The organism is Staphylococcus sp. HMSC62D11 (assembly GCF_001839145.1).
GTDB lineage: Bacteria > Bacillota > Bacilli > Staphylococcales > Staphylococcaceae > Staphylococcus > Staphylococcus lugdunensis.
Window position 1 is genome coordinate 96720 of the sequence record NZ_KV840199.1, and the last position, 48014, is coordinate 144733.

Sequence of the window (48014 nt, forward strand, 5' to 3'; positions counted from 1 at the left end):
GATGGTTTAACATAAATCATCTTTGTGCTTCTTTATTTACAACAATATTTCGTATTGTTGGCTCGCATTCTTAGAGGACAACTTCGACACCCCAGCTTGCGTTGTACGTAGAAATGCTTTTCGCATTCCTCTTTGCTGGGGCCCCCACCCCAGCTTGCGTTGTACGTAGAAGTGCTTATCGTATTCCTCGTTGCTTGGCCCTCATCCCAGCTTGCTTTGTTAGTAAAAACTGATTTTGCCAGTTTTTATGTCTGCAAATAAGATTGTAGAAATCATAGTGGAAGAAAAGAATCAGGCGCTGGAACTCTAATCACTTACATGTATATCCCAACATGTTTTTCTAATTTTTTACTGGGTGCTGGTACCATTGTTTTAAATATTGATAGAGTACTTCACTATATGTTTGCAATTCTGTCGCAGTAATTTTTTCATCTACACTATGCGCTTCGGTCAAACTTCCGGGACCATATAAAATTGTTGGTATACCAAAGTGTGCTGTCCAACCACCGTCTGTAACTGTCGTACTCATACCATGTTCTAAAGGTTTATGGTGTACAAGTTCATGTGCCTGTTGCAAAGCTTTAAATCCTGGATGGGTCGTTGGGATTTCAAAACTTGGAAAAATCTCTCCTTTATCTTCAATCATTGATGCACCACCCCATTCAAAGGACAATGGATGATCTTTCAACCAAATATCAGCTGCAGCTACTTGGTTTAAATATGTTTCAATTTCTGCAATAACATCTTCATAGCATTCATTAGGTAAATAGTGTACCGTAATCCATAAACGACATTCATCAGCAATAAAAGCAGGATGTCGGCCTCCTTCAATAACAGCAGGATTTATTGTATTTGCGCCAGGTGGCATTCCTGGACTCGATTTCATCACTGCCCAATGCCGTTCTAATTCATTTAATGCTTGAATGACTTTCATCATTTTTTCAATAGCGCTGGCACCAAATAAGCCACCACCTGCATGTATGGTTTGATGACGTGCGCCATCGTGTATTGTGTGCTTACTTTTAACTGTAATCCAGCCTGTAATCACGCCACCTTGACCTAACGCCATATTATCACTCGTATCTAAGACTAATGCTAAGTCGGCTTTAGGTCCGATTTCACAAGCACGCTTTGTCCCTGCTTCACCAACCTCTTCCCCAACTACAGAATGAACAATAATATCACCTTGAGGGAGACGTCCTTCTTGATGTAATCGCTCTAAGACATAAAATAAAGCAGCCATGCCACCTTTCATGTCACTAACACCACGACCATAGAGCCAGTCGTTAACATGCGTTAATTCAAATGGCGGATAGTTCCACTCACAATCATCATCGACAGAAGCCACATCCACATGTCCATTTAAAATTAACTTTGGTGCTGTTGGATCCTCACCTTTTAACGTGGCTACAATAATACTGTCATTAGGATAAAGTACCTCACGTTGAATTGTAAAACCTAAATCCTCAAGCAAGCGTTGAATATCATCTTGCAAAGGATTTGTATTACGTCCAGGAGGGCTTTCTGTATTATATTTCACCAATAATTCTAACAAGTCGAATAATCTTTGTTCCAATATTGTCATCACCCTTCATTACTTAGAAATTAGGTTATTCTATAATATCAGTGTAACATTCCCCAAGACATGGTTAGCAACTGAATAAGTTAAACTTAATTTGATGTCAGAGCTTTAATCATTACCATAAACTGCATCGATTATTTTTAAAATTCCGATAGTTCATTAAAGCCTTGGCTTATATTTTACGAAAATATTTCTATACTGGTCGTATAGTAATTTGATTTACATTGACATGTGGCGGTTGCGTTATGGCATAACGTATACTTTCAGCTATGTCATAGGTCTCTAGCTTTTTGCGGCCTCCAAAATCACTCTGTTCAGTCATTGGCGTATCAACCATACCTGGTAAAATACTAGTCACTTTAATGCCTGTACGTGCTAAATCTTTTTCTAACCCTCGACTAATCATCTGGACAGCAGCTTTTGTTGCACTATACACAGTACTATCTTTAGTTACCTCTTCAGCACTAATAGATGCTAAATTAATAATATGTCCCTCTTTGTATTGCTGAAAATGTGGTAAAACTGCATTAATAGCATACAAAGTACCCTTTAGATTCGTGTCAATCATTGCATCCCAATCCTCAACTTGATGACTTGTGATTTGTGAACTTAAACTTAAACCTGCACTGTTAACAAGAATATCCACTCGACCAAAGTACTCAATCGCTTTAGCAATTAGTGCTTCTACCTCCTGACGTTGAGTCATATCTATTTCTACTATTAAGCGTTCATATTTACGCATATGCATAGCCACTTGATTTAATCTTTTTCTATTGCGTCCTGCTAATACAACTCTGAATCCCATGCTATGCATCGCTTTAGCAATTTCTTTACCAATACCACTACTTGCCCCAGTTATTACAGCAACACGTCCTACGATATTATCCATTTATAACTACATCCTTTTCTTTTTGGCTTAGTATCTTTATAACCACTGTTGTTAAAACTAAAACAACTTACAAATTCCATTTGTAAAATATAATATTAAGGTATAAAGTGGAAGTATGTCTAATTAAAATGGGTTTATAGAAAGGGAGATAATGATGACTTATCATGATCGTGTCATGAAATTAAGAGCAAAAAAGAAACGCATGGGATTCAGTTTTCGTTTTGAAGACTTATTTAGTGAAGAAGAATTACTGAATATGACGGTAGCACAACGTAAAACAGCCGAAAAAAAGTTTATTCGTGAAATTGATAACATGCATGATGTTCGTATGCCCTTTAGCAGTCAAGATGGCTTCAAAAATAAACTTTATAATTTAGAGTATCAATATAATGAGGTTAAAAAGAATTTTAAAGTTGTTTAATACTAAAAGCCCACAACCAGTACGCATTGGTTTGTGGGCTTTCCAGAGATTATTCAATGTTATTGGGGTATATATGATGCCCTTGATGTTCGCCAGGAAGGGCATACGATACTTGGGTCAAAAAAGTCGAGTTCTTTTTTAGGGGCTGTCTTGATTAACTAGGTACAACTTCCTTGTGTTCAAGACCATATTGATATAATCGTTCTGCATCGATATATGGCATAGAGTCGATAGTGATGTAACCATCTCTAATATCACCAATTAATCCTTGGTTTACGCCTGTATGCACATGAATTTTATAACTGCTTTCATTTGAAAAAATAACTTGTTCAATTACTTTTCGCATCAGTTATCACTCCAATTACTTATTCCTTACATCTACTATAATACGCTCTTTTTTTATTTTTTAAAGTAATATGTGATGTATTTCACAAATTAGTCATTTATCTTAAAATTCACTTTATTTGTATATTTCAACTAATTTGAAGCTGCTTAAATTTGAGGTAAACCGACTGTAATTGTGAACAATTTATTGATGTATTGCCTTATTAAAATACGCATTGGCAGTTTCACCAATTGTTTCTGATAGCGCTGGATGAGGTTGAATCATAGCAGCTAAGTCTTCAAGTTGACCATGTGCAGCTCGCATAGCTGACATTTGCCCGACCACATCCGTAGCATTAGGACCCGCAGCAAAAATACCTAAAATATGGTGCGTGGCTTTATCAATAACCATTTTTATTACACCATTTGTTTCCCCCTTTATTAAAGCTTTCGGCGCTTCTTTAAAGTTTGATTGTGTCACTTTTACGTCATAACCTTGAGCAATTGCTTGTGCTTCAGATAAACCTATTGACGCTGATTCAACTCGCGTATAAATACATCTTGGTATATCCTCTTGTTTCACAGGGTCGGGATTCAGTCCTGCAATTTTCTCAGCCACAACGGCACCATGTGCACTTGCTGTATGCGCCAGTTGATAACCGGCTACAAGATCTCCAATTGCATAGACATGTGGCACCGATGTTTCGTTAAACTCATTCACTTTAATTGTTTTATCTTCCATAGTTAAATTAAGAGATTCAAATGCTTGTAAATTAGGACGTCGCCCAGTTGCAAATAGTAGTGTACCATAGGGTAACTGTGAACCATTTTCTAAATAAACAGCATCAGTATCTACTTTATTGACACGCGCATGTGTAACAATCTTTACACCCTGATGATCTAATAACTTCCGTATCGACGCTTGAACATCTTTATCCTCAGAGCGCAATATATTGTCACCAGACTCTAAAATCGTTACATGAACACTTAAATCAGCCATGGCAGATGCGAGTTCTGTCGCAATGACACCACCACCGACAATCGTTATTTGTTCTGGTAAAGTGGAATGCTTAAAGAACGAATCCGTCGTTTCATAATCAATCTTATCAACACCCTCAATAGGTGGCACGAATGGTGAACTTCCAGTCGCTAATACAATATCATTGGCATGAAGTACGCGGCCATTGACTTCAACAGATAAATCACTATGAACTACCGCTTCTCCTTGTATGTAATTTACATGATTTTCATCAAAAAGATGGTGAACATTGCCAATAATCTCATCCACCACCTCATCCTTACGATGATTCATTTTGTTAATATCCAGCTCAATATGATTTGCAAAAATGCCCCAATCTTTCGCTTGATTCATTTCATAAACACGCTTGCCATGTTCAATCAACAGCTTAGATTGAATACATCCTACATTGAAACATGTGCCCCCCACACGGTCCTTTTCAATGACGGCAACCTTCATCCCTAATTGAGCAGCGCGAATACTCGCAACATAACCCCCGGGTCCAGCACCGACCACAATCAAATCAAACTGTTCAACCATCATCTAAACCCCTTTCACAATGTGTGTATTGTAAATTTATTGTAAACGCTTACTTCAATCCTCATCATTATCATATCGTTAAGGATTGAGACGTGCAAATGAAAACAAGAATTAAATGATTAGTATAAATAAATGATGAAACTTACTTCACTTTTAGCCATTCACTAAGAATTTCTAAATTATAAAGAGAGCGGTTAGAATTCATTGTGAATTCGTATTCCCGCCCCTGCATGGTTGACTTGAATTGAAAAAACTTGGGATAAGCATATTTTTAATCCCGTCAACTACTGCCAATATAGAGTTCAGAGCCTAAAAAAATTATGCCCTAGCCCCCCCCTTATTATGATTCAACTTTAATATTTTAATGTTTGGAATAGCTGTTTATAGTTAGCGATGGCTTGAGTTTCCCTTAGTTGGTTTTTGGTCTGAACTTGTGAAAGAGGTTCTTTAACAATATCTGCCATTCTTTGGGCGAAGGCATCAATGTTGTTTGGTTCTACAAGATAACCGTTTGCGCCATCGTCGATAATTTCTGCTGGACCATATCGGACATCATATGAAATCACTGGGCAGCCTACTTCAATACTCTCCATAACGGTAAGTCCAAATCCCTCATATGCACTTGTGAGTAATGACGCTTTTGATTTTCTAAATTCGTCTAATGGATTTGATGTAAAATCATGAATTGTCACTTTATCTTGTATACCAAAATCATTAATTAAATCAAGCATCAGTTGCTTTTGTTTGTCTTCATCTGCACCAAACACGTCAAGTCTCGTGCCATAACCATAACTTAAGAAACGGTGATAAGCCTTAATCAGATGGTCAACTTGCTTTTGTAAACTTAATCTACCTATAAAGATAAAACGATCTTGTTGCTGGATACTATCATGTTGAGGATAAGGTTGAATAAAATGCGGTAAAACTGTAATTTGTTGTTCACTAATGTCAAACGTACTTTGGATATCGCGCTTTTGCATCTCTGTTAACAAGACATACTGCGCAACATTTTCTGAATGCTCTAATGCAAACCGATATGACCGATTTATTTGCTGTCCTTCTAAATGACTATTATGAAATACTAAAACATTTTTCGTCTTATGTGTTTGTTTGAGTAATGGCATATCTAACAATCTTGCATCATTAAAGACAATATCACCGTCTTGGAAGCGCTGTTGAAAGTAATATTGGAATAATTCTTTTTCTGACTTAAAAGCACGATAAAATAAATTATTTTTATAAATTTGAATAAAATCAATGCGTTTTGCAACTGTAGAATCAAAAAATTTACGGCAATACACGTTACCTGTTTGATCGATATATTCTTCCATTATTTTACGAAATGTTTGTCGTGAATAAAATGTTTTCCGATGCATCTGTCCATATTGATTAAACTCTCTGCGTTCAATTTTCTTTTTAGAAATTGGAGACATGACATCTTCAAATTGCACAATATCTGTGTTTTCATAATATTTTCGATATAAAACATACGTTTTTTCATTGTAATAACGCACCACATTGCCATCGTCAGATACTTTATAAGTTAGCCCTTCAATATCACGATTTGTTTCATGATATATGGTCTTTTTTCTAAATTTTGTTGTAGGTATATTTAATAATTTAAAGCCAGATAACCAATCATACATATTTTCAAAAGTTGTAGACGGCGTTACTGTACCTTCTTCTCTAAATTGATGATATACCTCTAAATAATTAGCATTATAATTGGTTGTATAAATTTTATTTTGAATTCCTAGGTGTTGATCTAATAGGCGTATTCGACTCAATAATGCCTTAGTTCTTCCACCGTGTACGGGTGGTAATATACTTGTTACCGTGTTAATCATATATACATCTTCACCTTTAACATCCCTTTATATTTAGTCAATATTAATCCATTATATACTTTTTGTTCTTCTAAATATACAGCAAACAATAAAATCGCCTCCATAAATAATGACTTAGAATATTTCAAAATTCTATTTTTCTGTTTATAATTAATGTGATTGAGTTTACATTTCAAATGAGGATGTATGTTTTTTAAATAGAAGAATGAACGTATAAATATAGAAAAGGATGTCGTCGAAATGAACAAAGACCAATGGATTGCTAAAGCCAAAGAAAGTTTAACGCATACTTTCTACGAACAGCAATCAGCTGAAGAACAAGATGAAGGATTTGATACTACGCTTGCCTTTGGTACTGCTGGTATTAGAGGGAAATTCGGTCTAGGGGAAGGCCGTTTGAATAAATTTACAGTCAATAAAGTGGCTATCGGACTATCACGTTTTCTGCTAAAACAGCACAAAGCACCGTCTGCGGTCATACATTATGATACAAGACATTTATCACCAGAATTTGCTCAAATCATAGCAAATGTTCTCGCAAGTCATGATATCACTGTTTACTTATCAGACACCTATCGCACTACACCAGATTTATCATATGCCGTCAGATATTTAGAAGCAGATGCTGGCGTCATGATTACAGCAAGCCATAACCCTAAAGACTATAACGGTATTAAAGTTTATGGTGCTGATGGTGGGCAGTTATCTACCGAACCTTCTAATAAACTTAGTAACATCATAGCGCAACTGGGTGATCCACTCTCACTCAATACTTATGAAGACATTGGAAATAAAACAGAGAATATTTATGCTGTACCAACTGAGGTGCGTAACCATTACTTTAATGATGTTCAACGACTCGTAGGTAATATTCCATCATCAGATTTAAAGGTCGTCTTTACAAGTTTACACGGTACGAGTGTCCCTGTTGTCCCAAATATTTTGGATGAACTTCACTTTACGAATTACAAGTTAGTAGAAGCACAATGCCAACCAGATGCGGAGTTCAGCTCAGTGACAAGTGCAAACCCAGAGGATCATAAGTCCTTTGACCAAGCAGTGTCATTAGCTCAAGAAACGAACGCAGATTTACTGATTTGTACAGATCCAGATGCTGATCGCTTAGGAATTGCTGAACGTGACGAAGCTGGTCATATACATTATTATAATGGCAATCAAATTGGTGCTTTACTGTTAAATTATCGTATCAAGCAAACAGCAAAGATGACAAATCGTCTAATGATACAATCGATTGTCAGCAGCGAACTCAATGTGCGCCTAGCGCAGCATAACCATATCAACACTCGTCAAGTACTCACAGGCTTTAAATATATTGCCCAGGAAATCAGGCAGCTACCAGCTGATGAACACTTTATATTTGGATATGAAGAAAGTTATGGTTACCTAGCTGGTGACTTTGTACGCGATAAAGATGCAGTACAAATCGTCCCTTTGATTATTAAATATGCATCCCAATTGAAAAACGAAGGTAAAATGTTAAAAGATGTATTAAACCAAATTTATGAAACGGTTGGATATCACCATGATAAGTTGTTTTCTCATACCTTTGAAGGCACTGCTGGCAAACAAAAAATTCATGCACTTATGACAACCTTTAGACAACATACACCTCATCATATAGCAGGTCTAAAAGTTACAGCCATTGAAGATTTTGAAAAAGGAGAAAAAATCAATCTCGTATCACAAACCACATCGCCTATAACATTACCGACAGCTAACGTCATTAAAATTTATTTTAATGACGGCTTTATCGCATTACGCCCATCCGGCACAGAACCTAAAATCAAACTCTATGTATCTTTAAGTGTCGACCACTTTGAACAAACTGCACAAGCAATCAATCAAGCCGTTTTTAAATAATTTACTACAATCTCGCCTATGTAAAAGGTTGAATAACAACACCTACGTCTATATATTGGAACCAAGACGTAGGTGCTGTTATAATTCTTGTTTAAATTGTCATTCTATAACTTTAAATGACTAGAACAATGTGTTTACTAACTTTTTAATTATATGAGGTGCATAAGAATGAACAATTTTAGAGAGACATTAAAAGCAATAGGTTGGTGGGATTTAATCTTCCTTATACCAATGTTTCTCCTATTGAGCTACTTACCAATTTATAATGTTTTTAGCATAATATTAAACGTTATTATTGTATTCTTCTTTGCCATGGGACTGATTTTAACTACACATATCTTATGGGACTACTTTAAATCCAGACGTTAGTTCAAAACGTTTTAAATATATGACAAATGTAACCTATGGTCATCTCATTAAATATTATTTTAAGTCACTTTATATCCCCCAAAATAAATGGTGGTTGTGCTTCATATTTTTCCTTGTCTAAATGTTCTTTTTTAATGATTTCATCTGCTCCTATTTTGTTTTTAGCCTCTTCCTCTTTAAATAATTTTCCAAGTATTTTGGGGTTATACCCTACTTCTTTAGTGAATTTAAATTCATTAACTGAAGAAATCAGTATTTTAAAGTAATATTTCTTATTTCCATTGATATAGCCATGGACAAAGTAATCATCCATTGGATTTTTTGTAAAACTCGTGACTTTCATTGAATGATATTCTTTAAGATTGTGTTTAAAGTACAAATCAATCCGCTTCTACTGTACTTCTATGTAATGATCTTTTTGACGTTTATGTAGTAAAAAGATTGAAAAGCTGATAACTAGCAGTATAAAAAGCAAAACCAAAGCCATTCTTTTTCTTGAATTCATTATGCCCCACCTTTCCAGTATTTCCGCTTATTTTAAATAGTATTTTATTAGTAGAATTTATCAATGCTTTAAATTATTTGTTTAATTTCATTTTAATATTTCATTCACTTTAAATTCTATTATATTACTGTATATAATGCTAATATAATTAAAACTATGGCCCAGGTGAACAACTATGACAATCAATTTAATACATAATAATAAAGAACACTTCACTTTTTTGTTAAGTTAAACAATAAGTGAAGTGCTCGTTTAGTGTTATCAATATTTTTGAATTATCGAGTTTATAAATTTAAATCTTTAATAAACTGTGTTAATTCTTCTTTCATTTCTTGATCTTTGAGGGCATATTCTATCGTTGTTTTAACAAACCCAAGTTTTTCTCCAACATCGTAGCGATCACCTTCAAAATCGTATGCATATACTTGATCATCTTTGTTTAGGCGTTCGATAGCATCTGTCAATTGTATTTCATTTCCAGCGCCTCTTTTTTGTGTTTTTAGATAATCAAATATATTGGCGGTTAAGACGTATCGTCCCATAATAGCTAAATTTGACGGTGCAGTACCTTGTGCTGGTTTTTCAACGAATTGTTTTACTTCATAACGACGACCATGTTTCTCTAAAGGATCTATGATGCCATAACGGTGTGTGTCTGATTCTGCTACTTCTTGCACACCAATAACGGACTTACCAGTCTCATCATACGCATCCATTAGTTGTTTGATTGCTGGTGTATCTGATTCTACTATGTCATCACCTAATAATACCGCAAATGGCTCATCACCTATAAATTGTCGCGCTGAATAAATCGCATGTCCTAAACCTTTTTGTTCTTTTTGTCTCACATAAAAAATATTAGCTAAATCCGTAGAATATTGGACTTTTTTTAGTAATTCTGTTTTCCCTTTTTCTTCTAATACCATTTCCAATTCTTTTTGATTGTCAAAATGGTCTTCGATGGCACGTTTATGTTTCCCAGTCACGATAATAATATCTTCAATTCCCGCACGTGACGCTTCTTCAACGATATATTGAATCGTTGGTTTATCTAAAATGGGTAACATCTCTTTAGGCATCGCTTTTGTTGCTGGCAAGAAACGTGTCCCTAATCCAGCAGCAGGTATGATGGCTTTTTTTATTTGTTTCATATCGTTTAGTAACCCCTTTCAATTTCAGTTTAAATTTTATCATTATTTGTAGTGTATTGATAGGGATTTTAACTGATATTTCATACTACACTATATTATTGCTATGATGATATATGTTTAGACAAACAGACTTATGAACAAGATGAAAATAATTCCTGACACAGAGATTATCGTTTCTAACATTGACCATGTTAAGAAGGTTTCTTTAACAGTTAAACCAAAGTATTCTTTAAACATCCAAAAGCCAGCGTCATTTACATGTGATAAGATGACACTTCCTGCACCAATCGCTAGCACAACAAGTGCTACATTTGCGTCTGAATGTTGCAGTAAGGGTAGCACAATACCCGTTGTGGATATTGCTGCAACCGTTGCTGAACCCAATGATATTCTTAATACTGCAGCTACAATCCATGCAAGTAAAATAGGTGACATCGTTGAACCTTCAAACATTTTAGAGATGGTATCACCGACACCGCCATCAATCAGTACTTGTTTAAATGTACCTCCACCGCCAATGATTAAAATCATCATGCCAATAGGATAAATTGCATTCGTTACAGATTCCATTATGTCATTTATTTTTCTGCCACGATGTAAGCCCATTGAGAAAATAGCAAAGATAACTGCAATCAACATTGCTGTTCCTGCTGTACCTATAAAGTAAACAACAGATTCAAAACCATTAGTCGCTTTACTGTGACCTGTAATCAATTGTACGATTGTAGAAAACAACATTAACAATACAGGTAATATTGCCGTAAATATACTCAAACCAAAACTTGGCATTTCTGCTTCTGTAAATGTTTTTTGTGTACCTAATGATGAAATATCGCCAACCTTAGTATATGCAGACGGCACCATTTTTTGTGCAAGCTTATTAAAGACAGGTCCTGCAATAATCGTTACTGGAATCGCAATAATAATACCAAATAATAAGACTTGACCAATATCTGCTTTCAATTCTTTAGCGATAACCACAGGCCCTGGATGCGGTGGTAAAAATCCGTGTGTCACTGATAAAGCAGTGACCATTGGCAATCCTAATTTAAGCGCAGATACGTTTGCGCGTTTAGCAATCGTGAATACTAGCGGGATTAATAAGACTAATCCTACTTCAAAGAACAGTGCAATACCGACAATAAATGCAGCTATTAACATTGCCCATTGTACGTACTTTTGACCGAATTTGTTAATCAAAGTATCGGCAATACGGTTTGCACCGCCACCATCTGCAAGTAATTTTCCAAGCATAGCTCCGAGCCCAAATATTAACGCAATATGTCCAAGCGTACTACCCATTCCGGCTTCGATTGTCGTCATAATTTTGCTTAATGGCATCCCTAATAACATCGCAGTTATTACTGATGTAATAATTAATGCAATAAATGTATTGAGTTTCAAACCTATAATTAATCCTAGTAGAATGATAATGCCTAGGACAACACTGATTAATGGCCAAATTTCTCCAAACATGGCAATCCCCTCTTCTTTAATCATTTTTAATTTATATTCTTACGTTGAAATGCAGCTATTTCTGTATAGTGATCTTCAAGTGAACGGCTTAAGTTGATAAAGATAGATACTAATTGTTGATAAATCTGTACCGTATCCGGATTTGGCTCATGATGATGTGTTGTTCCTACCATATCTTCGATTACAGAAAAATCTTCAATCTCACCTAATGCTAATAAGCCTAAGACACATGCACCTAGACACGAACTTTCATAACTTTCTGGCACAATTAACTTAGTATCAAAAATATCCGCCATCATTTGACGCCATACTTCACTTTTCGCAAAACCACCTGTCGCTTTAATCTTATTTGGCGTTTCATTCATGACTTCTATCAAAGCTAAATACACCGTATATAAGTTGAATAATACACCTTCTAATGCTGCACGTATCATATGTTCCTTTTGATGTGATAGCGTTAAACCAAAGAAGGAGCCACGTGCATCAGCATTCCACAGCGGTGCACGCTCTCCCGCTAAATACGGATGAAAAATCAATCCCTCCGCTCCTGGTGTTACTCTGCTAGCAATTTTCGTTAACACATCATAAGGATCGACGCCTAAACGCTTTGCAGTCTCTACTTCACTGGCTAAAAGTTCATCACGTAACCAGCGCAAGATGACACCACCATTATTTACTGGACCACCAATCACATAATGATTTTCTGTCAACACATAACAGAAAATACGTCCTTTGTAATCCGTGCGTGGTTTATCAATAACCGTCCGTATTGCACCTGAAGTCCCTATTGTTACTGCAACTTCACCTTTCCGATAGCTATTCACACCTAAATTAGAAAGTACACCATCACTTGCGCCAACAATCACAGGGGTATTTTCATCTATGCCCATCAATGTTGCATAACGCTTTTTCATGCCTTTTAAAATATGCGTTGTCGATACAAGCTGAGGTAATTGATCTCTTGAAATACCTAGTAAATCAAGCACCTCATCATCCCAATCTAGCTTTTCTAAATTAAATAAGCCTGTAGCTGATGCCATCGAATGGTCGATGACAAACGTATCAAAAAGTTGGTGTAATATGTAAGATTTGATATCTAAAAAGTACGCTGTATGCTGAAATATTTCTGGTTGTTCATGTTTCATCCAAAATATTTTTGCTAGCGGCGACATCGGATGAATAGGTGTACCCGTACGTTGATAAATATTCAAACCGTGATGTTGTTTATTTAATCGTTCTGCGTAGTGACTGGCTCTATTATCCGCCCAAGTGATACTTTCAGTTAAGCGTTGGTGCGCTGCATTGACGGCTACGAGACTATGCATCTGTGCGCTAAAGGATATTAATTTAATATCTTCTTTAGCAATATCTGCCTCACGCACGACATATTTAACTGTCATTAGTACTGCATCGAATAATTCATCAGGATTTTCTTCTGAAATATCAACGTTTGGTGTATGCAGTGGATAACCAATATGATGTTTCATAATAAATTGTCCATGTTCATCGTAAAGTACTGATTTTGTGCTTGTCGTTCCAATATCGACACCAATCATATATTTCATAACGAACCCCTCTTTCTTTGTTATTTAACGTAACCAAAAGCTATCAATGTCTTTACCAACATCATCAAAGTTTAAATGAAATGCTTCACGTAACTTTACTGTATCATAAGACGCAATAGCATCTATAAAAACGCTATGATTATGATGAATGCGTTCAAAATCCTCTATATCTTGCTGCATACGTTGTCGCATAGAAAGTAGAATTAGTGCTTCCATTACCGGTTTTAAATGATGCCAAAACGTTTTTAAATATTGATGATTAGTAGCAAAAATAACTGTTTCATGAAATTTAAAATCATGTTCTGTAAATGCTTCGGCATCCTCAAATTGCACTGCAACTTTCATCATTTCAAGATGTTTGCGCATATTTTTCGCAATACTTTGAAGGTCTTTATCTTTAATTTTGGCAAAAGCAAATGATTCAAGCATAAGCCGCAAGTCATACATTTCCTTTTTCTCTAGTTCACCAAATGTTAATACTTTCGCGCCCATACGTTCTAATTGAATCAGTTGATCGGTTTGTAATAACTTAAAGGCATCACGCACTGGGGACCGACTTACGTTATACTGCTTTGCCACTTGATTTTCGGTTAACAATGTATCTGTTTGTATTGTACCTTTAACAATTTGTAAACGAATTTCGGCTGCCAGTGCTTCACCTTTCGTCATGCCTTCTTGCCAAGCAACTGGATAATGGTCAGTCATCTCATCACCTCACTTATTTTTATTACAATCTAACTTGTATACAAGTATATTAATATATCACCCTTACTTTTGCAAGCGCTTTCTTTTTGATTGCACAGCTGTATTGAACTAATCAATGATACATTTTAAGGTCATATTTTTACTTTTTAAGCATAAAAAAATCCCCCAACACTTTTTAATAAAAGTTTGGAGGATTGTATAACTGATGGACTATTTAACTTCAGCACAATAATGTGTTTCGTGACAATGTGGGCAAGAGAGCTTACGTGTATGCATCGTATGTCGCGCTTTAATAAATGACCACATTCCTGGTTTAAAGCGTGTGTGACAATTTGGGCATAAATAATAAATATAGTGTCGATAAAAATATACAATACCTATCCCATAAATCACCAACAATGGTAGAACTTTGACAAATGGTAGCGCGCTGCGGTGTATAATACTAATAACAATACTTGTGTATTGAATAACCCCTATCACACCCGCACTTAACCATAGACGTCGATAAAAAGATTTAAGTTGTTTTGATTTTGTCATCATTAGATGAATGTCTGTAAATTCTTCTATTGGAGAAGTAGAATGTTGTGCAATCATCCTTTGTAATTGATTAATTGTATCGACAGTGCGTTTTGCATCATGCATGTCTTGTTCTAAGTTCTCTTTCTTCAATTGTAATATCAGTTTCAAAGATTTTAGTTGTTGATCGTCATTTAATAATTTCTTAATGTCATCAAGCGACAGTTCTAACTCTTTCAACAATAAGATTAATTTCAAACGTTTTAAACTTTGTTCATTGTACATACGTCGTTGTCCATCCGTTGTACTTGCAGGTAGCAATAAACCTTTTTTGTGATAATACTGTAATGTACGCACTGTAATATTAAATTGCTGTGCTACTTCTCCGATACTATATTGAGACATTCAAGTCACCTCCTACCGTTAACGTACGCTATGACCTTACGTCACGTGCAAGCTTTTTTTAAAAATTTTTAAAAATTTTAGACATACGGCAGTCTTAAAACCCACTTATGAAGCTACCCATGCTTTTATTTGATCGACAATACCTTTCGTATCATCTTCTTGAGATTCTAGGACCGTAGGAAAATCTAAATGACCGATACCAGGGTAAACAACTTCAACTGCAGTACCACCAAACTCTTGATATTTTAGTAGCGTTTCATGCGAATCAGTATAAGGAATAATTTCGTCATCTTCTCCAGATATAAATAGCAGTTTAGGAAATTGCTCAATCTCTTCAATGTCTGGTAAATAGTCCGCTTTAATTGAATATTCAATATCCGTTAATATCGTTTTTACTGGTGCTAAAAAGGAAAATATATCTTTAGCACTTTCAGTTTTGGCATAAACTGTTTTATCTAATATATACTGTGGCAAGTTTTTTATTGCTGCCATTTCATCCTTTAAATGTTCACGCTTACTATCACCTGAAAATAATCGCGACAGCATACTGGTATTCGGGGTTATCCGCGCTGCACTATTTAAATAGACAAGATGTGTAATTGGTAATGTATTAAATTTAAGTAGTCGTGTCGCTATCATGCCACCCATTGAATAGCCTAGCAACATCATCTTTTTAATTCCATGCTGCTCAACCACTTGACTCAATACATCATATATCCTCTCAGAATAATCATCTAAAGTGTCTTTCGTTGTTGTTAATTCGGAACTTTCTCCTCTGCCTGGACAATTGACAAAAATCATTTGATATTCTCTGAAGTACGGCTCGAACATTGCCATAATACGGTAAGTCATCATCGCACCATGAATAAAGACAATGATGTCTGATGATGATCTATCTCCAGCAAATACGACTTCGCTTTGCTCATGATCATAATGTTTCAATGTATATTGTTCTGTCGAAAAATTCTGTTTGTTCATTCTTATAACACCTTAATTATTTTTATATTAATAGTCACTATTATAGTGAACTTCTATATAGTTAAGCATACACCAGAACATGAAATGCTTGGCGTCTTCTTTTCCATGGTCGTTTATCGTTTTGATATTTCGGAATGCATTTGTTGCATTTTTGCTTCGACGTTTGTAATTTCATTGGCGCATTCTGTTAGGCGGTCTTTGTAGTCTTCCGTATTTGCGTTATTTTTATAGCGTATTTTATGTTCTAAGCTTGCCCACATATCCATGCCAATGGTTCTAATTTGAATTTCAACTGGTGTGATTTGGACACTATCTGATAAAAATACTGGAATTGTTACAACAAGATGTAAACTACGGTAACCATTTTCTTTAGGATGTTCAACATAATCTTTACGTTTTAATAATTCAACATCTTCTTGTTGTACAAGCATACGCTCAATCTCATAAATATCTTCTAAATAATTACAGACCACACGAATGCCGGCGATATCCATGATATGTTCTTTCGCATTTTGTGCATTGACAGGCAATCCTTTGCGCTTAAGCTTTTTCACTAAACTACTCATTTCCTTTATACGACGTTCCATATGGTGAATTGGATTATGCTTATAAACATAATTAAAGTTATCATCTAAAATATCTAGCTTAGTACAAATTTCTTTTAGTGCAGATGAATAAATATGATCTAATTCAACAAAGCCAATTAATGTATTAAAGGCTTCATCGCTATTTTTAAAATTGTTAATATTGCTATTAAATTCATGTCTTAAGTCTTCTATGTAAAGTGATGGCTTTCTTTCCACGTACATATTACTTCCTCCCGTCTTCGTTACATGTCTATTATAACGAATTTTGACTTAAACATAAGGAATTAACACTGTCATCACTCACATCATTATATAATTAAGGGAGCAGGACAGCATTCATTATGAATTCTTAGTCCCGCCCCGGCAAGGTTGACTAGGATTGAAAAAAGCTGGTATTTAGCGTATTTTCAATCCAGTCAACTACTGCCAATATAGAACTCAGAGCCTGAAATATAATTATATCCCAGACTCTTAGTAATATTATTGACTATTTTTCTTATGCGTGATTACGTGGGTATTTCGATTTTCTGCAATCTTTTGTGCACGTTCTACTGCTTGCTTTTTAGTATTATAAGTTGCTGTTGCCTGCTTTGCTCCTGATGTTTTAACTTTCCATTTTTCATCCTCAAAATATACATGAACGTTGTGATCATTTAGTTGTGGTTGCGCACTATTATCTTTCTCGTGTTGTGTAATATGTTTATGCTTTAGTTGCTCTATTTCTGATTCTGTTGCATCTCGATACCATTTTTCTGCTTGCTGTGTAGCTATTGGAATTACATCATGCTCATCATAACCATCCTTAAGCATTGCATTTCCAATGTCAATCGCTTTTTTACGTTCAAGCTGCGCTAAATTCTTCCAAGAAGGCGGATAATCGCTGATTGTCCAAGGCATGATAACACTCCTTCAATAACACGTATTTAATTAATAACATACCCTATACGCCATGATATAAACCCATCAGCCTTGTTGCGTAGCACTGCCATCTTCGGCATCCGAAATGTCTTTACGCTCAGCCAAACAATTGTTTTGTAGTTTCATCAAAGCCGATTTAATGTAGTTATATTGTGGTAAATCTGAAAGTGTATTTAAGGTTAACTGACTTTGAATATCGAAATGTTTCGCGATATTTTCAAATGTTACTAAATATTCTCCTAACTGTGTATCTGAAATGGTATAGCGCTGGTGATCAGCCATTGCGCGCATTAGCATAAAGTTGATTTCTTCTAACGCATAAATACTAGGATAGTAATAATTAATTACTTCTCTATTGCTAAAAATTTCACCACTTGCTGATTGATATACTTGAATCATATTCGACATTTTAACCGATAAATCCACACTTTCTGTACGTGTATACGCATCGTTGTCATAATAGTTTGCTGAAAATAAATAATGAAATACGCTAGCTTCTTTACGTACAACTTCTGCAATTGTATGAGGCAACATAGATGATGCCGTTTTACGATTTAATATTAAAATTCCTACTATAGCAATAGTAATTCCGATAATAACATCCAATATGCGTGTGTAGGCAATCTCCATCGATAAATTTCCTGAAGCTAAACCATTGAGTAAAATGACTTGCGTGGTAATAAAAATAACGGCAAAAGCATAATTTGCACCTACAAAAGCTTCGGTCATAGCTGCAGCTGCCCCCATTAAAATAACGGCAATCATCGTATGAGGATGGAAATAAAGAATACCGGATAATAACAAAGCCCCAAGAATTGTTCCAATGCCACGAGCGAATGCACGGTCAAACATTCGAACAGTTGTCATACCAAGCATGACTGTATGAGCTGAAATTACAATCCAATATGACTTTTGAATATTAAATGCTAATGCCACGAAGATAGCAACTGCCATAACAAGCGCATAAATACAAGTGTTTTTAAAAACAAATGAATCAAGTGTTAAATTCTGAATAATACGTTTACTGTATAGTGGTTGACGGACCTTGGCCTCATGTTCAAGTTGCGTGTCTTGAGCATGAACTAACGCATCTATTTTTAAAATATGCTGTTCTAAATTATCGAATGTATTATCAATATCGACAGTTTTTGACCATAATTGCTGCTTTTCTCCTTTGCTAGTAGCATTATGTACAATCATTTCAACCATTTGAATTAAGTCTTGTGGCAAAGGGCGCACTTGGTTCTCATGTAATTCAAGTAATTCTGAATAAATACCTTGTGCTGTAGTATGTAAGAGTAATAACTTTTGAAAACGCGCGCTATATTTATCATGATGATTAGCTGCTGATGTGATTAAAAGTTTATCTGAATTATTAAAAGTTGCTACCGCAGATTGTGTTGCTTGTTTAAACGCATCGGGATTATCATAGTGATGCATTAAGTGTTGAATCATTTGGAAGTCCGCTTTAATTGCTTGGTCTTCAGGCTTTTCTTTGGTAAGACATATCGTAATTAAGACAACAATTGTTGCTAGTAATCCCCCAACTAACATTGCTAAACCTCTCACCCAAAAACTAGCCGGATCGACAGGCAAGTTACTAGATAAGGCAAATGTTACGATAAAGAATGTTGATGATGGCCCAGCGATTTTTAAAGCATTAAACATATAATACGGTATGACAGTAACAATAAGTAGTAAAAGCCCATACAACACAGGTTGTATAACAGTTAATGTGCCTAGCATCATACAGGTGGTAAAGGATAAAGAACAAACAATAACCGTTCTAATCATAGACTTTGCTGCACCTTTAAAAACATAAATATGAGATAATGTGCCTGTTGCCACCAGAATTCCAAGACTAAAGTAACCCATAAAGTAACCTATGAATGCTGGAATAATCATTAACAATCCTTGTCGTAAGCCTTTAAGATAATCTATTTTGTCTTTATTTATTTGGCTTAGCGATGTGAACAATGAAGTCACCTTTATCTCTCCTTTCTATCAATCATTTGAAACAATCCTCTATGTCACAATATTTTCTATTCTACCATTAACTATAGTGCTATGAGCAAGAGCTTTACACATCAAAAACCCCTCTTCCATGATTGGAAAAGAGGTTATTAAACGTGTAAACTTTACTGATGCTACTTATTGCACATGTGTTGTTAAAGCAATTTATTAAAACACACCACATTCTTTTCAAATATACACTAGAATAATCCAAACATCATACTTACTAGCATATTATTCTCATTTAACTTCTGCAACATCAATCACAGGTTGCTCGCTCACGTACTTGCCAATATTATCACTAAATACTTTAAAATGTGCAGATTTATTATGTGCATCTACGGCTTGTTGATTGCGATAATTTTCAACAACTACAAATGAGTTAGGTTCTGTAACATCCTCATAGTGATGATAAAATAAATTACCAGGCTCTTGTTGTGTGGCATCTACCAAATCTTTCATTAGAGATAAATATGCCTCGCGATGTTCAGCTGCTACTTTTAATTTAGCGTTAATAATAATCATCACATTCACTCCTTTAAAGTTATACTTTTATTATAATCCTTCATGAATGAAATAAACAGCTGAAGACTTTTTATCTTCAACTGTTTATTTCAAATATAGTAGAGATTTCCTCTAGTAATAAGTTTATTTTAAAGTTTTACTTTCGTCTTTAAGCAATGGTTTGTCTGGTGCTACAAAGAACCAAAGTATTACTGCAATTACTGCTGGAATAATAAGCAATTGGAAAGTCATTGTCCATCCCAAAGAACTTACTAACGCACCTGCTAAGAATGGACTTACTAATGCACCGATATTGCCCCATAGGTTCATCCAACCTGATACAGTACCGGCAAAATTACGTCCAATATCATTAGCTGCTGCCCAACTCATTCCCATTGAAATACCCATACCACCAAGTCCTAATGATAACCAGAAAATAGTGACATATAGATTTTCCGTATGCACGGCAAAGAAAATGGCTACAGCAAAAACAATAAATCCTACAATCGCAATCACACCTCTAGATACAAAACGTGATTGACCTGTACTTAAAATTTTATCTGAGATTGCACCCGCTGATAAAATGAGGAAGAACATAATTAACCAAGGCAATGAACTAATTGCCATATCTTTAAAAGCAACATGATATTGTTCAGTTAAATATGTAGGCAACCAAATTAAGAATAATGTAATGATAAATTGCACTACAAAGTATTGTCCTGCAATGGCATAGAAACTAAAACGACGGAAGAATTGTCCCCAAGGTGCTACTGATTTTGATGTTTGCACAATATCACGATTTTCCATAATAAAACGTTTTTCTGCTTCATTTACCATTTTATGCTGTTCTGGTAAATCTTTAGCGATAATTCCCCAAAGAATCGCAATTAATATACCTGCTGCACCAAAAATATAGAACACTGCCTCCCAGTTAAATGCATTAACAATGGCTATCGTTACAATAGGTGCGAGCACAGGGCCAAAATAAGAACCTGCAAGTAATGCACTTGAAGCACGACCTTTTTCTGTTTTAGAGAACCATGTCGAGTTAAAAACTGCATTTGATGGATACATTGGTGCTTCCCCAACACCAAATAAAAATCTTACAAAGTAAAGCAAGCCATGGTGCTTAATCATACCTGTAAAAATAGTAAAAGCACTCCACCATAATAATGCTATCGTAATCATTTTTCTTGGCCCAAATTTTTCGGCTAACATTCCTGAAGGTACCTGCATTAATGCATAACCTAATGAGAAGAATGATGCTAATAACCCAAATTGCTTTTTGTCCATTCCTAAATCTGCCATCATTTGTGGCGCGATATAAGAAATATTTGAACGGTCCATGTACGCAATGACACCAATAATAAAGAACGCGATTGCAAAGTACCAACGAACATTACTTCTTTTTTGAATCATAACTTTTGTTACTCCTTAAATTTTGTCGTTTCTTAAATTGCTGTTGAAGAAGTTTCAAAAAAAGTCTGTCTAACGATGTTATATGACTCCCTTTTTAACACTGTCATCATAGGCTTTTTAAGTTATTTTTTTATCATATTAGCAGATTGCGGAAGCGGTTTCAATATTAAATTCACATTTTTGTCAATTTTTTTATATTTTTTGCATATTCTTAGCCGTCACATCGGAATAATTTGACTATTTTTATGTTAAATGCCCATAAAATCAGTACCTCAATGAATTTTAACTAATTATTTGAATTTAATTTCTATAAACTTTAATGCATAAAACCAACAAATATACATCGAATTATTTGCAATAATTTGAATTACCTATTAAAACAATTAATATTTGTTATTTTGCCTTTATTCATGCACATTTAAGCATATATCTTTTATCAAAAACGTATCTCTATAAATTAAAAACAGTATTAAAATTTGAATTCAGCCATATTCTTTTGTAGAATGTAGTTAAATTAAACGCTAATAATCATATAATCATCCACTGGAAGTGCCTTTTATCTTAAGGCTGAGAGTAAAGAAGAGACTTTATAATTCCTGGAACCTGATCCAGACAGTACTGGCGTAGGGAAGTGGCGAAGGATATAAAGTAACGATACTATACGCTATTCCCTACTTGGGTTTAGCGTTTTTTTAATTTAAATGAGGTGATGTTCATTTTCATTGCGATAACAGAATATAAATTTTTAGACAACAACGATTTGCAGCACTTTCTTACTATCGAGCAGGACATAGATTTTTTACTTTTTAGAACTTCTATGTCTCAGAAGGAATTACAGCACTTTATTCAACAGTTAATTTATCAGGGATTTCCAAAATCTAAGATGATGATACACAGTGATGTCAAGCTGTTAAATACATTGGGATTACAGAATATTCACTTCCGAGAAAATGACGCACAAGCATTTCATCTTAAGTCTAAATATCCTGACATACACGTATCTATGTCTACACATCATTTATCTTCGGTAATCCGGGCTTATGAAGCGGGACTTGACGCGGTCTTTTTTGGGCATATTTTTCCTACACCTTCAAAACCCAATTTACCGCCACGTTCTCAAGTTGAAATCGATTCGGTATTAGAAGTTCCCATCCCTGTATATGCAATTGGTGGTATAACAACGGATACTATCCGCAAACTATCTCCAAACTTTGCTGGAATATGTGCAATTTCTTTCTTTATGAAATCATCCGCTTCAGTTATTCATCAATTTCGAAAGGAGTGGCATCATCATGCATGATGTACTAATTATTGGTTCAGGTGTCATCGGCATGTCCATTGCACGTTCTTTAAGTGAAAGCCATTTGGATATTGCGATTGTTGATAGAGATGTTCCTGGCAAACATGCTTCTTATAAGGCAGGTGGAATGTTAGGCGCTCAAAATGAATTTACTTATGACAGCGCTCTATTTCGTCTCGCGCTTGAATCGCGAGCTATGTTTCCTGATTTAGCCGCAGACTTATTTCAAGAAACAGGTATCGACATTCAGTTTCAAAATTCTGGGTTAATTAAAGTAGCTAGCAGCAAAGATGATGTTAATCACTTAATGGCTCAGTATGAATTTTTAAATGCACATGATTCAAGTGTCACTAAATTAAGCGATAACGCTTTAAAGCAACTTTCACATGGCACAATCAATCCTAGTCCATTATCAATTTATATCCCAAAAGACGGACAAATTAATGCACATCATTACACACAAGCCTTATTAAAATCGATTTTAAAGCGTGATATTCATCGATACTATGAAACAGAAGTTACCAATATACGTAAAGATAATGGCTTTTATCAAGTTATGACAACAACCGGTACATTATATGCGCAAAAAGTAATTGTCGCAGGAGGTGCATGGTCATCAGAATTACTTGAACATTATCATTTGCCACGTAAAGTTATCGGGGTAAAAGGTGAAGTTATTTTAGTCGAACATAATGACTTGAAACTTACCGAAACCGTTTTTATGACAAATGGTTGCTATATTGTACCTAAGAAACCTAACCGTTTCTTAATTGGTGCAACCAGCGACTTTGATAATTATTCTGTCGGCAATACCGATGATGGAATACATTGGTTACTTGAAAAGTCAAGCGAACGCATTCCAGCATTAGCGCACAGTAAAATCATTAAACAATGGTCTGGTGTGCGACCATACACTGAACAAGAACTACCGATTATGGATCGCATTGATGATGGTCTATTTGCCATTACTGGTCACTACCGTAACGGTATTTTATTGTCACCTATTATTGGCAGAGATATAGCAAATTGGTTGTTATCTGGTATCAAACCAGATATTTATAACACATTTTCAGCGACTAGGAGGGAAACATATGAAGTGCATGATTAATGGTGACCCTTTCACATTTGACAAGGAACAATCCATTCAAGATGTGTTACTTGCATTAGAATTAGATCCGAAACGTGTCATCGTTGAATATAATGACACTTTAATTAAACAAGATGACTACCACAGTCACACGGTAAGACAAGACGATAAATTAGAATTACTAGAATTTGTTGGAGGCGGATAATATGTTTAAAATTGGCTCATTAGAATTAAAATCACGTTTATTATTAGGCACAGGTAAATTTGACAATGAAGACATTCAAACCAAAGCGATTGAAGCGTCAGAAACAAATGTCTTAACTTTTGCGGTAAGACGCATGAACTTATATGACAAAAATTTACCAAACCCACTTGCAAATATTAATCTCAAAGATTTTATTACATTCCCAAATACAGCTGGAGCAAAAACAGCGAAAGAAGCGATTCGTATTGCTGAAATTGCTAATCATGCCGGTGTATGTGACATGATTAAAGTTGAAGTGATTGGTGATGATGAAACACTCTTACCCGATCCATTTGAAACGTATGAAGCTTGTAAAGTATTGTTAGAAAAAGGCTATATCGTTTGCCCTTATATTTCTAATGATGTCGTCCTAGCAAAACGATTGGAAGAACTAGGTGTTCATGCGGTAATGCCGCTTGCTTCACCTATTGGTACAGGCCGAGGTATTAATAATCAGCTTAACTTAAGTTATATCATTAAAAATTCCAATGTTCCTGTAATTGTTGATGCCGGCATTGGATCACCAAAAGATGCATGTCATGCTATGGAATTAGGGGCTGATGGTATCTTACTCAATACAGCTGTGTCAGGGGCAAAAGACCCTGTAAAAATGGCAGAAGCAATGAAATTAGGTATCCAAGCAGGTCGCTTATCTTATGAGGCAGGACGTATTCCAGTTAAATATACTGCACAAGCATCTAGCCCAACTGAAGGACTCGGTTTCTTATAATGTCTCGTTATGAGCGACAAATACGTTTTGCCCCTTTTGGCGAACATGGACAAACTACACTATCGCACGCGCAAATTTTAATTATGGGTGCTGGTGCGCTAGGCAGTCATGTTGCTGCACAACTAGCTCGTATGGGGGCGCGAAATTTATATATTGTTGACATGGATATCATTGAAACATCTAATTTGCATCGTCAATCACTCTATACTGAAGAAGACGCAGATAATATGCTACCTAAAGTAGAGGCTATCAAACAACATATTCAACACATTAATAGTGAGGTTAATGTAACGACCTTCTATCAAGAAGTCGAGTCCTCAACGATAGAAGCATTATTGACAAGCGTGCAACCAGACATTGTGATTGACGGTATGGATCATTTTAAAATTCGTTATTTAATAAATGAAGTATGCCATAAATATCAAATTCCTTGGGTTTATGGTGCTGCGGTTGGCAGTAAAGGAACGGTGTATGGCATAGATTTTAAAGGTCCTTGTTTAAAATGCTTGCTACAATATATTCCTGAGACGGGTGAAAGTTGTGCAATAAATGGTGTTCTTCCACCTATCATTTCACAAGTCGCAAGTTATGAAGTGATGGAAGCCGTTCGATACCTCATTGGTGTAGGCTTTTCAAAACAATTAATTACACTCGATGTATTCAACGTCTCATATAAGGCTATGAACGTCGATGTATTACAAGATGACAACTGTCAAGTATGTGTGCAAGGCTATTATGAGATATTGGAAACCAAACAACAAACACATATCGAAAATTTATGTGGAAAAACATATTTATTTCGTTTCCAAACACACGCCTTTGACTATGCACATCATTTCCCAGGACATATCATTAAAGAAACACCTTTCGCTAAGCTGATACACTATCAAAATTACCGCATGACACTGTTTCAAGATGGTCGTATGAACGTCTATGGCGTCACAAACAATGAAGAAGCGCAACAGTTATACCATCAGTTCTTAAAAGCATTAAAATGAGTTAATAACTTCAAAACTATAGCTAAATAAATGATAAAGCAAGCAATTCATAGTAAATTTGATTATAATGAATTTACTATGAATTTTTTGTTTGATATAACTAAAGTGGATTGTTAAATCTTAAAGGAGTTTACTGTCTTTATGGAACAAATCATTACTGATTTTATAAATCAATGGGGCTATACTGCCATTTTTATTTTAATTTTGTTAGAAAATGTCTTACCCGTCGTACCATCTGAAATTATTTTAACCTTTGCCGGTTTAATGTCTGTGAAATCCGGCCTATCTATTGCAATATTATTTACGATTTCAACAATCGCTTCTTTTATTGGTTTATTAATTTTATTCTATCTCTGCCGTCTTATTTCAGAAAACAGTCTATATCGATTTGTTGATAAATATGGCAAATGGGTTAAATTAAAAAGCAAAGATTTAAAACGTGCAAACGATTGGTTCAAGAAATATGGGGCTTGGGCGGTATTATTATGTCGCTTTATTCCTGTATTGCGTGTCTTGATTACCATTCCAGCAGGTATTAACCGCATGAATGTTGTTAAGTTCGTAACACTGTCGTTATTAGGTACTACGATTTGGAACTTTGCGCTCATTTTATTAGGTCGTGTACTTAGCGATAGCTTCGACGTACTGATGAATGCACTTCATACTTATTCTTATGTAATGTATATCATTCTAATTATTGCAATCCTTTATCTTGCTTATCGACTCTTTTTCAAAAAAGGTAAAAATATCAAATAATAAATAGAGAACTTAGAAGTGACGCAACATAACTTCTAAGTTTTTTTATTCTTAAGCGCTTATGTTGAAATGTTCTGTATTTTTGTTAATAATTTATGTAAGCGATTTAATCATTGATATAGAAGTATTATTTCGATTTAAACTATATACAGGAGTGACGCAATTATGACACCGAATACACTAAGTGAACTTAAGCAAAAGTATTTAGATTTACTTTCCCATCATTACGATAGCCCAGAAAAATTAGCAACTGAGATTATTAATTTAGAGTCTATTTTAGAATTACCAAAAGGCACGGAACACTTTGTCAGTGATTTACACGGTGAATATGATTCGTTCCAACATGTATTGCGCAATGGTTCAGGCAACGTACGCGCGAAGATAAATGATATCTTTAAAGATAAATTAACCACTAAAGAAATTAATGATTTAGCTGCCCTTGTTTATTATCCCGAAGAAAAGTTAAAGCTAATTAAAAATGAATTTAATTCTAGAGGACAACTCAATCTGTGGTATATCACTACGATTGAACGCCTAATTGAACTTATTACATACTGTTCTTCTAAATATACACGTTCAAAATTGCGGAAAGCTTTACCGACGCAATATGTCTACATTGTTGAAGAACTATTGTACAAAAGCAATGAATTTAATAACAAAAAATCTTATTATGAAACACTCGTGAACCAAATTATTGAACTTGAACAATCAGATGATTTAATTATCGGTTTATCTTATACAATTCAACGATTAGTCGTAAACCATCTCCATGTTGTTGGTGACATTTATGACCGTGGACCTCAACCAGATAAAATTATGGATACACTTATCGATTATCATTCTGTCGATATCCAATGGGGTAATCATGACGTATTATGGATTGGTGCCTATGCCGGTTCAAAGGTGTGTTTAGCCAACTTACTTCGCATTTGCGCGCGTTATGATAACTTAGATATTATCGAAGATGCATATGGCATTAATTTACGACCGTTACTCACTCTTGCGGAAGCCTATTATGACGGGAACAATCCTGCTTTCAAGCCTAAAAAACGGCCGGATAAAAAAGCTGCTTTAACGAAACTAGAAGAAGATCAAATAACAAAAATACATCAAGCGATTGCCATAATCCAATTCAAATTAGAAATACCTATTATTAAACGACGTCCAAACTTTGAAATGGAAGAGCGTCTCGTGCTTGAAAAAACAGATTATGACAACAACAAGATTACTGTGTATGGTAAGACCTACCCATTAACAAATACGTGCTTTACTACTGTGGATCCACAAAATCCTGGTCAATTGTTACCTGAAGAAGAAGATGTTATTAATAAGCTGTTATTGTCATTCCAACAATCAGAAAAATTAAAACGTCATATGTCATTTTTAATGCAAAAAGGTACATTATATCTCCCTTATAACGGTAATTTACTCATCCATGGCTGTATTCCTGTTGATGAAAATGGAGAAATGGAAGCTTTTGAAATTGAAGGTGTGAAACATCAAGGACGTGATTTACTAGATGTATTTGAAACGCATGTACGTGAAGCATTTGACCATAAGGATATTACAGACGACTTATCTACTGACCTAGTGTGGTATTTATGGACTGGTAAATATAGTTCATTATTTGGTAAACGTGCCATGACAACATTTGAACGTTATTTTATTGAAGATAAGGTCTCACATAAAGAAGAAAAGAACCCTTATTATCACCTACGTGAAGATGTGGACATGATTCGTAAAATGTTAAAAGACTTTGGTCTGAATCCTGATGAAGGACGTATTATCAATGGGCATACACCTGTTAAAGAAATTGATGGAGAAGATCCGATTAAAGCTGATGGTAAAATGCTTGTAATTGATGGTGGTTTCTCAAAAGCCTATCAAAAAACTACAGGTATTGCTGGCTATACATTATTATACAATTCATTCGGTATGCAGCTTGTTGCTCACCAAGAATTTAATACGAAAGATAAAGTACTATCTGATGGGGCTGATGAACTATCTGTACGTCGAGTCGTAGATGAAGAGCTACAACGCAAAAAAATACGTGATACAAATGATGGTTACCATATTCAAGAACAAATCGATATTCTCAAGACATTAATGCATGATCGCTATCTTAATTAGCTGACACATTTTTTCAATAAAAACGCGCATCTTTTTCTATTGATGCGCGTTTGTTATTTTAAACATTATATACATTTTTAAGCACGCCATAAATACCGTCTTCATAATGTGGCATCTTTTTAGTACTATGATTAAACCTAACAACCTGATTGTCATCAATATGATAAATAATCATATCAGATGAATGATCATAATCAAATTGTGCAGCTGGAACATCGATAATATTTTGATTAACAATGCAGTTGTCAAACCATTTCGGACTATGATTTTCATCAAATAAAATATGATGTCGTAAAGGGCCATTCAAGTTATTTCGAGCTTGTTCATCAGTAAAGGATACAGGCATCATATCCACATTAGTTAAGCCAAATTCAGGTACCAATTCATTAAAAGCCAGACTATTAAAAATAAATGACTTAGTCATCAGTAAACATTTATTATAGCGAATTAAATCGGCATAGATGCGGTCATTGCTTGACAACAAGTTACCTTCAAACACTTCAAAGCCTAATTGTTGAGCTTCTTCTGTCGTATTGGTAAATAAGTTGAAGACCATAACGGGAATATGATGTTCACGCAATTTTGATCCTAAATGAAACGAAAAGGCACTTTCCCCAACGATGATGACACCAGGTGGTTCTGTACTAGCTAATCCAAGTCCTTTACTAAGCGGTGTAAAGCTAAAGCCATAAATCACGACAGTAATAAAGACTAAACCAAACGTTACGGGCGTGATGTAAGATGCCATTTTTACACCATTATCCATAAATAAAGCCCCAAAAAATTGTGCCACGGTTAATACCACGATTCCTCTAGGTGCCATCATTGCGACTAAGGCACGCTCTTTTTTCGTTATCTCAGTGCCTATAGTTGAAAGCAGAACGGATATAGGGCGAACAAGAACAATCATTACTAATGCAAACAGAACTAATTGCCATGACAATATATTGAGTAAAATATCTGATGTTAAAGATGATGTGATAAGTATAAATACAGTTGACACCAGAATAGATGATAAATTTTCAATAAAATGATCTGATTCTTTAAAAATTAAATCATGTCGTTTTTGACGCGCCATCATCAAACCAAAAATAGTAACAGCCAGCAAACCTGATTCAGGTAGTATTTGGTCACATATACTAAAAACTAATAAAATAAAGACTAGTTGAATTGACGGCATAAGACCTTGTGAAATAAAGTCTAATTTAATTAGCCAATTGAACAAGAATGATGCACCAAATCCAATCGCAATCGTACCAATAATCTGACAGCCGAATATAAGTATCACATGCAAACCAAAACCTTCATCAATAATTTGATAAATATAAAAGGCACTTAACGCTAATATGGGGCCAATGGGATCAAGAATAATACTTTCCCAACGTAAAATTGAATCGACATTTTTTCGTACTTTCGCTTGCTTGAGCAGTGGTTGAATGACAGTTGGTCCCGTGATTAAAAACAATCCAGCAACAACGATAGCAACGGCTATAGGAAAATGTAAAATCATATGTAATGCTATAGCACCTAATACCCAAGCAATCGCAGCACCTACAGTGATGATACGTAATATAGCTTTAGAAATACCTTTCAATTCACGAAAGTCTAGGTTGCTGCTCCCTTCAAATAAAATAATCGCAACCGCTAATGAAACAATAGGACTAAAAATGTCAGAACCAAGCGTTTCTTTAGGATTTGCTAAACCCAATATCGGACCAACTAATAAACCTACAATCGACATGACGACGATTGACGGCCATTTAATACGATTGGCAAGCCATTGACTAAATATTCCTAGTGTTAAAAACAACACGATGACTAACATAATTGGCAGATTAAACGACATAGTGCCCCCCCCTTTTACGATATACTTTCTTATGAATCATGCTATATATTAGCAAATTTTAATGCTAAATGCATTAAGACTGTCTAACCCATTCTTGATTAAACTTAAGATGTATTTATACCATACACGTTATAGGGGAAATATCGCTATTTGTATATTCCAAAAATACAACTTTACTCTTGAGACAAACTTCCCATTTCTTTTTTTCTCAAAATAGTCTAATATATATAGATATTGCTTTATATAATAAATTTAATTTTAAATGTATATATATACTATTTGGTTAGAAAGGATGACATACATGAGTTCATTTAGAGAATCAATGATGGTCGCCTTTGCTTTTGTAGGTGTCGTTGTTGGTGCAGGGTTTGCCACTGGTCAAGAAATTTTTCAATTCTTTACGATTCATGGGAGTGGCAGTATTCCTGGTCTGATTATTACAGGAGCAATGATTACTGTTGGTGGTATCTTCGTTCTTAATACAGGATATCGTCTCAGAGCGTACAATCATTCACAAGCAATTCGTTACTATTTACACCCAACAATCGCCCAATTTTTTGATATTGTTTTAACATTATTTTTACTTTCTTTAGCTATTATTATGACGGCTGGCGGTGCCTCTACAATACATGAAAGCTTTAAATTACCATATTGGATTAGCTCGCTCTTATTAGTGCTATTAATCTTAGCTACACTATTTTTAAAATTCGAACGTCTTATTACTGTTTTAGGCATGGTCACTCCTTTCCTAATCATTGTAGTAACAATTATTGCTGTTTATTACTTTATAACTGGACATCTCGATTTTTCAATTGTGGATTCAGACAATAACAAACTTCAAACACATTCGCCTGGTTGGTGGTTTGATGGCTTAAACTATGCAAGTTTACAAATTGCAGCTGCTTTTAGCTTTTTATCTGTGATGGGTGGTCGTCTCCAATATAAATCTTCGACGCTTTGGGGCGGATTATGCGGAGGGCTAATTGTAACTTTTTTAATACTAATGATTAATCTTGGATTATTAACGAAATACACGGAAATCAAAGGTGTTGCCTTACCTTCACTTTTACTTGCTCAACATATATCTCCTATTTTGGGGACGATTATGTCTGTGATTATGGTGTTAGTGATTTATAACACTGTTGTCGGCTTAATGTATGCCTTTGCTGCACGTTTTAGTGAACCATTTACTACTAAATACTATGTCATGATTATCATCATGGCGATAGCAACGTACATTTGCACATTTATTGGCTTTATTTCTTTAATCGGAAAAGTCTTCCCTATTATGGGATTATTCGGCTTCATTCTACTTATTCCAATTATATTTAAAGGTTTTAAACGCTTAAAAACACTTAAAAGTTAAATTAAAAAGTTCCTAAAGCGTTTTGACTCCCTTTAGGAACTTTAATTTTTAAGTTATTTAGCTAAAAGTTCTTGCCCTTTTTCTAGTCCTTCTTGAGTTATTTCATGACTATTTACCCAAACTTCTGTAATCGTAGCACCATTCTGTTTAAATAGATTAATCACTTTTCGACTTTGTTCTAATGGTACTATCGGATCATTTTGTCCCATAGATAATAGGACTTGAACGTTACTCATATCTCTAGTTAACGTCACATCAACTGGATATAGTGGTGCGTATAGCAATGCTTTTTTAAATGGCGCTTCTGGACGTAACATTAAATTAATAGCTATATTAGAACCATTTGAGAACCCTACTAATACCGCTTTATCTAAATCAAAATGATATTGCTTTGCCGCTTCATGAATAAAATCTAATAAACGCTGTCCACGATAATTAAGATCGGCTTCATCATAAACACCTTCAGCCAGACGTTTAAAATAACGATTCATTCCATTTTCATTCACTTCACCACGAATACCTAGCAAATTATAATCAGAATTCAAAGCCGTTCCGAATGGAATTAAATCGGCTTCATCACCACCTGTGCCATGTAATAATATTAACGTTGGTGCATCTTCTTGACCTTTTCTAAAAATATGTTCCATTTCTATCCCCACTTTCTCACTATGAATTTAATTTTAATGGTGTTAAGGCTGCTTCAATTTCATGACGACGCGATTCATAGAACGGCGGCAATTGAAGTGCTGTACCTAATTCATCGATATCTTCATCAACCGTAAACCCTGGTCCTACAGTAGCAAATTCAAAGATTATATGCCCAGGTTCTTTAGAGTAAATTGCATGAAAGTAAAAACGTTCTTTCACATCTGTAACGTTAAACCCTTTATTCACCATATATTTACGCCACTCTAGTTGCGATTCATTATTAGGCACGGCCCAAGCAATATGATGAAAGATACCTGTACCCCAGCGCACACGTTGTGGATTGACAAAATTTTTGACAATAACTTGATGATGAATGTCTCCTACAGTTTGAAGTTGAACATTGTCGCTCGTAGTTTGAACATGTTCCAAACCTAAGTCATTGTGTAATAATTGTCGAGTGGCTTCTGGATTAGCAGAAAGCATAGTGACACCATGAAACCCAATAATGTCATTTGTTTTCATTTCTTCATCACTTTCAACCATTGCTAACGTTAAACCATGTATATCTTCAAATTCTAACGTAGGTTGATTAAATGATTGCGTTTGACGTGTTTTGACTCCGTGTGCATTTAAGTGCATTTCCCAACTTGTCATACTATCTTTAGGAATTCTAAATGCTAAACGACCAATCTGTCCTGAACCAATACGTCCTCTATATTGATTTGGCCAGTTAAAGAAAGTTAACACCATATCTGAATTTACTTTCTCGTTTGAAAAATATAAGTGATACGTATCGATATCTTCAAAATTAACTGTTTGCTTAATTAATTTTAAGTTTAAAATATTTGTGTAAAAATCATAAGTCTCTTGTGCATTTCCAACAATTGCAGAAATATGATGAATGCGTTGAATCGATTCCATCATGTTCGTCCTCCTTATTTATAGCTTTTACCCGTTGTGTCAAATGGTCTTACTTGTGTTTCAATATAATCTCTTTGTTCTTCTAAAAAAGGTGGTAATGATAATTTCTCGCCTAACGTTTCATATGGCTCATCACCCATAAATCCAGGTCCATCTGTTGAAATTTCAAGTAATATGTGGCCGAGACGTGCATAAAGTGCTTCAAAATAGAAGCGATCGACTAATCCAGAGTTTGGAATGCGTGCTTCTGAGTATTTTTTAATCCATTGTTCAATCGCTTCATGATTTTTAACTCTAAATGATACGTGGTGAACTTCACCATATCCTTGAAAGGCATTCGGACTTTTAGAATCTCTTCTTAAAATGACTTGTCCCCCATTACCACCTTCACCAACTTCTAATAGTACAACATCATCTTCGCTAACAACGACTTTCATGCCATATATATCTTCTAATAACTTTTTAAAATCATCGAAGTAACTTACTGTAATTTCAATTGGGCCTAAGCCATAGATTGCTTTGTCTTCTGGCACTGGTCCATTTTTCCATGGTTTACCAGGTGCTACGCCAGTATTACCTTCATCAGATACTAATTGATAATCTTGACCATCTTCTTCTTGAAATGGTAATACCTTTTTACCAAATAATGTTTGGATTCCTTCATGTTCAACACCATATTCGTCAAAACGTTTTAAATAATACTCTAATGCATCATCATTAGGTACGCGAAATGATGGTTTTGTTATTGAATTTGTGCCTTTACGGCCTTTTGGAATACCAGGAAAATCAAAAAATGTCATATCCGTTCCTGCAGAACCAACATCGTCAGCAAAGAAAGTGTGATATGTTTGAATATCATCTTGGTTAACTGTCTTTTTAACGAGTCTCATACCTAGAATTTCAGTAAAAAATTTATAATTGCGTGCTGCATCATCTGTAATTGCAGTAACATGGTGAATACCTAATAATTGATTGTTTGTCATAAATAATGCCTCCTCTATTTTATTTCGATTTCGAGATAATTTTAAATTGAAAGAAAAGTGCACATTTTTACACGTCGGCATTTTGTGCACTTAGCTTTTTGAATGTTTGTTGTAATGTCACTAATTCTTCATCTGATAACACTGAAAATGCGTGTTCTAATGTTATCGCATGTTGCGGGAATATGTCCGCCATAAATTGTTGACCTTTTTCAGTTAACGTTGCATTGTATATGCGCTTATCTCTTAAATCCTTCTCTCGTAATAGCCACCCTTTCTCCTCAAGCTGACTCACTACATACGAAATACTGCTACTAGCAATCAGTACTCTATCCCTAATACGTTGAATGGGTTGAGGACCTTTGTTATAAAGTAACTCTAGTACAGCAAATTCTGTAATATTAAGTCCATAATTTTTCACATCTCGTTGAACAATTTTTTCCAAAGTATCTAAAGTTCGATTTAGACCGACAAAAGCTTTTAATGATTGTCGCGTGCGATCCACATCCTCACCACCCTTCAATTTATTTCGATTTCGAGATAAATTATACACGCTAATATTTTTATAGTCAATACTTTTGTTTTATGCGATATAACTTCGATGCTGAATTTGGTTGCTTCTCTAATTTTCTAAGTCATGCATTGCTTATTAATTTGTAGCAACTGAAAGATTTTAAAAATTAAGCTATTCATACGTATTCTCAATCATATCTTTGTTAATTCTTTTCGTTTTTATATTTATCCCAGTTGCCCCCATCCATAGATATATCATTTGTTTGTCTTTTTAATTTGCCATCTCCACCTAATTCACTTGGAGACACACCATCTTTATAAAAATACATTGCTTTTAATCCGGGTAATTTTTTCATTGTGTCATTCGTTGGTATTTGTAAATCCCACGAATATTTATTAACGTTATCCACAGTTTTTTTATTATAGTACGCAATAAAATTAAACTCAGTTTGCTTTTTAATTTCAGGGTATTTTATTATTAAAGAATCAAACTGTTGATTAAATACGTCACCTTCCATTTTCATTAATGGCTTGAAATTTTGCTTAAACTCATCTAATCCTTCTATTCCAGGTGTTTTAACATTTAAGTACTGTTTGGTAACACCATTAAATTCTTGTTTTTTTTCAAGTTGCTCGTTCATGGCATAGTAACCATTTTTTTCAACCTCACTCTTGAATTTTAACCGTGCTTGTTCAATGTCATATTCATAGCGTTTATACATTATTGCTGCAACTGCGGCAGATGTTTCGTTTTCATGTCCGGGAGTAAACGTCGTAATAACTATCTTTCCATTGGATTCAGCAAAAATTAATCTTAGTTGAAATGGCACATCATATTTAACTGTACCAACTACTACTAAACCATCAGATTGATTTTTCTCTCCAAATCCATATGAATTTGTGTAAGCTTTAACTAAATTGATTTTACAGTCAAGACCAAATACTTCTTTCACATATTTTTTGTATTTTTTCTCGGCTTCTGCTTTATATTTTTTTAAAAAGATTTCATTTCGTTCTTTATGTTCACCAATATATTTGCCATCATAATCTTTGACGCTTACTGTTTTCGGTATATCTTTCGTTTGATCTTTGTCCATAGAAGCACAACCTCCTAAAATAAGTGATGCACATAATACTGTACTTATTAGTTTTCTCATATATTTAGCAATCCCCTATTCTGCGTGTATTGTTTGATATGTATATAAATGGTTTAATTTCTTTTTTAATATATATTTATTTTATTAAAAAGGGTTGATGATAGCAATTGAAATTTTGTCATTATAGTTCCATCCGCTACTTAATTCAATAACATCTAAATATGTTACATATTTTTTCACTTTCAATAACTATGATGTCCATTCATTCGTACCTCAACTATTTCTTTGTCAATTCTTTTCTTTTTTAATTCTATCCCATTCCCCTCCAATCATGGATATATCTTTTGTTTGTCTTTTTAATTTGCCATCTCCACCTAATTCACTTGGAGATACACCATCTTTATAGAAGTACATCATCTTTGTTCCTGGTATTTTTTTCATCGTGTCATTCGTTGGTATTTGTAAATTCCATGAATATTTATTTACATCATCTTTTGCTTTCTTATTGTAAAAAGCAATAAATTCAGTTCTCATTTCATCCATCAATTGTGGATACTTTCGACTTAAGATATCTATACGTGTATAAAAAGATTTGTCTTTAACATTAAGTAAAGGTTTGAAATCTTTTTTGAAATCATTAAGTCCTATAGAAGTATTTGTTGAAAAATTTAAATAAGGTCTTGTGACGCCTCTAAATTCTTGTTGCTTCATTAGTTTGTTATTCATTGCATAATAACCCTGCTTTTCTACTTCTTCTTTGAATTTCATACGTGCATTTTCAATATCATTTTCATAGCGTTTAAACATAAGTGCACTGATGGCAGCTTTTAACTCATTAGATTGATCAGCAGTGATTGTACTATATCCTAAGTGACCTTTAGATTCTTCAAAGTTTAAATTAAAATTAAATGGAATGTCATAGTCTACTGTCCCCATTACAGTTAATCCCTCAAAAGGTTTCCCTCCGGTAGACGTAGTGTATGAATACACTTTAATAATTTTTACATCTTTATTAAAAACTTCTTTCACATATTTTTTGTATTTTTTCTCGGCTTCTGCTTTATATTTTTTTAAAAAGATTTCATTTCGTTCTTTATGTTCACCAATATATTTGCCATCATAATCTTTGACGCTTACTGTTTTCGGTATATCTTTCGTTTGTTCTTTGTCCATGGAAGCACAACCTCCTAAAATAAGCGAGGCACATAATACTATACTTGTTGTTCTTTTCATATATTGGTCATCTCCTCTATTATGTGAGTATTGTTTGAGTCGACGTATAAAACTAACGTAAGTTGAAATTTATATTTTATAAATATTTTATATAAAAAAATTAAGACTGGCAATTGGAATTTTATGCATGAGATAAAAATTGGACAGCATATAAAGTCAAAACTAACTTTATATACTGCCCTTAATGATTCAATAATGATAGTACTAAATTACCATGTACTTGATATTATGATAATTTGGCGCAAATTTTATATATTCAAGTGATTTAAGCGTTGTTGAAGTGATGGATGTGTTGACATCAACTTTACCTTTGTATCCTCCATAATACCGAGCGCAATAAACTTTTCGAAAGCTTGGCGTTGTGCTGTCTTTGATGTAAATTGTGCAGCAAAGCGATCACATTTTAGCTCTTTAAGACGCGCATAATGGAAAAATAAGAAAAATCCAGAAATATAGAGTGATAACACAATAACTACAAATATTAACAACAATAAAACATTGTTAAAATGAATTGTACGACTAACTAATAATGCAATAATTGGTATAAATGCGACAACAACTGAGCGCATTAAGCTTAACTTTAAAATATCATGATCTTTAATATGACTATATTCATGTAGGATAAAAAACTTTAGTTCCTCTATTGACAATGCTTGTTCAATACGTCTATCTATTGCGATAACTTTACGATGTCCGCTTCCTGAAGCAAATAAATTAGGTTTAAATGGTAATTCTCCAATATATGTGGTTACTTGGTGTGTTTCCATCTCTGGTATATGTTGTTGCAACCACGTACGATCAACCTCTGTGCGGTTGCTTAAAAATAAATACATATACGGACTGATAAATGCATATCCAACTAATCCGAATGCAAAAATAAACAAATAGCGTATTTCCGTTTGTCCAAGAAGTGAAACTTGTATTACGTCAAATTTTATTAATATAACTAAGCTTAAAAATATAATTGCAATGAGCCTCATTTTAATCCTCTTTCTTAGGGAAGATAATATTTAATACAACCTTTTAAATTTACATATGTGATTTATTATATAGCGACAAAAGAATTTAAATGCTTATGTATGCATCCTGATGATAATGATGCACACATACTACTTATTCATAATACAATCATATCGATTACACTTGTCATTTTAAATGTTTTCTTAGCGCAATTCAATGTCCTAAAATGGTTGAGCCATGTTTAATTTATACCAAAAGTGATACATATATAATATAAAAAATATTAAGGAGTGATTACGATGGACAATACGATTAAACAAGGTCATAATCAGTTCTATATTGGAGAATCTGAAGACAACGCTCAAGCTGTTATTACGTTTAAACAAGTAGATAATAATGAAATTGATATTGACCATACCGGTGTACCTGACGAATTAGGAGGTCAAGGTATTGGAAAAGAACTAGTAGCAGCAGTTGTGAACTATGCTAGAGACAATCAATTGAAAATTATCGCATCTTGCCCATTTGCCAAACATGTATTAGAAACTAATGATGATTACCAAGATGTCTATCTTGGCTAATACAAATCATTGACTCAATAAAATATATTTCAAAATAGTGCATTAAGTGTCGTCTCAACTTAATGCACTATTTCGCTTTCATTGTAAATATTATAAAAATAATATGTCTTTATCGCTTGAAGCCCCATATTTTTCCTTTTTCTAACTACGTATTTCTTTATTGAAACAATACTAAGTTTCATTTACTTAAAAACCTGTATTATCAACCACTTGCCTAAAAATGTATAAACTTTGAAACTTCTATCTTGTACTTTTTATATCACAATAGTATATTTAATATACTAGATATAAATTATAAATAAAATTATCACTATAGGAGGCAATACATGATGACTTCATTCCATACCATTGAAGCAACGCACGTAACAAATATCACATTAAATGTCGCTGATTTAGCTAAAATGACAACTTTTTACAGCACTATTCTTGGTTTTTCAATAAAAGCACGCAGCGAAGAACATACTATCTTAAATGTAGGCGCAAACGGTCATACTTTAACTTTAAATTATTTAGCTGAAGGACGACATCCTAGTTTCCGAGAAGCTGGTTTATTCCATATTGCTTTTTTATTACCTAGCCGCGCTGATTTAGCCAATTTCTTGTATCATGTTAGCCGGTTAAATATCGCTGTTGGTGGTGGAGATCATCTCGTAAGTGAAGCACTCTACTTTAATGACCCTGAAGGTAATGGCATCGAAGTATACCAAGACCGACCAAGTGACCAATGGCAATGGAATGATGATTTCGTAAAAATGGATACGTTAGAAGTGAATGCTGATGATTTAATTGCACAACGTACTAATTTAGGTTGGCAAGGCTGGCCTGCAAATGGGAAAATCGGGCACTTACATTTAAAAACACATGATATAAAAGAGGCATATGATTTCTATGTTTCACAACTTGGATTAGCACATATTTCTAAATTCCCACAAGCATTGTTTATGTCAACACAATATTATCATCATCATATCGCTGTGAATATGTGGCAATCAAACCAGAAAAGAATAAGTAATACGGAAAGTTATGGCTTAGTCCATTTTGATATTTATAAACCCAATGCTGAAGAAACGCACGTAACATCACCTGAAGGCTTCGATATTACAATTCATAGTGATACCAGCACGGTTGCAGGATAGTATAAAAAAACAGAACGCATAAAGCGCTCTGTTTTTATGATGTCGTATTACAATCATAATAAATTATATTAATATAAACCTTTCGTTTGATTGCTTGTATCGATAAAGATGTTTTTAACTTGTTGATAGTTTTTAATCGCATCTTTATAAACTTCACGACCAATACCGGATTTTTTATATCCACCAAATGGCGCACCGGCTGGAATTTGGTTATACGTATTAATCCAAATACGTCCTGTTCTCATTGCTTTAGCGACATTTAAAGCACGGTTGAGGTTTGTCGTAAAGATACCACCAGCTAAACCGTATTCCGAGTCATTAGCGATTTGAATCGCTTCATTTTCATCTTCAAATTTTTCTACAACTAATACTGGTCCAAAAATTTCTTCTTGTGCCAATTTATGACTATTATCTTTTAACTCAATGATTGTAGGTTCAAAGAAATATCCTTTATCGCGACCATTATCAGTTAGACGATGGCCACCTGTTAAGATAGTTGCACTGCTATCTTCTTCTGCAATTTTAATATAGCTTTCAATTTTTTCTATTTGATCTGGCCCAGTTTGAGCACCCATTTTAATATCTTTATCGAAAGGATCGCCAACTTTGATATTTTCAAAAGCTTCTTTCAATTTAGGAATGACTTTATCATAAATTGAAGTCTGTACTAGTAAACGTGAGCCTGCACTACATACTTCACCTTGGTTAAATAAAATTCCAAGTTGTACACCTTCAACTACTTGATCTAAATTTGCGTCATCAAAGATAATGTTTGCACTTTTACCACCAAGTTCTAAAGTAGTCGGAACAATACGTTCAGCACCTGCTTTTGCTACGCCATAACCAACATCTGTTGAACCTGTAAATGATAATTTATCCACGCCTTCATGTTTAAAGATGGCATCGCCAGATTCAGAACCTTTACCAGTTACAACGTTAACTACACCTTTCGGTAATACGTCTTGGAACACTTTCGCAAGTTCTATGAGTGATAACGGTGTAGATGATGATGGTTGAATGACAACGGTATTACCTGCAGCTAATGCTGGCGCGAGTTTCCATGAAGATAATAGGAATGGGAAGTTCCATGCGACAACTGCTCCAACTACGCCGACTGGTTCATTTACAACTAAACTCATTGTATTGTCATCAATTTGATTAACACTACCTTCATCAGTTGTTAACACACTTGCAAAATATTTATACTGATTTGCTGTTTGAGGAATATCAATCGTAGACGTTTCACGGTACGGTTTACCGTTTTGTAACGACTCAACAGTCGCAAAATGTTCTTTTTTTTCAAGTATGCGACGACTAATTTCTAATAAATAGTCCGCTCGTTCTTCTTTAGAAATTTTACTCCAGCTGTCAAAAGCATCCTGAGCTGCTTTAACCGCTTTATCAACATCTGCTTGATTGGCTTTAGCTACTTGTGCTAATGTTTCTCCGTTAGCTGGATTAGTTACGTCTAATGTTTCTCCACTATCACTTGCTTGAAATTCTCCATTGATAAATAAATCATATTTTTCATCTATAAAATCTCTTATATTTACATTTGACATTGGTCATCATCCTTTACTTAGAATTTATAAAAGGCCATGTGCAATACGTTCGATGCGGTAAAGCCTGTAGAAAATAATGAAAGCGTTTTCTACGTATTTAGTATTTTACCTTTTCTGCGTAAAAAATAAAAACAACTTGCTTATAACGTATTACCAATTTAGCCGTACTTAAAACATGATGATATGCTAACTTTACATTAATATCTTATATTTTAATTATGCTTATAAATTTAAAAAGCTATTAAACTGCTAACTATACTATATTTTATTTCACTGTCTTATGGTAAAATGGTTATAATTATATAAAATATTTATATAGTGGCGTCCTTACATTTATTCCAACTAGAAAGTAGTAGCAAACATGTAAGGCATTATTAAATCATATTAAGGAGTGATCATGTGAAATTTTATCAACAACAGCGTTTTGGAATTCGTAAATTTGCAATAGGAATAGGATCAGTTGCCCTAGCAACAGTAGTATTTTTAGGAGCGAATCAAGATGCGTATGCTTCAGAAACTAGTCGTACAGCTACAGAACAAAATCAAAGTCACGCTCAGCATCAGGCAAATACTCAAAATCAACACACATCTGGTAAACATACATCAGAAGTCGATATTACAAGTCCATATGGTAAAACAACAGACATTATAGAAAAAAATAATTCAAATCAAAATAGTAGTTCACACAGCAAAACTGAAATTATTTTAGGCTCTACGGATGGTGAATGGCTCATCAATGACATAACGATTATCAATAGTGAAACGCATCACACAAGTCAAAATAATCACTCTAGTCACAATATTAAAACCGAAAAACAATCTACATCTAAAAAAATTCAACATGCAAGCAGTAGTGTTAAAACTGTAAGTCAACAAAGAACTAGCCAATCTCGTTTAACTAAACAAACTGTTCAACATCAAAGTCAAAAACAAAACGTCGAGAAACATAGTAAAATAGTTAATCCATCGACAGCAGCAGTGAATGTGGAACAACCTTTTAATCCTTCACAACATAATGAATTAAATCACACTCATCAAACATTAATCAATCAAACTAAAAAGCCAACAGTTACTCACGCTACTTCATCAAATATGACTGTCACAGCACCGATTACTCATAAAGCATTACCAAATACAGGTAAAGAAGAAACGCCCGAACATAGTATGGCATTAGCTTCAATACTCGCAGTACTTGGCTCAGCACTCTTTATGCGCCGTCGAAAACACATATAATACAAAACAGTCTGGGGCATCATTTTGTTTTAGGCTATGATATATATGTATTGGCAGTAGTTGACTAGATAGAAAATACGCTTATACTAAGCTTTTTTCAATCCTAGTCAACCTTGCTGGGGCGGGACTACGAATTCATTATGAATGCTGTCCCGCTCCCTTACTTAATCATTTAACATGCTATTACATCATTACTTATTTAACCCATTCAATGACATCTGTTGCTGGCTGACGTACTTTTCCTTTTGGCTCATCTTTTCTATAACCAAAGGCCACCATAACTGAAGGTGCAAAATGCACTGTATCAATAACGCCCTCATCTTGTAATATTTCCGTCACTTTATCCAAATCGAAACCTTCCATTGGACATGAATCAATTCCGAGTAATGCTGCTGAAGTCATCATGTTTGCTAAGGCTATATATGTTTGTTTGCTAGCCCAATCCAACAAAGTACGTTCGCTATCATTTATATGAAAATTTGTTTGGAAATCATTGAACTTTTGTTCAACTGCTGGGATGGTATGTGTATCATATTTCTTAATGTCTCTGAGGATATGTTGAACATAGTCCGACTGTGCCGTAACATTTTTACGAGCCAAAATAACAACGAAACGACTAGCTGTATCAAGTTGTTTTTGTGCACCCCAACTATAAGGTTTAAGTTTATCCTTTAGTTCTTGACTCTCAATGACAACAAATCGCCATGGTTCTAATCCAAGAGAACTCGGTGACAGCCGTCCTGACTCTAAAATCGTTTGCATATCTTTATCGCTAACTTGTTTTGATGAATCAAATATTTTCGTCGCATGGCGAAAATTTAATGCATTAATAATTGTTTCATTCATTTGTGACATGATAAAGCCTCCTGAAATAGTAGTGTGACTTAAATTATAAAATATATAATCAGTACAAAAAAGTATTGTGATTATCCAATTATTTAAAACCCACATACCACTATGGCAAAATACAAAGCAAGAATTATAAAATATGTGTAAATATTTTCATATTGTTGCTTTGGTACAATTTTATAACAAAAAATGTGATGCAAACTATTGATTTGTGAAATAATTCACAATATAATAATATTGTAGGTAAGAGACTTGTAGACACTATAACACAAGCCAATATTATTACAGCTTACTTATATATCGTATAACGTCTTATATTTATATAACTATATCATCTAGGAACAGGAGAGATTATTTCAATGACAAAAATTATGTTTTTCGGTACGCGTGATTATGAGAAAAAAGATGCTTTAAATTGGGGTAAAGCACACAATGTTGAAGTCGTTACTTCAGAAGAAATCTTAAGTGCTGATACTGTAGATCAATTAGAAGGATTTGACGGTGTTACAACAATGCAATTTGGGAAACTAGAAGATTCTGTTTATCCTAAATTAGAAGGATATGGAATTAAACAAATTGCACAACGTACTGCTGGTTTTGATATGTATGACTTAGATTTAGCTAAAAAACACGGCATTGTTATTTCAAATGTACCAAGTTATTCACCTGAAACAATCGCTGAATATTCTGTATCTATAGCTTTACAATTAGTACGTAAATTCCCATTAATTGAAAAACGCGTTCAAGCACACAACTTCAAATGGGCAGCACCTATTATGTCAACACCGGTTAAAAATATGACAGTTGCAATTATTGGTACAGGACGTATCGGTGCAGCAACAGGTAAAATTTATGCTGGCTTCGGTGCTAAAGTAGTAGGCTTTGATGCATATCCAAATCACTCTTTAGATTTCTTAGAATATAAAGACTCTGTGGAAGAAGCAATTAAAGATGCAGATATCATTTCATTACATGTACCTGCAAACAAAGAAAGCTTCCATTTATTCGATAAATCAATGTTTAGCAAAGTGAAAAAAGGCGCTATTTTAGTAAATGCCGCTCGTGGTGCTGTTATCGACACACCAGCTTTACTTGATGCAGTCAATGATGGTACTTTATCAGGTGCAGCAATTGACACTTATGAAAATGAAGCAGATTACTTCACTTATGACTGGACAGGTAAAGATGTTGACGATCCAACATTATTAGAATTAATTCGTCACGAAAATATTTTAGTAACACCACACATTGCTTTCTTCTCTGATGAGGCAGTAAGAAACCTTGTTGAAGGTGGATTAAATGCTGCGTTATCAGTCATTGAAACTGGTAAATGTGACACTCAATTAAACTAATATAGATTAAATTTAATATATACAAAGCGCTAAACAAGCGATATGACTTGTTTAGCGCTTTTTTCCTTAAGATAAGACCACATCATCTATAACCTGTAATACGCCTTGTTCATCATTGCTTGGCGCAACTGCATGCGCTATATCAAATAATTCAGAATCATTACTATTAGCCATCACATAACTATAATGGGCCAATGCCAGCATATCTTTATCATTATTAGCATCTCCAAAAGCCATGAGTTCACTAGGTTTGATATGCCACTTTGTTAACAAACCTTTAAGCGCTTCCCCTTTTGTCATATTAGGCATAATTACGTCAATACTATCATGCCCACTCGATACTAAACTTGCAATATACTTAAAGCGTATAGCCATATCTTCATCAAGCGTAGGATGCGTTGTCCGATTGATATTAAAAGCAATTTTTACATAATCATCGTCTGGTAATACGTTAAACGAATCAATTTCCTCCAATTGGTGATAATAAAAGTGCGCATTCTCTTTAAAAGGTTGTGACGTATCCTTTAAAATATAAGCACTTTTTAAGCCACATATAATAAACTCTCGAAGTCCTTGTTCTAACATTAAATATTGCACCAAAGATTGGTAGTCTTGTATATCAAAACTCTTATAATCATATAAGCTGTTGCCTTGATAAATCACAGCACCATTTTCTGCAATAAAATACATCTCTTTATCACCAAAAATAGATCTAAGCTTTGCATATTGATTTCCACTTGCTGCTATAAACTTAATATTTTTATCTTGAAGTTTCTGAAATTGTTGATTAAATCTTACTTCATCATAATGTTTTTGACTGTCTAAAAATGTCCCATCCATATCCACAGCAATCGCTTTAATCATAAATGAATGATGCCTCCTATACCTTTCACAATTTTTCACTACTAATTATATAGTGTCTATACGTCATCATGAAGTAACGACTATCATTATGAAACTATGTTCAGATTATGAAATCACTTTCATAAGTGAAAAAAATAAAAGCTCCCCCTCTATAAAGAGAGGAAGAGCTTTTTTAAATGGTTATATGATACTTACTTATTTAACGTTTTTGCGACGAAAAGCACTAAGAAGTAAGATACTACCAACAAGAGTCATTAAATATGCTAATGATAATGATGTTGTTTCACCAGTTTCAGGTAGAGCATAGCGTTTTGTAACAACATCTCTATATTGAGCCATTGCTTCAGTCATTGTATAGCCATAACCATGATATGATACATGACGGTTATATGCTTGATGTTGTACTGCTTGATGAGCGTAGTTAGCATGTGCTTGTCCGTGATCATATTGACTATGAGTATAGTTTTCATAATGACTGTAATGTTGATGTCCAGCGTTACCTTGATGTCCTACAAAGTTATTAACACCATGATGTGAATGTTGTCCATTAAAGTCATGTTGTCCTTTGTAATGGTTGTGGTAGTTATTATAACCTCCATTAAAGTCTTGATGTTGATGGTTATATGATTGATGGTTTGTGTGTTGATGTGTTTTTGTGATTTCAATTGGTTTTCTTGGAATTACAATACTTGGGTGATTATTGAAATCAATATGCACATTACCTGCTTGATCAATATAATAATATTTGATTGTTGCACGTGTGCCTTGGATACATGGAACACAAACTTCTCGACCATCAGCTAAGATAATCACAGTATTTTTATCTTGGTCAATGTAATAATGTTTAACTGCAGAAGGTGTTGGTTTAACATCTTGTTTTTGAATTTGTTTTGATGCTTCAATAACTACTTTTCTACCATCACTAAAGATAATAATTGTATTGCCTGATTGATCTTTTTGAATATCTTTTACTGTAACTGAATGTCCGTTTTGACCTCCAGGAATAGTAATTGTGTGTCCATCACTAAATTCAATGATAGTGTTTCCATCTTTAGTTAATTTTTGACTTACAATATGAATAGACTGACCATCTTTACCGTTATAGCCATTTTGGCCGTTATAACCATTTTGACCATTGTAGCCATTATTACCATTGTAACCATTTTGACCATTATTTCCGTCACGTCCGTCGCGGCCATCTCGTCCATCACGGCCTTTTTCTATTGTAATTGTATTACCATCACTAAAGACTACAACCGTATTGCCTGATTGGTCTTTATGACTTTCTTTTACAGTGACTGAATGTCCATCTTGGCCTCTTGGCACAGTAATTGTATGTCCATCACTAAATTCAACAATTGTATTGCCTTCTTTAGTTACTCTTTGACTCACAATTGTAATTGATTTGCCATCTTGACCGTCACGTCCATCGCGACCTTTTTCTATTGTAATTGTATTACCATCACTAAAGACTACAACCGTATTGCCTGATTGATCTTGATGGCTTTCTTTTACTGTAACTGAATGTCCATCTTGACCTCTAGGTATAGTGATTGAGTTTCCATCACTAAATTCGACAATTGTATTGCCTTCTTTAGTTACTCTTTGACTCACAATTGTAATTGATTGACCATCCTGACCTTTTTCACCACGATCACCTTTATCACCTTTTGGTATTGTGATTGAATGTCCATCTGTGAATTTAACAATTGTTCCACCTTGAGCATCTTTTGTTATTTCTTGAATGCTAACTGAGTGTCCATCTTGACCTTTAGGAACTGTAACTGTTTTGCCATCACTGAAGTGGATAACTGTGTTACCAGCGCCATCTGTTGTTGTGTTCGTTACGGTAATTGATACGCCATCATGACCATCTCGTCCATTTTGTCCATCGCGACCTTTTGGTACGGTTACTGTTTTACCGTCGCTGAAGTGGATAACTGTATTGCCAGCACTATCTGTTGTTGTGTTCGTTACGGTAATTGATGTGCCGTCTTGGCCTTTATCACCTTTCG

44 protein-coding genes and 1 riboswitch are annotated in these 48014 nt (G+C 34.4%); of the genes, 15 read left to right on the forward strand and 29 right to left on the reverse strand.

The features are described from left to right. Positions 1-340 precede the first annotated feature (340 nt). Together HMPREF3267_RS10710 and HMPREF3267_RS10715 are read right to left on the reverse strand one after the other, a co-directional pair. Positions 341-1585 carry an acetylornithine deacetylase gene (locus tag HMPREF3267_RS10710; RefSeq protein ID WP_371106721.1) on the reverse strand — a complete coding sequence of 415 codons (1245 nt, stop codon included), beginning with the start codon at positions 1583-1585 and terminating at the stop codon, positions 341-343. 190 nt (positions 1586-1775) lie between these two features. Next, entirely contained in the window at positions 1776-2471 is a 696-nt protein-coding gene (locus tag HMPREF3267_RS10715) for an SDR family oxidoreductase (protein WP_002478651.1), read from the reverse strand. Positions 2472-2625: 154 nt separating this feature from the next. Between HMPREF3267_RS10715 and HMPREF3267_RS10720 the strand changes: the two genes are divergently transcribed. Next, on the forward strand, positions 2626-2892 hold the full coding sequence (locus HMPREF3267_RS10720) for a DUF1413 domain-containing protein (RefSeq protein WP_062078085.1): 267 nt from the start codon (positions 2626-2628) through the stop codon (positions 2890-2892). A 154-nt stretch (positions 2893-3046) separates the two neighbouring features. On the opposite strand, the gene HMPREF3267_RS10725 is transcribed toward HMPREF3267_RS10720, so the two are convergent. The 3 genes from HMPREF3267_RS10725 to HMPREF3267_RS10735 form a co-directional block, all read right to left on the reverse strand. Continuing rightward, positions 3047-3238, reverse strand: a complete 192-nt coding sequence (locus HMPREF3267_RS10725; RefSeq protein WP_002460385.1) for a hypothetical protein — start codon at positions 3236-3238, stop codon at positions 3047-3049. A 183-nt stretch (positions 3239-3421) separates the two neighbouring features. After that, complete coding sequence (gene lpdA / locus HMPREF3267_RS10730; RefSeq protein ID WP_002492495.1) at positions 3422-4774, reverse strand: dihydrolipoyl dehydrogenase; 1353 nt, start codon at positions 4772-4774, stop codon at positions 3422-3424. A 353-nt stretch (positions 4775-5127) separates the two neighbouring features. Further along, a complete protein-coding gene (locus HMPREF3267_RS10735) occupies positions 5128-6621 on the reverse strand; it encodes a glycosyltransferase (protein WP_062078087.1) in 1494 nt (497 codons plus the stop codon). 240 nt (positions 6622-6861) lie between these two features. On the opposite strand from HMPREF3267_RS10735, the gene HMPREF3267_RS10740 reads away from it, so the two are divergent. Then, complete coding sequence (locus tag HMPREF3267_RS10740; protein ID WP_062078089.1) at positions 6862-8502, forward strand: phospho-sugar mutase; 1641 nt, start codon at positions 6862-6864, stop codon at positions 8500-8502. Positions 8503-8670: 168 nt separating this feature from the next. Then, positions 8671-8871 (forward strand): DUF6007 family protein, encoded by a 201-nt coding sequence (locus HMPREF3267_RS12810; protein WP_002478646.1) that lies wholly within the window; start codon positions 8671-8673, stop codon positions 8869-8871. Positions 8872-8935: 64 nt separating this feature from the next. Here the strand turns inward: HMPREF3267_RS12810 and HMPREF3267_RS10745 are convergent, their stop codons facing one another. The 12 genes from HMPREF3267_RS10745 to HMPREF3267_RS10800 form a co-directional block, all read right to left on the reverse strand. Beyond that, entirely contained in the window at positions 8936-9250 is a 315-nt protein-coding gene (locus HMPREF3267_RS10745; protein WP_081095649.1) for a DUF1433 domain-containing protein, read from the reverse strand. A 410-nt stretch (positions 9251-9660) separates the two neighbouring features. Beyond that, positions 9661-10527: a UTP--glucose-1-phosphate uridylyltransferase GalU gene (gene galU / locus HMPREF3267_RS10750; RefSeq protein WP_002460395.1), complete on the reverse strand. Its 867-nt coding sequence runs from the start codon at positions 10525-10527 to the stop codon at positions 9661-9663. A gap of 117 nt (positions 10528-10644) precedes the next feature. Continuing rightward, positions 10645-12003, reverse strand: a complete 1359-nt coding sequence (locus tag HMPREF3267_RS10755; RefSeq protein WP_002478644.1) for a gluconate:H+ symporter — start codon at positions 12001-12003, stop codon at positions 10645-10647. Positions 12004-12029: 26 nt separating this feature from the next. Beyond that, positions 12030-13568, reverse strand: a complete 1539-nt coding sequence (gntK, locus tag HMPREF3267_RS10760; protein ID WP_002478643.1) for a gluconokinase — start codon at positions 13566-13568, stop codon at positions 12030-12032. 24 nt (positions 13569-13592) lie between these two features. Beyond that, positions 13593-14273: a GntR family transcriptional regulator gene (locus tag HMPREF3267_RS10765; protein WP_062078091.1), complete on the reverse strand. Its 681-nt coding sequence runs from the start codon at positions 14271-14273 to the stop codon at positions 13593-13595. Positions 14274-14483: 210 nt separating this feature from the next. Continuing rightward, the gene (locus tag HMPREF3267_RS10770) at positions 14484-15194 is read right to left on the reverse strand and encodes a MerR family transcriptional regulator (RefSeq protein WP_002460401.1); all 711 of its coding nucleotides are present in this window, start codon (positions 15192-15194) and stop codon (positions 14484-14486) included. Between the two features lie 105 nt (positions 15195-15299). Then, positions 15300-16172, reverse strand: a complete 873-nt coding sequence (locus HMPREF3267_RS10775; RefSeq protein WP_002478642.1) for an alpha/beta fold hydrolase — start codon at positions 16170-16172, stop codon at positions 15300-15302. A gap of 113 nt (positions 16173-16285) precedes the next feature. Then, a complete protein-coding gene (locus HMPREF3267_RS10780; RefSeq protein WP_002460404.1) occupies positions 16286-16981 on the reverse strand; it encodes a GTP pyrophosphokinase in 696 nt (231 codons plus the stop codon). A 258-nt stretch (positions 16982-17239) separates the two neighbouring features. Beyond that, positions 17240-17656 (reverse strand): DUF2188 domain-containing protein, encoded by a 417-nt coding sequence (locus HMPREF3267_RS10785; protein WP_062078093.1) that lies wholly within the window; start codon positions 17654-17656, stop codon positions 17240-17242. A gap of 66 nt (positions 17657-17722) precedes the next feature. Further along, positions 17723-19663 (reverse strand): FUSC family protein, encoded by a 1941-nt coding sequence (locus tag HMPREF3267_RS10790; protein ID WP_002478640.1) that lies wholly within the window; start codon positions 19661-19663, stop codon positions 17723-17725. A gap of 267 nt (positions 19664-19930) precedes the next feature. Next, positions 19931-20215, reverse strand: a complete 285-nt coding sequence (locus HMPREF3267_RS10795; RefSeq protein ID WP_002460409.1) for a putative quinol monooxygenase — start codon at positions 20213-20215, stop codon at positions 19931-19933. A 123-nt stretch (positions 20216-20338) separates the two neighbouring features. Continuing rightward, positions 20339-21613, reverse strand: a complete 1275-nt coding sequence (locus HMPREF3267_RS10800) for a pyruvate MFS transporter (protein ID WP_002460411.1) — start codon at positions 21611-21613, stop codon at positions 20339-20341. 535 nt (positions 21614-22148) lie between these two features. Beyond that, a riboswitch (TPP riboswitch) is annotated at positions 22149-22260 on the forward strand. A gap of 62 nt (positions 22261-22322) precedes the next feature. On the opposite strand from HMPREF3267_RS10800, the gene HMPREF3267_RS10805 reads away from it, so the two are divergent. The 7 genes from HMPREF3267_RS10805 to HMPREF3267_RS10835 all read left to right on the forward strand — a co-directional run bounded on the left by HMPREF3267_RS10805 (position 22323) and on the right by HMPREF3267_RS10835 (position 28858). Further along, positions 22323-22913 carry a thiamine phosphate synthase gene (locus HMPREF3267_RS10805; protein WP_062078097.1) on the forward strand — a complete coding sequence of 197 codons (591 nt, stop codon included), beginning with the start codon at positions 22323-22325 and terminating at the stop codon, positions 22911-22913. Beyond that, entirely contained in the window at positions 22906-24021 is a 1116-nt protein-coding gene (gene thiO, locus HMPREF3267_RS10810) for a glycine oxidase ThiO (RefSeq protein ID WP_002460414.1), read from the forward strand. Before HMPREF3267_RS10805 ends, thiO begins: the two co-directional genes overlap by 8 nt. Beyond that, positions 24005-24205 carry a sulfur carrier protein ThiS gene (gene thiS, locus HMPREF3267_RS10815; RefSeq protein ID WP_002460415.1) on the forward strand — a complete coding sequence of 67 codons (201 nt, stop codon included), beginning with the start codon at positions 24005-24007 and terminating at the stop codon, positions 24203-24205. The genes thiO and thiS overlap by 17 nt, the downstream gene beginning before the upstream one ends. Position 24206: 1 nt before the next feature. Then, on the forward strand, positions 24207-24974 hold the full coding sequence (locus HMPREF3267_RS10820; protein WP_002478638.1) for a thiazole synthase: 768 nt from the start codon (positions 24207-24209) through the stop codon (positions 24972-24974). After that, entirely contained in the window at positions 24974-25972 is a 999-nt protein-coding gene (locus tag HMPREF3267_RS10825; protein WP_062078099.1) for a ThiF family adenylyltransferase, read from the forward strand. Before HMPREF3267_RS10820 ends, HMPREF3267_RS10825 begins: the two co-directional genes overlap by 1 nt. Positions 25973-26113: 141 nt before the next feature. Continuing rightward, positions 26114-26728: an undecaprenyl phosphate transporter UptA gene (locus tag HMPREF3267_RS10830; protein WP_002492486.1), complete on the forward strand. Its 615-nt coding sequence runs from the start codon at positions 26114-26116 to the stop codon at positions 26726-26728. Positions 26729-26893: 165 nt separating this feature from the next. Next, the gene (locus HMPREF3267_RS10835) at positions 26894-28858 is read left to right on the forward strand and encodes a fructose-bisphosphatase class III (protein ID WP_002478636.1); all 1965 of its coding nucleotides are present in this window, start codon (positions 26894-26896) and stop codon (positions 28856-28858) included. Positions 28859-28916: 58 nt separating this feature from the next. On the opposite strand, the gene HMPREF3267_RS10840 is transcribed toward HMPREF3267_RS10835, so the two are convergent. Continuing rightward, positions 28917-30704, reverse strand: a complete 1788-nt coding sequence (locus HMPREF3267_RS10840) for a cation:proton antiporter (protein WP_062078101.1) — start codon at positions 30702-30704, stop codon at positions 28917-28919. 301 nt (positions 30705-31005) lie between these two features. On the opposite strand from HMPREF3267_RS10840, the gene HMPREF3267_RS10845 reads away from it, so the two are divergent. Beyond that, positions 31006-32070: a YkvI family membrane protein gene (locus tag HMPREF3267_RS10845; RefSeq protein WP_002478634.1), complete on the forward strand. Its 1065-nt coding sequence runs from the start codon at positions 31006-31008 to the stop codon at positions 32068-32070. Between the two features lie 53 nt (positions 32071-32123). Here HMPREF3267_RS10845 and HMPREF3267_RS10850 read toward each other — a convergent pair whose 3' ends face one another. The 7 genes from HMPREF3267_RS10850 to HMPREF3267_RS10880 all read right to left on the reverse strand — a co-directional run bounded on the left by HMPREF3267_RS10850 (position 32124) and on the right by HMPREF3267_RS10880 (position 38442). Continuing rightward, positions 32124-32717 (reverse strand): methylhydroquinone degradation carboxylesterase MhqD, encoded by a 594-nt coding sequence (locus HMPREF3267_RS10850; protein ID WP_062078103.1) that lies wholly within the window; start codon positions 32715-32717, stop codon positions 32124-32126. Positions 32718-32736: 19 nt separating this feature from the next. After that, a complete protein-coding gene (locus HMPREF3267_RS10855) occupies positions 32737-33642 on the reverse strand; it encodes a ring-cleaving dioxygenase (RefSeq protein ID WP_062078105.1) in 906 nt (301 codons plus the stop codon). Positions 33643-33653: 11 nt separating this feature from the next. Then, positions 33654-34622 carry a ring-cleaving dioxygenase MhqE gene (locus HMPREF3267_RS10860; RefSeq protein WP_062078107.1) on the reverse strand — a complete coding sequence of 323 codons (969 nt, stop codon included), beginning with the start codon at positions 34620-34622 and terminating at the stop codon, positions 33654-33656. Between the two features lie 67 nt (positions 34623-34689). Then, positions 34690-35124 carry a MarR family transcriptional regulator MhqR gene (locus HMPREF3267_RS10865; RefSeq protein ID WP_062078109.1) on the reverse strand — a complete coding sequence of 145 codons (435 nt, stop codon included), beginning with the start codon at positions 35122-35124 and terminating at the stop codon, positions 34690-34692. Between the two features lie 211 nt (positions 35125-35335). Further along, entirely contained in the window at positions 35336-36289 is a 954-nt protein-coding gene (locus HMPREF3267_RS10870; protein ID WP_176746106.1) for a hypothetical protein, read from the reverse strand. Positions 36290-36517: 228 nt separating this feature from the next. Continuing rightward, on the reverse strand, positions 36518-37462 hold the full coding sequence (locus HMPREF3267_RS10875) for a DUF1672 family protein (protein ID WP_002478628.1): 945 nt from the start codon (positions 37460-37462) through the stop codon (positions 36518-36520). A gap of 248 nt (positions 37463-37710) precedes the next feature. Continuing rightward, the gene (locus tag HMPREF3267_RS10880; protein WP_037545331.1) at positions 37711-38442 is read right to left on the reverse strand and encodes a M48 family metalloprotease; all 732 of its coding nucleotides are present in this window, start codon (positions 38440-38442) and stop codon (positions 37711-37713) included. 279 nt (positions 38443-38721) lie between these two features. Here HMPREF3267_RS10880 and HMPREF3267_RS10885 point away from each other — a divergent pair, with 279 nt between their 5' ends. Both HMPREF3267_RS10885 and HMPREF3267_RS10890 read left to right on the forward strand, forming a co-directional pair. Continuing rightward, positions 38722-39003: a GNAT family N-acetyltransferase gene (locus HMPREF3267_RS10885; protein ID WP_002460436.1), complete on the forward strand. Its 282-nt coding sequence runs from the start codon at positions 38722-38724 to the stop codon at positions 39001-39003. Positions 39004-39332: 329 nt separating this feature from the next. Next, positions 39333-40139, forward strand: coding sequence for a VOC family protein (locus HMPREF3267_RS10890; RefSeq protein ID WP_062078793.1), 807 nt, complete (start codon positions 39333-39335; stop codon positions 40137-40139). A 68-nt stretch (positions 40140-40207) separates the two neighbouring features. Here the strand turns inward: HMPREF3267_RS10890 and HMPREF3267_RS10895 are convergent, their stop codons facing one another. After that, on the reverse strand, positions 40208-41701 hold the full coding sequence (locus HMPREF3267_RS10895) for an aldehyde dehydrogenase family protein (RefSeq protein WP_002460439.1): 1494 nt from the start codon (positions 41699-41701) through the stop codon (positions 40208-40210). A 399-nt stretch (positions 41702-42100) separates the two neighbouring features. On the opposite strand from HMPREF3267_RS10895, the gene HMPREF3267_RS10900 reads away from it, so the two are divergent. Next, entirely contained in the window at positions 42101-42934 is an 834-nt protein-coding gene (locus HMPREF3267_RS10900) for a YSIRK-type signal peptide-containing protein (protein WP_062078113.1), read from the forward strand. 195 nt (positions 42935-43129) lie between these two features. Here HMPREF3267_RS10900 and HMPREF3267_RS10905 read toward each other — a convergent pair whose 3' ends face one another. Further along, entirely contained in the window at positions 43130-43789 is a 660-nt protein-coding gene (locus HMPREF3267_RS10905) for an NAD(P)H-dependent oxidoreductase (RefSeq protein WP_002478623.1), read from the reverse strand. A gap of 353 nt (positions 43790-44142) precedes the next feature. Between HMPREF3267_RS10905 and HMPREF3267_RS10910 the strand changes: the two genes are divergently transcribed. Next, the gene (locus HMPREF3267_RS10910) at positions 44143-45135 is read left to right on the forward strand and encodes a D-lactate dehydrogenase (protein WP_002460442.1); all 993 of its coding nucleotides are present in this window, start codon (positions 44143-44145) and stop codon (positions 45133-45135) included. Positions 45136-45201: 66 nt separating this feature from the next. On the opposite strand, the gene HMPREF3267_RS10915 is transcribed toward HMPREF3267_RS10910, so the two are convergent. Beyond that, positions 45202-45999, reverse strand: coding sequence for a Cof-type HAD-IIB family hydrolase (locus HMPREF3267_RS10915; protein WP_037545340.1), 798 nt, complete (start codon positions 45997-45999; stop codon positions 45202-45204). Positions 46000-46194: 195 nt separating this feature from the next. Beyond that, positions 46195-48014: LPXTG cell wall anchor domain-containing protein (locus tag HMPREF3267_RS10920; protein ID WP_141762963.1), on the reverse strand; the 1820-nt coding region annotated here is incomplete at its 5' end.

Excerpts from the sequence above, each read along its gene's own strand:
- HMPREF3267_RS10710 (WP_371106721.1), bottom strand. The coding sequence starts at position 1,585 with ATGACAATATTGGAACAAAGATTATTCGACTTGTTAGAATTATTGGTG.
- HMPREF3267_RS10715 (WP_002478651.1), bottom strand. The coding sequence starts at position 2,471 with ATGGATAATATCGTAGGACGTGTTGCTGTAATAACTGGGGCAAGTAGT.
- HMPREF3267_RS10720 (WP_062078085.1), top strand. The coding sequence starts at position 2,626 with ATGACTTATCATGATCGTGTCATGAAATTAAGAGCAAAAAAGAAACGC.
- HMPREF3267_RS10725 (WP_002460385.1), bottom strand. The coding sequence starts at position 3,238 with ATGCGAAAAGTAATTGAACAAGTTATTTTTTCAAATGAAAGCAGTTAT.
- lpdA (WP_002492495.1), bottom strand. The coding sequence starts at position 4,774 with ATGGTTGAACAGTTTGATTTGATTGTGGTCGGTGCTGGACCCGGGGGT.
- HMPREF3267_RS10735 (WP_062078087.1), bottom strand. The coding sequence starts at position 6,621 with ATGATTAACACGGTAACAAGTATATTACCACCCGTACACGGTGGAAGA.
- HMPREF3267_RS10740 (WP_062078089.1), top strand. The coding sequence starts at position 6,862 with ATGAACAAAGACCAATGGATTGCTAAAGCCAAAGAAAGTTTAACGCAT.
- HMPREF3267_RS12810 (WP_002478646.1), top strand. The coding sequence starts at position 8,671 with ATGAACAATTTTAGAGAGACATTAAAAGCAATAGGTTGGTGGGATTTA.
- galU (WP_002460395.1), bottom strand. The coding sequence starts at position 10,527 with ATGAAACAAATAAAAAAAGCCATCATACCTGCTGCTGGATTAGGGACA.
- HMPREF3267_RS10755 (WP_002478644.1), bottom strand. The coding sequence starts at position 12,003 with ATGTTTGGAGAAATTTGGCCATTAATCAGTGTTGTCCTAGGCATTATC.
- gntK (WP_002478643.1), bottom strand. The coding sequence starts at position 13,568 with ATGAAATATATGATTGGTGTCGATATTGGAACGACAAGCACAAAATCA.
- HMPREF3267_RS10765 (WP_062078091.1), bottom strand. The coding sequence starts at position 14,273 with ATGACTGACCATTATCCAGTTGCTTGGCAAGAAGGCATGACGAAAGGT.
- HMPREF3267_RS10770 (WP_002460401.1), bottom strand. The coding sequence starts at position 15,194 with ATGTCTCAATATAGTATCGGAGAAGTAGCACAGCAATTTAATATTACA.
- HMPREF3267_RS10775 (WP_002478642.1), bottom strand. The coding sequence starts at position 16,172 with ATGAACAAACAGAATTTTTCGACAGAACAATATACATTGAAACATTAT.
- HMPREF3267_RS10780 (WP_002460404.1), bottom strand. The coding sequence starts at position 16,981 with ATGTACGTGGAAAGAAAGCCATCACTTTACATAGAAGACTTAAGACAT.
- HMPREF3267_RS10785 (WP_062078093.1), bottom strand. The coding sequence starts at position 17,656 with ATGCCTTGGACAATCAGCGATTATCCGCCTTCTTGGAAGAATTTAGCG.
- HMPREF3267_RS10795 (WP_002460409.1), bottom strand. The coding sequence starts at position 20,215 with ATGATTATTATTAACGCTAAATTAAAAGTAGCAGCTGAACATCGCGAG.
- HMPREF3267_RS10800 (WP_002460411.1), bottom strand. The coding sequence starts at position 21,613 with ATGATTCAAAAAAGAAGTAATGTTCGTTGGTACTTTGCAATCGCGTTC.
- HMPREF3267_RS10805 (WP_062078097.1), top strand. The coding sequence starts at position 22,323 with ATGTTCATTTTCATTGCGATAACAGAATATAAATTTTTAGACAACAAC.
- thiO (WP_002460414.1), top strand. The coding sequence starts at position 22,906 with ATGCATGATGTACTAATTATTGGTTCAGGTGTCATCGGCATGTCCATT.
- thiS (WP_002460415.1), top strand. The coding sequence starts at position 24,005 with ATGAAGTGCATGATTAATGGTGACCCTTTCACATTTGACAAGGAACAA.
- HMPREF3267_RS10820 (WP_002478638.1), top strand. The coding sequence starts at position 24,207 with ATGTTTAAAATTGGCTCATTAGAATTAAAATCACGTTTATTATTAGGC.
- HMPREF3267_RS10825 (WP_062078099.1), top strand. The coding sequence starts at position 24,974 with ATGTCTCGTTATGAGCGACAAATACGTTTTGCCCCTTTTGGCGAACAT.
- HMPREF3267_RS10830 (WP_002492486.1), top strand. The coding sequence starts at position 26,114 with ATGGAACAAATCATTACTGATTTTATAAATCAATGGGGCTATACTGCC.
- HMPREF3267_RS10835 (WP_002478636.1), top strand. The coding sequence starts at position 26,894 with ATGACACCGAATACACTAAGTGAACTTAAGCAAAAGTATTTAGATTTA.
- HMPREF3267_RS10840 (WP_062078101.1), bottom strand. The coding sequence starts at position 30,704 with ATGTCGTTTAATCTGCCAATTATGTTAGTCATCGTGTTGTTTTTAACA.
- HMPREF3267_RS10845 (WP_002478634.1), top strand. The coding sequence starts at position 31,006 with ATGAGTTCATTTAGAGAATCAATGATGGTCGCCTTTGCTTTTGTAGGT.
- HMPREF3267_RS10850 (WP_062078103.1), bottom strand. The coding sequence starts at position 32,717 with ATGGAACATATTTTTAGAAAAGGTCAAGAAGATGCACCAACGTTAATA.
- HMPREF3267_RS10855 (WP_062078105.1), bottom strand. The coding sequence starts at position 33,642 with ATGATGGAATCGATTCAACGCATTCATCATATTTCTGCAATTGTTGGA.
- HMPREF3267_RS10860 (WP_062078107.1), bottom strand. The coding sequence starts at position 34,622 with ATGACAAACAATCAATTATTAGGTATTCACCATGTTACTGCAATTACA.
- HMPREF3267_RS10870 (WP_176746106.1), bottom strand. The coding sequence starts at position 36,289 with ATGAGAAAACTAATAAGTACAGTATTATGTGCATCACTTATTTTAGGA.
- HMPREF3267_RS10875 (WP_002478628.1), bottom strand. The coding sequence starts at position 37,462 with ATGAAAAGAACAACAAGTATAGTATTATGTGCCTCGCTTATTTTAGGA.
- HMPREF3267_RS10880 (WP_037545331.1), bottom strand. The coding sequence starts at position 38,442 with ATGAGGCTCATTGCAATTATATTTTTAAGCTTAGTTATATTAATAAAA.
- HMPREF3267_RS10885 (WP_002460436.1), top strand. The coding sequence starts at position 38,722 with ATGGACAATACGATTAAACAAGGTCATAATCAGTTCTATATTGGAGAA.
- HMPREF3267_RS10890 (WP_062078793.1), top strand. The coding sequence starts at position 39,333 with ATGACTTCATTCCATACCATTGAAGCAACGCACGTAACAAATATCACA.
- HMPREF3267_RS10895 (WP_002460439.1), bottom strand. The coding sequence starts at position 41,701 with ATGTCAAATGTAAATATAAGAGATTTTATAGATGAAAAATATGATTTA.
- HMPREF3267_RS10905 (WP_002478623.1), bottom strand. The coding sequence starts at position 43,789 with ATGTCACAAATGAATGAAACAATTATTAATGCATTAAATTTTCGCCAT.
- HMPREF3267_RS10910 (WP_002460442.1), top strand. The coding sequence starts at position 44,143 with ATGACAAAAATTATGTTTTTCGGTACGCGTGATTATGAGAAAAAAGAT.
- HMPREF3267_RS10915 (WP_037545340.1), bottom strand. The coding sequence starts at position 45,999 with ATGATTAAAGCGATTGCTGTGGATATGGATGGGACATTTTTAGACAGT.